Consider the following 55,454-nt stretch of genomic DNA (forward strand, 5'->3'; position numbering starts at 1 on the left):
GCCCGGCGGCACGGGCCGCGGCGCCGGGCGCAAGGCGAACGCGGGCCTGGCGCGCGGGCGGCTGATGGCCGCGGCCCGTGCCGCGCGCCCCGGCCAGGTCACGCCGGCCGCGCACGCCGCTCCGTACGCGGGTGCGGTGGCCTGCCTGGACGCGCTGCTGCGGGAGCTGGACCACGCCCCGGCCCGCTGGGGTACCCCGGTCGTGCACGACTGGGACGTCCAGGGCACCGTCGCCCACCTGGTCGCGGCAGACGAAGTACTGGCCGAGCGGCTGGGCCTGGCGCCGGTGACGGAGGCGGGTACGGGCCTGGGTCCGGCGCCCGGGACGCGGCCGCCTGAGGGGTACCTGCCGGAGAGGTACAGGTCAGAGGGGTACAGGTCAGAGGGGTACGGGCCGGAGGGGTACGGGCCGGAGACCGGCGCGGACCCGGACCCGGACGCGCCGGCCGCGGGACGGCCGGCCGACGCGAGCGCCCCCTGGGAGCTGCGCTGGGCGGCCCGTACGCACGAGGTGGTGACGTACGAACACACCCGGCCGCCCGCCGAGACCCGGGAGGCGTGGCGCACCCAGGCACACGGGCTGCTCGCGCTGCCCGAGGCGGGCGACGAGCAACTGGCCGCCATGGCCACCACGCTGATGGGGCTGCGGCTGCCGGTCGCCGACCACTACGTGATCCGCGCTTTCGAGACCTGGGTGCACACCCGGGACATCGGGCGCGCGCTGGGCCGTACCGTACCGCCGCCGCTGCCGGTGCACCTCCAGCGCTTCCTGGGGCTGGCGGTGCGCATCCTGGACCTGGCGATGGGCCCGGACGCGCAGCCGGTGCTGCTGTCGGTGGAGGGCGAGGCGGGCGGCGACTGGGTGCTCGGCTCGGACGCCGAGCCGATCGCCGCCGAACTGGTCCTGGAAGCCACCGAATTCCTGCTGCTCGTCGGCGGCCGGCAGGATCCGGACGAGATCGCGCGCGGCCAGGCGGGTGACGCGGCCGCCTCGCAGCGGCTGCTGGAGACGGCCACGTCGCTGGCCTGGCTCTGAGCTGAGGGCGCGGGTACGGCCCCGGTCGCCCGACCGGGGCCGTACCCGCGCTCCGACGCCGTGCCGTGGTGCCCCGCCGGCACCGTACGGCGCGGAAGCCACCTCACCGGGGTGAAGTCACCTCACCGGCGTGAAGTCACGTGCGCCGATGTACTCCGGGCGCGGGACCGGCGCCGCGAAGGGCTCCACCGCGGTGTTCTCCACGCTGTTGAACACGATGAAGACGTTGCTGCGCGGGTACGGCGTGATGTTGTCGCCGGAACCGTGCATGCAGTTGCAGTCGAACCAGGTGGCCGAGCCGGGCTTGCCGGTGAACAGCTTGATGCCGTGCGCGTCGGCCAGCTGGGTCAGCGCCTCGTCCGAGGGCGTGCCCGCGTCCTGCATCTGCAGCGACTTCTTGTAGTTGTCCCGCGGCGTCTCGCCGGAGCACCCGAGGAAGTGCCGGTGCGAACCCGGCATGATCATCAGGCCGCCGTTGGTGTCGTGGTTCTCCGTCAGCGCGATCGAGACCGACACGGTCCGCATGTTCGGCAGGCCGTCCTCGGCGTGCCAGGTCTCGAAGTCGGAGTGCCAGTAGAACCCGGAGGCACCGAAGCCCGGCTTGACGTTGATCCTGGACTGGTGGACGTACACGTCCGAGCCCAGGATCTGCCGGGCGCGTCCCACCACGCGCGGGTCGGAGACCAGCTTGGCGAACACCTCGCTGATCTTGTGCACCTCGAAGACGGACCGGATCTCCTGGGACTTCGGCTCGACGATGGAGCGGTCGTCCGCCCGCATCGCCGGGTCGTTGACCAGCCGGTCCAGTTCGGCGCGGTACACCGCGACCTCTTCCGCCGTCAGCAGTTCCCCGATGGCGAAGAAACCGTCGCGTTCGAAGTCGCTCAGCTCGGCCGGCTGGAAGGGTCCCTCCGTGCCGGGCTGCGACCACACCACCGGGTCCTGCCGCGGGGTCATCACCTCGGTGGTCCCCCGGGTCGGGTACAGGTCGGCGGTGCGCTCGGGTGCGGTGGTCATGGTGTTGCCTTCCTCTCCTCTCGTACGTGCTTTCCTTCTCGCGCCTTCCTCAGCTGCCGGACGGGGCAGGGGGGTGCGCCGAGCGCGTCAGCCGTTCTGGGCGGCGGGCTCGGGCTCGGGCTCGGTGAGCAGCGGGTACACGCCGTTCTCGTCGTGGTCCTCGCGGCCCGTCACCGGCGGGTTGAAGACACACACGCAGCGGAAGTCCTCCTTGATGCGCATGGTGTGCTTCTCGTGCCCGTCGAGCAGGTACATGGTGCCCGGGGTGATGGTGTGCTTCTCACCGGTCTCGTCGTTGGTGAGCTCGGCCTCGCCCTCCACGCACAGCACGGCCTCGATGTGGTTGGCGTACCACATCGACGTCTCGGTGCCGGCGTACAGCGTGGTCTCGTGCAGCGAGAAGCCGACGCGCTCCTTGGCGAGCACGATGCGCTTGCTCTCCCACGTGCCCGACTTGGCCTTGACGTGGCGGTCGGTGCCTTCGATGTCCTTGAAGGATCGGACGATCACGGTGTTCTCGTACCTTTCTGTGGTGCGGACAAGGAGTGGTGCGGTTACGGGCGCGCTCAGGCGCAGTCGCGGACCGCGCGGGCGAGGATGCGAAGCCCCTCGTCCAGCTCCTCGGGGGTGGTCGTCAGCGCCGGCAGCAGCTTGACGACCTCACTCTCCGGGCCGGAGGTCTCGATGAGCAGACCCAGCTCGAAGGCGCGCTTGGCGATCTTGTTGGCGAGCGGCTTGTCGGAGCACTCCAGGCCCCAGACCATGCCGCGGCCGCGGTACTCGGCGATGGAGGCGGGGTGGTCCTCGACGATGGCGCGCAGGTGCGACTCGATGATCTCGCCGCGGGCCAGCGTCTGCTTCTCCATCTGGCCGTCGGCCCAGTACGTGTCCAGGGCCGCCGCGGCGGTGACGAAGGCCGGGTTGTTGCCGCGGAAGGTGCCGTTGTGCTCGCCCGGCTCCCAGACGTCCAGCTCCGGCTTGAACAGGGTGAGCGCGAGCGGCAGGCCGTAGCCGCTGATGGACTTCGAGACGGTGACGATGTCCGGCACGATGCCCGCCTCCTCGAAGGAGAAGAACGCGCCGGTGCGGCCGCAGCCCATCTGGATGTCGTCGACGATCAGCAGCATGTCGCGGCGCTTGCACAGCTCGGACAGGGCCCGCAGCCAGTCGGCACTGGCGACGTTGATGCCGCCCTCGCCCTGCACCGTCTCGACGATCACGGCGGCCGGGGTGTTCAGGCCGGAACCGCTGTCCTCCAGCAGCCGCTCGAACCAGAGGAAGTCCGGGTAGGTGCCGTCGAGGTAGTTGTCGAACGGCATGGGGGTGCCGTGCACGAGCGGGATGCCGGCACCGGCCCGCTTGAAGGCGTTGCCGGTCACCGCGAGGGCGCCCAGCGACATGCCGTGGAAGGCGTTGGTGAAGGAGACGATCGACTCGCGCCCCTTGACCTTGCGGGCCAGCTTGAGCGCGGCCTCCACGGAGTTGGCGCCCGTCGGGCCGGGGAACATGACCTTGTAGGGCAGGTCGCGGGGGCGCAGGATGGTGTTCTGGAAGGTCTCCAGGAACGCACGCTTGGCCGTGGTGGACATGTCCAGGCCGTGGGTGACGCCGTCCCGCTCGATGTAGTCGATCAGGGCGCGTTTGAGTACGGGGTTGTTGTGCCCGTAGTTGAGCGACCCGGCGCCGGCGAAGAAGTCGAGGTAGGTGTGGCCGTCCTCGTCGTACATGTGGCTGCCCTGCGCGCGGTCGAAGACCGTGGGCCATCCGCGGCAGTAGCTGCGCACCTCGGACTCCACGGTCTCGAAGACGCTCAGGTCGGGCTGGGTGATGGTCACAGCATGCTCCTGGGAGATGAGTGGCGTGAGCGGGGAGAAGTCTGCGGGGGCTGCGAAAGGGGCGGTCAGGGGCGGTGCCCGGCTGGGGGACCGAGCGGGCCGATGCGGTGGAGCACCTCGGCGTCGTGCCCCTGCTCCGGGAAGTGCCCGGCGTCGAGGAGCACCTCGCGCGTCAGGGGCGCCCCGTGGCGCTCGGCGAACGAGGCGAAGAGACGGTTGGACGCCGCGTTGTCCTCGGTGATCGTGGTCTCGATGCGACACACGCCCTGTTCCTCGGCGACGCGGGTGACCAGGCCGTCCAGAAGGGCGGCGGCCAGTCCGCGGCCGCGGTGCGTCGCGTCGACGGCGACCTGCCAGACGAAGAGCGTGTCCGGGGACTCGGGGCGGAGGTAGCCGGTGATGAAGGCGGCCGGCTCGCCCTCGCCGTCGCGGGCGACGGCGGAGGTGGCGGCGAAGTCGCGACACCACAGCAGGTAGCTGTAGGAGGAGTTCAGGTCCAGGGCCTTGGAGTCGCGGGCGATGCGCCAGATCGCGGCTCCGTCCTCCACGCGCGGTGTGTCGAGCTTGAAACCCTCCGGCATTTCTCTGATATCGCTTCGGGCACCTGCATGGTCTGCTTGTGCGGCGGTCATGCGAATTCAATTTACCCAGGGAAAAAGGAAAATGCATCGCGAGGAGGGGTTACGCGGGGAGGTGCTCCTGTGTTATCGCGCGGGGGCGCACGAGCGCGCGAAACGACTGCACGATGTACGGGTTTGCCCGGAAAATAGGGGGTGAAGCGGACAGGGTGTGGGGTCGGTCACAGCTCCGTAACGTCCTGGTGACCCGACGGAATTACCGGCTCCGGCACTAGCGAAATCTTGGCGTTTGAGCTGCGAAAAAGCGGGCAGAAGAATACGGGAAGCTGCGCGCTGGAGAATTGGAAATTCGCCGGTAAAAGGTGTACCGCAAGAAAAGCCCGGGCGTCCACGGTGTTTCTGTGGAACGGATCGCCGTACGGGGCCGCGGTGCTCCGTGCTCCCGCGGTCCGGACCCCGTGCCGCTCGCCGCGGCGCGCGTCATACAGTGCGGCCATGAGTGAGAGCGTGGTGCTGCACATCAAGGGCAGGGTCCTGACCGGGCCGGACGACGTGCGCGACGAACTCTGGGTCGTCGACGGCCGGGTGACCTACGAACGGCCGACAGGCGCGCGCGAGGTGACGACCGTTCAGGGCTGGGCACTGCCCGGCCTGGTCGACGCCCACTGTCACGTCGGACTGGACGCCCACGGGCCGGTGGACGAGGCGACCAGCGAGAAACAGGCGCTGACCGAGCGGGAGGCGGGCACCCTGCTGCTGAGGGACGCCGGCTCGCCGTCCGACACCCGCTGGATCGACGACCGCGAGGACCTGCCGCGGATCATCAGGGCGGGCCGCCACATCGCCCGTACCCGCCGCTACATCCGCAACTACGCCCACGAGGTCGAGCCCGCGGACCTGGTCGCGTACGTCGCGCGGGAGGCCCGGCGCGGCGACGGCTGGGTCAAGCTGGTCGGCGACTGGATCGACCGCGAGACCGGTGACCTGTCGGCCTGCTGGCCGCGCGGCGCCGTCGAGGCGGCCATCGCCGAGGCGCACCGCCTCGGGGCCCGGGTGACGGCCCACTGCTTCGCCGAGGAGTCCCTCGCCCCGCTGGTCGAGGCGGGCATCGACTGCATCGAACACGCCACCGGCCTCACCGAGGAGACCATCCCGCTGTTCGCCGAGCGCGGCGTCGCGATCGTCCCCACCCTCGTGAACATCGCGACCTTCCCGACCCTGGCAGCCGGGGGTGAGAAGAAGTTCCCCGCCTGGGCGAGCCACATGAGGAGCCTGCACGAGCGCCGCTACGACACCGTACGCGCGGCGTACGATGCCGGGGTGCCCATCTTCGCCGGCACCGACGCGGGCGGCTCGCTCGCGCACGGCCTGATCGCGCAGGAGGTCGCCGAACTGACCAAGGCGGGCATCCCCGCGGTGGACGCGCTCGCGGCGACGACGTGGGGCGCGCGGCGGTGGCTGGGGCGGCCGGGCCTGGAGGAGGGCGCTCCGGCGGACCTCGTCGTCTACGACGGGGATCCGCGCGCGGACGTACGGGTGTTGGCGGCGCCGCGGCGGGTGGTGTTGCGGGGGCGGGTGGTGGGATGACCCGCTTGCGGGTCGGCTTTCCGGTCTGCGGTGGCGCGGGCACGGGCCCTACGGGCTTCGTCCTACGGCCCCGCACCCTCCCGTACGCGTTCGGCTTTCGCGGTATGGGCGGGGGATGCCTGCCCGCACCGGCCGTCCGTCGCCGTACGGCGGGAGGGGGCGGGCCGTAGGGCGGAGACTGGAGGGCCGGTCCCGTGATCGGTGCGGGGCGGCGGCGTCAGCGTCAGCGTTCGCGGCGGGCGCTTCGGGCCATCCAGGCGGCCACCAGCGCGCCCGAGATGTTGTGCCATACGGAGAAGACGGCCGCCGGGAGTGCCGCCGCCGGGCTGAAGTGGGCGGTGGCCAGGGAGGCCGCGAGGCCGGAGTTCTGCATGCCGACCTCGAAGGCCATCGCCCGGCCGGCCGGTTTGCCCAGGCGGGCCAGGCGGCCCGCCCCGTAACCGAGGGCCAGGCCCAGGCCGTTGTGGAGGACGACCGCGAGGACGACCAGCGCCGCCGCGTCCTTGATGCGTGCGGCGCTGCCGGAGACCACGACCAGCACGATGGCCGCGATCGTCACGGCGGACAGCCACGGCAGCGCGCGCAGCGCGCGGTCGACCCAGCGGCCCGCGACGAGCCGGACCAGCAGGCCGCCGAGCACCGGCAGCAGCACCGTCTTGAGGATGTCGGTCACCATCACCCCGGCGTCCACGTCGAGGAACTGTCCGGCGAGGAGCAGGGTCAGCGGTGGGGTGATCAGAGGGGCGAGGACGGTGGAGACGGTGGCGACCGAGACGGACAGGGCGACGTCGCCGCGGGCCAGGTAGGTCACGACGTTGGAGGCGGTGCCGCTGGGTGCGCAGCCGACGAGGATGACGCCGGCCGCGAGCTGCGGGGGCAGGTGGAGGACGGTGGCGATCAGCCAGCCCAGGCCGGGCATGATCACGTAGTGGGCGACCAGGCCCAGGCCCACCGCCCAGGGCCGTTTGGCGACCGCGGCGAAGTCCGGCGGTGTCAGCGTCAGCCCCATGGAGAACATCACCACGCCGAGCAGCCACGGGACGGCGGGCGCCCAGCCGGTGAAGGGGGCGGGCCACAGCAGCCCGACGGCGCCCGCCGCGATCACCAGGAGCGGGAAGACGGTGACGGCCCGCCGCGCCGCCCGGTCGGAGGCGGGCAGGTCACCGGTGGGGGCGGGGTGCTGGCTGAGCTGTTCGGTGGGCACGGCGGCACCTTAGTGCCAGGCTGCGTGTATGAGACAACGGGTTTCGGATGGTGGACAGGCGAGGCCGCGGTTCAGGCGTTCGCGGCTTCCGTCTCCGCCGCCTTGAGCAGGGCCGCCAGCAGTCCGGGGAACCGTGTCTCCAGATCGTCCCGGCGCAGTGAGATGTAGCGCTCCCGGCCGATCCGGCGGGTGTGCGTCCAGCCCGCCTGCCGCAGGACGCGGAAGTGGTACGAGCCGGTGGCCCGGGTCACCGGCAGTTCGATGTCGCCGCAGCCCGCCTCGCCGTCCGCCGCGAGCCGCCGCACGATGTGCTGCCGCAGCGGGTCGCCGAACGCCTGGAGGAGCGGGCCGAGGCGGATGGCGCCGGTGTCCGGCTGGTCGGTGTCGGCCGGGGGAGAGGCCGTGGGGGGCGTGCTGAGGGCGGTCTCCGTGGGAGCCATGTTTAGAGAGCCTTCTAAGTGAGTGATACGGTCCGGATCATCGACGCTTCGATGGTCTTCTAACTGTTGGTCCGAGGCAAGCCGCCGCGCACTTCCTTCACGTCGCGTGCCCTTTCCGCCGCCGTCCGAGACGAGGTTCCGCCATGTCCGCCACCGCACCGAACGCGCCCGAAACCCCGCTGCGCACCCTCTTCTGCATCGGTGTCACCCAGGAGTTCTTCAACGCCGGCGACGAGGAACGGGCCGCCGTGGCCGCCGCCATCCCGCCCGCCTTCGCCCGGCTCGCCGAGCGCTTCGGCGTCCATGTCCTCGGCACCCTCGACGACGACCAGCTCATGGTCGGCGCGTCCGCCGCCTGGCCCTGGACCTCGTACATCCTCGCCGATGTGCCCGACCTGGACACCGTGTCCCGGATCTGCGGCATCGTGCGCGACACCGAGGCGGGCGACGGGGGCGTACGCCTGTGGCGCTATCTGCGGATCGAGGCGCGGGCCGGGCGTCCGCTGTTCTTCGGCACCGAGTGACCGTTCCGTTCCAGCCGTCCGTTCTCAGGAAGGAGCACTCCGTGCTCGACACCGGCCTCGCCGACCGTACCGTACTGATCACCGGCAGCGCCCAGGGTCTCGGCGCCGCCCTCGTCCGCGCCTTCCACGCCGAAGGCGCGTACGTGGCGGCCCTGGACCGCGACGAGGCGGCCAACCGGGCGATGGCCGCGGACCTCGACCCGGGCGGGGAGCGCATCCGTACCGTCCACGCCGATCTGCGCGACCTCGCCGCCGCCGAGGAGGCCTACCGTACGGTCCGCGCCTGGCGTCCCGTGGACGTCCTGGTCAACAACGCGGCCCGGCCGCCGGCCGCCTCCCTGTGGGAGATCACCCCGGAGGAGTGGGACGAGGTCTTCGCGGTCAACCTGCGCGCCGTCTTCTTCCTCACCCGGGCCGTCGCCGCGGACCTGCGCGAACGCGGCTACGGGCGCATGGTGAACATGGCCTCGATCGCCGGGCAGACGCCCCGGCCCACCGGCGCCGCGTACGGGACCTCCAAGGCCGGGCTGATCGCGTTGAGCCGGGTCTTCGCCGCCGAGCTGGCCGGCGACGGCATCACCGTCAACACCGTCGCGCCCGCGATGATCGACACGCCGATGGTCCGCTCCGTGTCGCCCGCGGCGCTGGCCGGGCTGACCGCGCAGGTGCCGCTCGGGCGGATCGCCACTCCGGAGGAGGTGGCCCGCGTCGCCGTCTTCCTGGCGTCGGAGGAAACGTTCGTCACCGGCGCCACGTACGACGTCAACGGTGGCGCGTTGATGCGCTGAGGGAACCGGGGGAGGTCAGCCGGTCAGGGCCTTTTCGAGTGCCTCCGTGAAGCGGTCCGTCGTCGCCCGGTCCCGTACCGCCAGCCGCAGCCACTCCGGGCCCAGCCCCGGAAACGTGTCGCCGCGCCGTACCGCGAAGCCGAGCGTCCGCAGCCGGGTGCGGACGGCCGCCGCGTCCGGCAGCCGGACCAGGACGAACGGGCCCTCGGCCGGTGCCATGGTCCGCACCCGCTGGCCGTCGGGCCCGCGTACCTGTGCCAGCCGGGCCAGCAGGTGGTTCCGGTCCGCCGCGATCCGCCGGGCCGCGTCCGCCGCCTCCGCCAGCGCCGCCGGTTCGCAGCACGCCTCGGCCGCGGCGAGGGCCGGTGCCGAGACGGGCCACAGGGGCTGGGCCCGCTCCAGGTCCGCGATGATCTCCGGGGCGGCCAGGACGTAACCGATCCGCAGGCCCGCCAGGCCCCACGTCTTGGTCAGGCTGCGCAGGACGACGAGTCCGGGTACGTCCGTACGCGACGCCAGCGACGCGTGCTCGCCCGGCACCGCGTCCATGAACGCCTCGTCCACGACCAGGGTGCGGCCGGGCCGCGCCAGCCGGACGATCTCCTCGGCGGGGTGCAGGACGGAGGTGGGGTTGGTCGGGTTGCCGACGACGACGAGGTCGGCCTCGTCGGGGACCGCGTCCGCGGCCAGCCGGAAGCCGTTCCGCTCGGTGAGCAGCAGCCGTTCGACCGGGTGCCCGGCGTCGCGCAGCGCCGACTCCGGCTCGGTGAACTGCGGGTGCACGACGAGCGGCCGCCCGGCCCGTACGGCGCGGGCGATCAGGACGAACGCCTCCGCCGCCCCCGCCGTCAGCAGCACCCGCTCCGGTGGGAGGCCGTGCCGGGCCGCCACCGCCCGGCGCGCCGGAACGCCGTCCGGGTACGCGGCGAGCCCGTCCAGCGAGGCCGCGATGCGTGCCTTGAGCCAGGCCGGCGGCGTATCGGCGCGCACGTTGACCGCGAGATCGGTCAGCCCGGCGTCGGCGCCGCGCACTTCCGCGTCCCCGTGGTGGCGCAGGTCCGGTTCGTACGGGTGCGGGCCGGGTATGCCGCCGGGGGCGGCGGACGGCGGGGTGGTCACGACGTCTCCTTGGTGCAGAGGTGGTGAGGTGTGCGTCCGTGTGCCACGGCGCAGGTGGCCCGGGCCCCGGGCCGCGACGTGCGTTTGCCGACGAGGAGCCGGGCCGTGCCGGAGGCACTCGTGGTGAGGGCATCCATGGTGAGGGCATCCGCGCCGGTCAGCGCCGCGGCCTCCGCGACGCTCGGCGTGCCGGTGGCGGCCAGCGCCGCGGCGGACGGATGCGGTACGGGTACGGCGGCCAGTACCGCGGCCGGGTACGCCAGCAGCGGTACGCCGAGCCGCTCGGCCGCCTCGGTCAGCCCCGGCTCCGCCGCCTTGGTGTCCACGGTCGCGAGCGCGGTGATCGCTCCGGGTGTCGTGCCCGCGGCCGCGAGAGTGTCCCTGACGAGTGCCAGCACCTCGGTGGCCGGGACGCCCCGGCGGGCGCCGACGCCGACGACGATGACCGGTGCCGCGCTCATCGCGTCCGTCCCGCGCCGCGGACAGCTGGGTTCCGTACGTCCGGGATCCGGGCAGCCGGGCCCCGGACGTCCGCGCCCCGGACATGCGGGATGCCCGGCCGGTCAGTAAGCAGGAGTGAGGGGTGCCGGAACCCCGGGGAAGGGGTGAGACCGTGCCGGTGGTCATCGCGCTGGGCGCGTTCCTGATGACCCTGGTCGGCGGCTGGGTCGCCCACCGGGTCACCGACCGCCGCCATCTGGTCCTGGGGCTGGCGGGCGGCCTGATGCTGGGCGTGGTCGGCCTCGACCTGCTGCCCGAGGCGCTGGAGGCGGCGGGCGAGGAGATTCACGGAGTGCCGGCCGCGCTGCTCTGTTTCGTCCTGGGTTTCCTCGCCGCGCACGCGGTGGAACGGCTGCTGGCGGTCCGCAAGGCGGCGCACGGCATGGACCCGGAGGAACGGGTGCCGCAGGTCGGCCTGACGGCCGCGGCGGCCATGGTGGTGCACAGCTTCATGGACGGCTTTGCGATCGGCCTGGCGTACCAGGTGGGGCGGGAGATGGCGGTGGCCGTGGCGATCGCCGTCATCGCCCACGACTTCGCGGACGGCTTCAACACGTACACCATCACCAGCCTGTACGGGAACGCCCGCAACCGGGCGCTGACCATGCTCGGCGCGGACGCGGTGGCCCCGCTGGCCGGTGCCGCCTCGACGCTGCTGTTCACCCTTCCGGAGCAATGGCTCGGGATTTACCTGGGCTTCTTCGGCGGAGTCCTGCTCTATCTGGCGACCTCCGACATCCTCCCGGAGGCGCACCACGACCATCCGGCGCTGTCCACTTTGCTGTGCACGGTGGCGGGCGTGGGATTCATCTGGCTGGTGGTCGGCCTCGCGGGCTGATCCGGTGCGCCGGGAGTGAGCGCCACCGGGAAGGAACGTCACGGCGCGCCGGCTCCCAGGCCGACCGAGACCGGTCCGTTGCGGCCCTCCAGTACGGCCGACAGGCCCGGTTCGTCGCCGGCGTCGACGCTGAGCGTGGCGCCGAGGGCGGCCAGCTCGGCGCGGATCGTCGACGGGTCGGGGTGCGTACCGGAGAGCGAGCGCAGCGGTACGACCGGCAGGCCCTGCGCGGCCGCCGGGTGCGGCGTGTCGCCCCAGTCCAGCAGGAACGGGACCAGGCCACCGCCGGTACGCGGCGGCGTCAGCGTCCAGGAGAGGGTGCCGCCGTCCGGTGTGCGGCGGGACATCACCACCGGCTCGCCCGGGTCGTACCCCAGCGCGCGGGCCTGTGCCACGTGCCGGGCGATCCCCCGCACCCGGACCGCCCAGTGAGCCAGCCGCGGGCCGCGCAGCGCGTCGATGCCGAACCAGCGCGGCGCCTCGGGGGCTGGCTGCGCGGGGTCCGGGCCGATGATCTCCAGGTAGGCGCCGTCGCCCAGGCCCAGCAGGGCATTGCGGGTGCCCCGTCCCGGGTGGCCGCCGCCCGGCACCGGCCGGACACCGGTCAGCGCGGCGACCTCGGCGGCAGTGCCCTCCAGGTCGGGCGTGGCGAGGACCAGATGGTCCAGAACGGCGTCAGCCACAGCGGGCCTCCAGCGGCGGGCGGTCGGCGGCACGGGCGGCCAGGCGGTGGGCCAGCGACGGCTCGGCCGCCCAGTGGACGTGCAGGTACGAGGCGTGCACCCCGTCCTGTACGTGGCCCTCCACCCGGCGCGCGGGATGGGTCATGCCCCAGGCGGGGGACGCGCCCGCGCCCGGTTCCAGCACCGTACGGTGGAACTCGTGGCCCCGCACCCGCGTACCGGCCACGGCCAGGGCGTTGTCGGCCAGCGCCACCGCCTCCCGGTAGCCCAGCGTGAGCCGTTCCGACATCCGCGCGTCGGCGGGCAGCACCCCGCACATCGGCTTGCCGTCGAGGGTTCGGGACAGGTAGAGCAGCCCGGCGCACTCGGCGACGACCGGTGCGCCGGAGGCCGCCAGAGCCACGACGGCCCGGCGCAGCGGCTCATTGGCCGACAGCTCGGCCGCGTACATCTCGGGGAAGCCGCCGCCGATCACCAGGGCCTGCGTCCCGGCGGGCAGCCGCTCGTCGCGCAGCGGGTCGAAGACGGCCACCTCGGCACCGGCGGCCGTCAGCAGTTCGGCGTGCTCGGCGTACGAGAACGTGAACGCGGCGCCGCCCGCGACGGCCACCACGGGCTTGCCGGGGACCGCGGCCGCCCCCTGGGTGCTCTGCGCGACGGCGAGCGCCGGGTCCCAGGCCGTGCCGGGCAGCTCCGGCGCGCTGTGCGCCAGCGCCAGCAGCGCCTTGAGGTCGCAGCCCTCCCGTACCTGGGCGGCCTGCGCCCGTACGGACTCCAGCGCGTCGGCCTGCCGTTCGGCGACCGGGATCAGGCCCAGGTGCCGCGACGGCGTCTGGACCTGCGGCGCCCGGCGCAGCGCGCCCAGCACCGGCACGCCCGCCTCGTCCAGTGCCGCGCGCAGCAGCTCCTCGTGCCGGTCCGAGCCGACCTTGTTCAGGATCACCCCGGCCAGCCGTACCTCCGGGTCCCAGGACGCGAAGCCGTGCACCAGCGCGGCCACCGACCGGGACTGCGCCGAGGCGTCCACGACCAGCACCACCGGTGCCCGCAGCAGCTTGGCGACCTGCGCGGTGGAAGCCAGTTCGCCGAGCCCGGAGGCACCGTCGTAGAGCCCCATCACGCCCTCGACCACCGCCAGGTCGGCGTCGGCCGACCCGTGCAGGAGCAACGGCGCGATCTGGTCGGGGCCGCACAGGTACGCGTCCAGGTTGCGGCCCGGCCGGCCGGTGGCCAGCGCGTGGTAGCCCGGGTCGATGTAGTCCGGGCCCACCTTGTGCGCGGAGACCGTGAGTCCGGCCTCGGTGAAGGCCGCCATCAGGCCGGTGGCGACGGTCGTCTTGCCGCTGCCCGAGGCGGGCGCGGCGATGACGAGCCGGGGGATCGTACTCACGGTCTGACTGCTCCTGGTCCTGGTCCTGCCGCCGGCGTCGCCGAGGTGTCCGGCCGCTCCGTCACCACTCGATGCCCCGCTGGCCCTTCTGGCCCGCGTCCATCGGGTGCTTGACCTTGGTCATCTCGGTCACCAGGTCCGCGACGTCGCACAGCTCCTGCGGCGCGTTGCGGCCGGTGATCACGACGTGCTGGTGGCCCGGCCGGTCGCGCAGGACGGAGACGACCTCGGCGGGGTCCACCCATCCCCAGTGCATCGGGTAGGCGAACTCGTCGAGCACGTACAGCTTGTACGTCTCGGCGGCCAGGTCCCGCTTGACCTGCTCCCAGCCCTCGCGGGCCGCCTCCTCGTTGCTGAACTGGGAGTCGCGCTGGACCCACGACCAGCCCTCGCCCATCTTGTGCCAGGCGACCGTGCCGCCCTCGCCGGTCTCGCCGAGCACCCGCAGCGCCCGCTCCTCGCCCACCTTCCACTTCGCCGACTTCACGAACTGGAACACCCCGACCGGCCAGCCCTGGTTCCACGCCCGCAGCGCCAGCCCGAAGGCGGCGGTGGACTTGCCCTTGCCGGGGCCGGTGTGGACGAGGACCAGCGGGCGGTTGCGGCGCTGGCGGGTGGTGAGTCCGTCGTCCGGGACGACGGACGGCTGTCCCTGAGGCATTAAGCGGCCCTCCGAGTGGTGTGGTGATGGCCCTGTCCGCGGACGTCGCGGACGAGCGCGGAGACGCTGTCCGCGCGCAGTTCGTCGAGGGTGACGGCGGTGCCCTGGAGGTCGCGGGCCAGTTCGCCCGCCAGGCCCAGCCGTACCGGCCCGGCCTCGCAGTCGACGACCACCGAGGCGACGCCCTCGGCGCCGAGCAGCCGTGCGGCGCGCGAGGTGCGCACCAGCGGCTCGGGGCCGCCGGTGGACCGCCCGTCGGTGACGACGACCAGCAGCGGCCGCCGCGAGGCGTCCCGCAGCCGTTCCACCCGCAGCACCTCGTGGGCCTTGAGCAGGCCCGCGGACAGCGGCGTCCGGCCGCCGGTGGGCAGCGACTCCAGCCGGGTCGCGCCCGCCTCCACCGACGAGGTGGGCGGCAGCGCCAGTTCGGCGTCCGCGCCGCGGAAAGTGATCATGCCGATCTTGTCGCGCCGCTGGTAGGCGTCGAGGAGCAGCGAGAGCACCGCGCCCTTGACCGCGCTCATCCGCTTGCGTGCCGCCATCGAGCCGGACGCGTCCACGACGAAGAGGACGAGGTTGCCCTCCCGGCCCTCGCGCACCGCCTCGCGCAGGTCGTCCCGGCGCACCACCAGGCCCGGGCCCCGGCGGCCGCGCGCCACCTGGTGCGGCGCGGCGGCCTGCACGGTCGCGGCCAGGTGCAGCTTGGTCAGGGTGCCCTGCGGGCGCCGCGCGCCGGTGGTCCGGCCGTGCGCCGTACGGGCGCGGGAGCGGCGGCCGTCCGCGCCCTCGCCGAGCCCCGGGACGTCGAGCCGCCGGGTACGGAAGGGCTCGCCCGCGCCGACGGCGGCCGTTTCGCCGCCCTCGCCAGGGGTGTTGTCCCTGTCACCCTCGGACTGTGCCTTCGGGTCGGCCGGAGCCGGGTCGGACTCCGGGCCTTGCGCCTGCTCGGGCAGCTGAGGCTGGTCGTGCGCCTGCGGCTGGTCGTGCGGGGCCTGGGCGTCCTCGCCCTGCGGGCCGTCCGCGCCGCCGTCACCGTCCTGCGGCGGCTGTCCGCCGCCGGGGCCGTCGGGGCCGCCGTCGGGGCCGCCGTCCGGGTCGGGTTCCGGGTCGTCGTCCTCGTCGGCGGCGAACTCCTCCAGCGTCTGGTCGAGCTTGTCCTCGTCCAGGCCGGGGGCGTCGAACGGGTTGCGGCGGCGCCGGTGGGGGAGCGCCAGCAGGGCGGCCTGCCGGACGTCCTCCTCGCGGACCTCCGTACGGCCCGCCCAGGCGGCCAGCGCGCAGGCGGTACGTGCCATCACGATGTCGGCGCGCATGCCGTCCACCTCGAACGCGGCGCACACCGCGGCGATCTGCCGCAGCACCGCGTCCCCGAGGGCCACGTCCGGCAGCAGTGCCCGCGCGGCGGCGATCCGCTCCCGCAGCTCGCCCTCCTCGACCGCCCAGCGCGCCCCGAAACCCTCCGGGTCCGCGTCGTACGCCAGCCGCCGCCGGACGACCTCCACCCGCTGGTCCGGCTCGCGGGACGCGGCGACCTCCACGGTCAGTCCGAAGCGGTCCAGCAACTGCGGCCGCAGCTCGCCCTCTTCGGGATTCATCGTGCCGACGAGCAGGAAGCGCGCGGCGTGCCGTACGGAGACGCCCTCGCGCTCCACGTACGAGGCGCCCATGGCGGCGGCGTCCAGCAGCAGGTCCACGAGGTGGTCGTGGAGGAGGTTGACCTCGTCGACGTACAGGATGCCGCGGTGCGCGTCCGCCAGCAGGCCCGGCTCGAACGCCTTCACGCCCTCCGACAGTGCCCGCTCGATGTCCAGCGCGCCGACGAGACGGTCCTCGGAGGCGCCGACGGGGAGCTCGACCATGCGGGCCGGGCGGTCCTCCGCGCCGGCCGCCTCGTGCGGGCCGTCCGGGCAGGCCGGGTCCGGCGCGGCCGGGTCGCAGGAGAAGCGGCAGCCGGTGACGACGGGGACGTCCGGCATCAGCGCCGTCAGGCCCCGTACGATCGTCGACTTCGCGGTGCCCTTCTCGCCGCGGACGAGCACCCCGCCGATGGCCGGCGAGATGGCGTTGAGCAGCAGGCTCAGCCGCATGTCGGACATGCCGACGACCGCGGTGAACGGGTAAGGGACCGTTGCCATTAAGGAGTACCCCCTTCGAGGGACGTGCGATGTGCGGGTGGGGCAGAGGCCGCGCCGGGTGCGGCCGGGGTGCGGGGTGGCGGTATCGGCGGCGCCCCCGGTGGTACGAACGGCAGTCCCGCCGGTACGCCGTCCTCGATGAGCCGCAGCAGCGCCTCGGTGTCCGCGTGCTCCTCGATGAGGTCGCCGAGCCGGTCGAGCTGCTCCTCGCGCAGCGCGGCGAAGCTGGTGTCCGGCGCCGGGACGAACGCGCGGCCCGCGTCGGCGGCCACCCGGCGCAGGAACGCCCGCCGGAAGCCGTCGCTCTCCAGGGAGCCGTGCCAGTGGGTGCCCCAGACCGCGCCGGACCGGCAGCCCGCCAGGAAGGGCTCACCGCCGTCGATCTCCGCCACGCCATGGTGGATCTCGTACCCCTCGACCGGCTCGCCCAGTGCCTCGCCGGACGGCCGGGCCAGGGTCTTGTCCGCCGCGAACCGGACGCGTACGGGCAGCAGGCCCAGCCCGTCCACCGTCCCGGCCTTCGACTCGACCTCGTCCTCGATCCGCTCGCCCAGCATCTGGAAGCCGCCGCAGATGCCCAGCACCGGACGCCCTTCCGCGGCCCGCCGCCGCACCGCGTCCGCGATGCCGCGCTCGCGCAGCCACTGGAGCGCGCGGACGGTGCCGCGGGTGCCGGGCAGCACGACGAGGTCGGCGTCGGCCAGTTCCTCGGGGCGGTCCACGAACCGCACCACGACGCCCGGTTCGGCGGCGAGCGCGTCCACGTCCGTGAAGTTCGACATCAGCGGCACGGCGGCCACCGCGACCCGCAGCACGTCGGCGCCGTGCGGCGGCGCGACGACGCTCTCGCGGACCGCGCCGCGCAGCGACACCCGGAGGCCGTCCTCCTCGTCGATGCCGAGTCCGTGCGCGAACGGCAGCACCCCGAGGGTGGGCCGCCCGGTCAGCTCCTTCAGCATGTCCAGGCCCGGCTCCAGCAGCGTCACATCGCCCCGGAACTTGTTGACGAGATAGCCCGCGACCAGCGCCTGGTCCTCCCGGGACAGCAGTGCCGTGGTGCCGAAGAACGAGGCGAACACCCCGCCCCGGTCGATGTCGCCGACCACCACGGCAGGGATGCGGGCGGCCCGCGCGATGCCCATGTTCACGATGTCGGTGCGCCGCAGGTTGATCTCGGCCGGGCTGCCCGCGCCCTCGCAGATCACCGCGTCATGCGTACGGCGCAGCTCCTGGAGGCAGTCCGTGACCGTACCGAGCAACTGCTCCTGACGGCCCGCGTGGTAGCCGCGCGCGCTCAGCTCGCCCACCGGCTTGCCCATCAGCACGACCTGGCTGCTGCGGTCACTGCCCGGCTTCAGCAGCACCGGGTTCATCAGCGCGCTCGGCTCGACGCGCGCCGCCGCGGCCTGCATGGCCTGCGCCCGCCCGATCTCCGCGCCCTCGCGCGTCACGAACGAGTTCAGCGACATGTTCTGCGCCTTGAAGGGCGCCACCTTGACGCCCTTGCGGGCCAGCCAGCGGCAGATGCCCGCCGTCACCACACTCTTGCCCGCGTCGGACGTGGTGCCCGCCACCAGCAGCCCGCCGCCCAGCGGCGCCCCACCCGAACCGTTCACCTGGCACTCCTCGCCGTCCGTACTTCGCCGCTCACTTGGCCGCCTTCCCGGCTGTGCGGGATCGCCGTACCGCTCCGGCCGTACGGGATCGCCGTACCGCTCCGGCCGTACGGGATCGCCGTACCGCTCCGGCCGTACGGGGCCGTCGTACCGCCCCTGCCGCCAGCCGGCCCGCGACCGTGGCCGCCAAGGCCAGCGCGCTCACCCGGCGCGACAGCCGTACGGCCCGCTCGATGTCCGGCACCGCGACGGGGCGCCCGGTGCCGCCGTTGAGCACCGGCCGGTGCTCGACCCGGCCGCCGTACGCCAGGGTGCCGCCCAGCCGTACGCCCAGCGCCCCGGCGAACGCCGCCTCCACCGGGCCCGCGTTGGGGCTGGGGTGGGACGGACCGTCCTGCCGCCAGGCGCGCAGCGCGCCCCGCCGGTCCGGCCCGGCCAGCACCGCCAGCGCGGCGGTCAGCCGGGAGCCGGGGTAACCGGCCACGTCGTCGAGGCGGGCCGAAGCCCAGCCGAAACGGCGGTGGCGCGGCGACTTGTGCCCCACCATCGCGTCCAGCGTGTTCACGGCCCGGAAGGCCAGCAGCCCCGGCACGCCGGCGGCCGCGCCCCAGACCAGGGCACCGACCACCGCGTCCGAGGTGTTCTCGGCGACGGACTCGACCACCGCGCGCGCCATCTGCTGCCCGTCCAGGGCCTGCGGGTCGCGCCCGCACAGATGCGGCAGCCGCTCGCGCGCCACGCCCAGGTCCCCCGCCGCGAGCGCGCCGCCGACGGCCCGCGCCTCGCGGCCCAGCGAGGTGCCGCCCAGGACGGCCCAGGTGGCGGCGGCGGTCAGCGCGACGGAGGCGGGGAAGGCGGCGGGGGAGCGGCGTACGGCGCGGTCGAGCAGCGCGGCACCGGCGGCGGTACCGCCCGCGAGCAGCGCGGTGTGCAGGGCGCCGGTCCCGCGGTGGTCGCGCCACAGACGGCGTTCCACGGCGGCCGCGGCCCGCCCGAAAGCGGCCACGGGGTGGCCGCGCCGGGGATCGCCCACGACCAGGTCGCCGAGGAAACCGAGGGCCGCGCCGCACGCGTAGCCGGCGTGTTCGGCACGCATCGGATCAGACCGCCGTCGCGCCTCGGAGGGATGGCGTGGGAGTACGTCCAGCAGATTGCGCACTGCGGCCGGGCATGGCGGTAGGTCCTCACTCAGGGTCCGCGCCCTGGCTCGACGGGTACGGCGACAAGAGTCTCCTGGCTCCCCGGATCGGCGCTTCCCCCGGCCTTCCAGTCCGTACGGGAACCTGCGTCGCGGGACGCGGACCGTGGCCCTTGGTGGAGGGGCGCTCCCCGGTGACAGTGGCGGGACCGCGCCGGATTCTCACCGGACTTCCTCATCTGTCGCCGATTGGCTCCGGCAGTCCACCACGCTCCGCCAAGCCCGTCAACTCACGCTTGACCTGCGGTGCGGGGCGATGGCGGCGCCTGTGTCCCAGAACACAGACGTCCGGTGGCCGTGGCGGGGATGCCGCGGCCACCGGACGCCGGTGGTGTCGTGTCGTGCCGCGGCTCAGGCGGCGACGATCAGGTAGATCCCGTACGCCACGGCCGCGGCGCACAGCGCGAAGCAGGCGTACGCCCCGGCCCGCGCCGCCCCGCCGGAGCCGGCGGGCCCGTCGGCGGTCACCGGTGCGCCCTCCTGCTGCGGCTTGCGGGACGTGCCGACGATGCCGAGGGTGAACAGGCCCACGATCCCGACCGTCACGAACAGCGTGACGCCGAAGACCTGGCCGAGAGCTGCCCAGTCGATGCTCATTGCGTTCTCGTTCCTTCGTGGGAGCCGTGCGGCCGGGTCAGCCGGCGGCCGAGCCGGCCTTGGCGCGGCGCTCGGCGCGCTTCTCGTGCGGGTGGGCGGCCACCGGGGCGGCGATCACCGGGGCGGCACCGACCGGGTCCGTGATCCGGGCCTCGGCCACGGCGGGGGACGGGATGGCGGACGCACCCGCCGCGACCGGGCCCGCGGGCGGCGGCGAGACGGCCTGCAAGGCGGTGGTGACGACACCGGCGGGCTCGGCGGCCGGGCCCTCGTTGACGTTGGTGTGGTCCACCGGCTTGCGCCGGGAGGCCATCCAGATCGCGCCGCAGACGGCGAGCGCCAGCACGGCGACGGTCGCGATGCCCCAGTCGCCCTGGTCCGCCAGGAGCGCGGCGCCCGCGGCGACCGCACCGGCGGCCGGCAGCGTCAGCCCCCAGGCGGCGGCCATCCGGCCCGCCGTGGACCAGTGCACCACGCCGCCCTTGCGGCCCAGGCCGGAGCCCATGACCGAACCGGAGCAAACCTGGGTGGTGGAGAGCGCGAAGCCGAGGTGGGAGGAGGCCAGGATGGTGGCCGCGGCGCCGGTCTGGGCCGCGAAGCCCTGCGGCGGCTGGATGTCGGTGATGCCCTTGCCCATCGTGCGGATGATCCGCCAGCCGCCCAGGTACGTGCCGAGCGCGATGGCCAGGCCGGCCGAGGTGATGACCCACAGCGGCGGGTCGGCGTGCGGGGCGACCACACCGCCGGTGATCAGCGCGAGGGTGATCACACCCATCGTCTTCTGGGCGTCGTTGGTGCCGTGCGCGAGGGAGACCAGGGCGGCCGAGGCGATCTGCCCGGCGCGGTAGCCCTTGGCGGTGTCCTCCTCGGCGCGGTTGCGGGCCAGCCGGTAGGTCAGCCGGGTCGCGGCCGTCGCGGCCAGACCGGCCACGATCGGGGCGGCGACGGCCGGGATGAGGACCTTCATGACCACCGCGCCGCCGTGCACGCCGCTCGGGCCGACGGCCACCAGGGTCGCGCCGATCAGACCGCCGAAGAGGGCGTGCGAGGAGCTGGAGGGGAGCCCTGCCAGCCAGGTGACCAGGTTCCAGACGATGGCGCCGACCAGCCCGGCGAAGATCACTTCTGGTCTGATGCCGGCGGTCTCGTCGATGATCCCGCCGGAGATGGTCTTGGCGACCTCCACCGACAGGAACGCGCCGACCAGGTTGAGGACCGCCGACATCGCCACCGCGATCTTGGGCTTGAGTGCCCCGGTGGAAATGGTGGTGGCCATGGCGTTGGCCGTGTCGTGGAAGCCGTTCGTAAAGTCGAACACCAAGGCCGTGACGATCACGATCCCGATGAGAAGCGTGATGTGTTCCATTCACCCAGGCAATCAGTTCGTTGGGCAGTGACGCTCGGGACCGTACGGACGACGGGTGAACGGAAGGTGAACTGGGGCGGGCGCCACAGTGACGCCCCCGCAGGGGTGGTGCGGAGGCGTCCAGACCGTCTCCCGGGGCCCATGCGTATCAGCACGGAGGCCTCGTGCGGCGCAGGCGTACCGGGGGCGGGTGCGTTGGGGGCGGCGTGTCGGGGTGCCCGGCCGGCGTGTCAGCCCCGTGCGAAGCGCCGTAGCCCGGTGACCGTGCCGTTCCACTTGTTCTGGTCGCCGGGCAGCGCGCCGGCTCCGGCGTGCTGCCAGATGCTCGGGTACGGCCAGCCGGCGGGCAGCTTGCCCGGGGTGCTGTGCCAGTGGGCCAGCCACAGGGGGTGGGTGGCGGCGAACGCCCGGCTGCCGCCGGTGCAGCCGTTCCACCACCGGGCCGTCGTGTAGATCACCGGCCGCCGCCCGGTCTGCCGCAGCACCTCGTTGCTGAAGCCGCGGACCCACCGGACCAGCGCGGTGCCGCTCATCCCGTAGCAGGCGTGCTCCCGGTCGTACGGGTTGTGCTCCAGGTCGAGCGCCGGCGGCAGCGTCCAGCCGTCCGCCTTCCAGCGGCCGCCGTGCCGCAGGAAGTGCCGGGCCTGCGCGCGGCCGGAGGACGCGTTCGGGACGCCGAAGTGGTACGCGCCGTGCAGCAGGCCCGCCTTGCGCGCGCCGCGGTACTGCCGTGGGAAGTGCGGATTGCGGTACCAGGTCGACTCGGTGGCCTTCACGTACACGAAACGGCCGCCCTTCGCCCGTACGGACTTCCAGTCGACGCTCCCCTGGTGCGAGGAGACGTCGTGCCCGGCGGGCTTGCCGGCGGCCTCGGCGGCGGGGGGCGTGGGCAGGGCGGTGGACAGGACGCCGGTGAGCGTGCCGAGCGCCAGGGCCCCGGCGGCCAGCCGGTGCCGTCGGCTGCGCGGGCGGCCGGAGGGGCGGTGGGGCGGGTGCTGCGCAGCGGGCGGCTGCTGCGCGTCGGGCGGGTGGTGGGACGGCTGCTGCGTACCGGACGGGCGATCGCGGTCACGGGCCATGGTTCCCCCCAGGAATTCCCCCGGATGGCTACGTGCATGACAGGTGGCTGCTGCATGACAGACAGCGACGTGCATGACAGACGGCGACGTGCATGACAAAGCTCCGGAAGCGTACCGAGAGATCCACACAAGACGGTCGTCGCCCGGTCAAGTCCGCCCGAGGTACGGCCGGTCCGACATGGCGGATACCGGAGGACCGGGATCCGCCCCACGGCTCCCCACCAGCCCCGTACGGTGTCGACGGCCCCGCGCGCACCACGCCCGCGCGCCCCGCACCGGACCCCGCCCGCACCGCACACCGGAGGCACACGCATGACGGACCCGGAAGCCCTCGACCACGCCTGGGACGAACTGGTCGCCACCGCCCGCCGCACGGTCGCCGACGGCCTGGTCGTCGGCACCTCCGGCAACGTCTCCGTGCGCGTCGGCGACCTCGTGCTGGTCACCCCCAGCGGCGTCCGCTACGACCGGCTCGGGCCGGGCGACCTCACCGCGGTGGACCTCGAAGGCCGTCAGACCCGCGGCACGCTGCGGCCCACCAGCGAACTCCCCATGCATCTGGCCGTCTACCGCGCCACCGACGCCACCGCGGTCGTGCACACCCACGCGGCCCACGCCACCGCCGTCTCCACCCTCGTCACCGAACTCCCGCCGGTGCACTACATGACCGCGGCCCTCGGCGGGCCCGTCCGCGTCGCGCCGTACGCCCTCTACGGCACCGAGGAGTTGGCCGGGAACATGCTCGCCGCCCTGCGCGACCGCACCGGCTGCCTCCTCCAGAACCACGGCACCATCGTCCACGGCGACACCCTTGACGAGGCGTACGACCGCACTGCCCAGCTGGAGTGGATGTGCCGCGTCTGGCTCGCCGCCGGCTCGCTGCCCGGTCGCACACCCACCCTGCTCACACCGGAACAGCTCGACGCGGCCGGCGAGCAGCTGCGCGGCTACGGGCAGGGCCGCTGACGTACGGCGCCGGGCGACGGCGGCCGGGCCTTGCCTGCGGGCACCTGGGCCCCGCCCGACCGCCCGCGGGCCCGCCCGACCGTCCGCGGGCCCGCCCGCCGTCACCCGGGCGCGCCCGCCCACTGGCCGCGGCGGCGACGCCCGCCCACACTGGGGAGGATGCGTCTGGGTACCGCGGCAGCAGCCGCCACCACGGTGATCGGTACCGGCGCGGCCGCAGTGGCGGCCGGCCGGTACGCCAGCGACATGGTCTTCAAACCCGCGCCCGACCGGCCGCTGCCGGGCGATCCCCGGCTCACGGTGCACGCCACCGGCCCCGGGCGGATCACCCTCACCCGCAGCCTCGCCTCGCTGCGCCCCGGCACCTACGGCCTCACCGGCGCGGGCGGCCATGCCATCGTCGGCCCCCTCCTGGACGACGTGCCGCACCCGGCGGACACCGTCGTCCGCCGCCTGGAGCGGGTCACCCACGGCACCCTCCAACCGGGCGCGAGGATGCGCCTGACGCCTCAGGTGCACATCGGCAACCCGCGCGACGCGCTGGGCCTCGACGCCGCCGACGTCGACATCCCCGGAGAACTGGGCGCGCTGCCCGCCTGGTTCGTGCCGGGCGACCGGGAGACCTGGGTGATCACCGTGCACGGCCTGGGCACCACCCGGGAGCACCCCATGGTGGTCATGCCGTTCCTCAGCGACCAGCGGCTGCCCGTCCTGGACCTCGCCTACCGCAACGACGTCGGCGCTCCGCACACCGCCGACGGCATCAGCCACCTCGGCGATTCCGAATGGCGCGACCTGGACGCCGCGATCCGCTACGCCGTCCAGTACGGCGCCGAACGCGTCGTCCTGCACGGCTGGTCCACCGGCGCCTCCATGGCCCTGCACGCCGCCGCCAACTCCGCGGTCCGCGACCGCATCGCCGGCCTCGTCCTGGACTCGCCGGTCCTGGACTGGCAGGCCACCGTCCGCGCCCTGGCCGCCGCCCGCCGCGTCCCCCGCCCGCTGCTCCCGCTGGCCGTACGCGCCGCCGAGGGCAGCACCGGGCTGCACGCCGGACGGCTGGCCGAAGCCTGGACCGCCGACCTGCTCACCGTGCCGACCCTGCTGATCCACGGGCCCGACGACTCCCTGGCCCCCTGGTCGGCCTCCCGCGAACTGGCCTCCCGCCGCCCCGACCTGATCACGCTGCACCCGGTACCGCACGCCCCGCACGCCGCCATGTGGAACGCCGACCCGGCCACGTACGAAGAAACGCTCCGCCGCTTCCTCACACCCCTCATGTGAGCCGGCGGCGCGGCTCCCGGGGGCCGTGTCGTGCCCGTGCGGCGTCGTGCCCGTGCGGCCTTCGGGCGGTCGCTTCCGTGTGCCCTCGTGGGCGACTGCCGCCGTTCGGCCTTCGGGACGGTCGCTCCTGTCCGGCCTCCGGGGCGATTGATCCTGCGTGGCCTCCGGTGGGGTCGGGCTGTGTGGCCTTCGGGGCAATCGGTTCTGCGTGGCCTCTGGTGGGGCCTGTGCGGCCTTCGGGGCGGTGCCGGTTGTCCCTGTGCGGCCTCGGCCTTCGGGACGACCGTTCCTGCGCGGCTTGCGGCTTGCGGCCTGCGGCTTGCGGCCTGCCTCCTGCGGCCTGCGCCTGGTCGTTCGCGTGTGGTCGTTCGCGTGCGCCCGCTGGGGCGGACGTTCTGGCGTGCTCTCTGGGCGGATCGTTTTCGCGCGCTCTCTGGGCGGACCGTTTCCGAGCGGCGGGGTGGGCCGCTTCCGCGCGTACTCCGGCCGGCCCGTCTCCGCGTCTCGTCCGGGACCGCCTTGCCCTCAGCCTGCGGGCCGTTCCGTTTCCGCACGTCCCCTGACTGATCCATTCCCGCAGGCCTCTGGCGTGGCCTTCCCCGCAGCCCTCCAGGCCGTTCCCTTTCCGCGTGCCTCGGGGCCTCGGGGCGGCCTCCCCGTAGCCCTCCGGGCGTTCCGCTTCCGGGCGTCCTCCGGCTGGACCGTCCCTGCGTGCCTCGGGACGGTCTTTCCCGCAGCCCTCGGTGCCGTTCCGTTTCCGCCTCCTCCGGCCGTTCCGAGCCCGCGCGCCCTCGGGCCCTCGGGCCTTCACGTGTTCACACGCCTTCCTCAGCGCGGCCCGTTCCTGTGGCATCGCCGCCCGTGCCATCGCGCCCCCGCCCCCGACGGCGACTTGCCCGTGTCGTGATGGCCTGTCGGCACGGTCCGCGGCACCCGGGCGGCCCGTGGTGACCCGGCCCTACGGACGGTGGCCACCCCGCGCGCGCCCCGGGGCCGCCCCTTCGTACGGCCTGCGGCCACTCCCCGTACAGGCCCTGGTGGCCCACTCGTACGGTCCGTGCCGGCCGCCCCGTGCGCCCCTCGTGCGTCGGGCCGCCGGAACGTACCGACCGTTCCGATTGGGCTTTCGGGCCGTCAGCGGGAAGACTGCACCTGTGACGTCCCGTACTCCGCGCGACTCCCGGCTCCGACTCGTCCCCCGTCAACCGATTGCCGCCGCCCGCCGAGCGGTGAGCACCCGGGCCGCCCGGCCGGCGCCCCGGCCGCCCCAGGGCACACCGCCGCCCGCGGAACTGGCCCGGCAGGCCCGTGCCGGTCTGGCCGGTGCCGTACGTCTCGCCCGCTGGGCCGACGGCGAGCACGGCGCGGGCGCCGGGCTGCGGGCCGGCACGGACGGTGCCCTCCCGGCGGACGTCGCCGAACAGGCGGCGGACGACCTGCGGCTGACCCCGGACCAGGTCCGTACGGACTGGGACCTGGCCCGGCTGGCCGGACTCGTCGAACTGCACGGCGGCGTGGCCCGCCCGGGCTGGCGGCTGCGTGCCTGGGAGCGCGACGACACCGCCGCGCTGCGCGGCTGGGTCGCGCTCTTCGACGCCTGGTCGCTGGCGCGCCCCGCGCCCCCCGGCGCCGGGCCGACCGCCGTCGCCGAGGTCGTCGAGGCCGTGCCGCAGTTGCTGTCCCTGCTGCACCTGTCGGCCGGCCCGGTGCGGCTCCCGGTCCTGCTGGACATGCTGGAACAGCGCGTCGCCGAACTCCGTACCGAACGCTGCGAGGTGCCGTACGGCCCGGACCGCGCCCCGGACGCGGGACCGGCCCCGGGCACCGCCGCGGGTACGGACCCGGGGGCGGACCCGGACCCGGGGGTGACCCCGGACCCGGGGGTGACCCCGGACCCGGGCACAGGCCAGGGCACGGCCCCGGGCACAGCCTCGGGAGCGGCGCGCGGCGGAGCGGCGGGTGACACCGCGGGGGTGTCACTCGCGGAGCTCCTGGACTGGTCGCTGGAAGGCCTCGCCGCCGTCGGGGCACTCGTCGTGCGCGACGGCGCCAAGACCGGTGTGCCCGCCGAACGCGAAGCCCTGCTCACCCCCCTCGGCAACTGGTCGGTCTGGGTCAAGCTGGAGCAGATCTGCGTCGCCGCCCAGAGCCCGGCGGGCAACATCGAGCAGTCCGCCGAGGCGATGCTGCGCGGCTGCGCCCGGCTGACCCCGGGCCCGGCGCGCGCCGAATACCGCGCCTGGCTCGCCGCCCGGTCGGCGGGCAGCGCCGTCGAGGAACTCCTCGACGTCGCCCGCGGCGAGGACGCGCTGCTGCGCGGCCTCGCCTTCGAGGCCCTGCGCGCCGTCGGCGCGCCCGCCGAACCGGCCGTACGCGCCGCCGCCGACGAGGCCGCGCTGCGCCCGTACGCCCTGCTCTGGCTGGTCGAGCACGAGGGCGGTGACCCGGAGACCGCGCCGGACGTGCTCACCCGCGAAGAGTCCACCTGGCTGTGGGTGGACACCGCCGCGGCCGTCGCCGACCACGGCGAGAGCCAGCTGCTGATCCGGCACCTCGACTCGGCCGTCCAGGGCTCGGTCCCGCGCCTGCTGGAGGAGGTACGGGCCGTCGGCCACCCGCGCACCGTGCAGGTACTGGTCGCCCTGGCCGCCGCCCACCCGGACCCGGCCCTCGCCAAGGCCGTCCGCCGCGCCGCCTTCCAGGTGCACACCGGCGGCGCGTGACGTCTCCCGGGGGCGGGCGCCCGCCCCCGGAACGGCACCCGACGGCTCCGCCCCTTTCGCCGACGCGCGATCCCAGGCGAGCGCGCGCCAGCACCCCTTCAGTGCCCTATCAGCTCCTCCTCAACGCTCCCTCAGCACCTCCCCAGCACCTCCCTCAGCGCCTCCCCGGTGTCCCGAATCCTCAGCCGCCCTTCAGGCCTTCGGCACCGCCGGTGCGTACGTGCCGAACGTCCAGAGATTGCCCTCCAGGTCGCGGGCCGTGTAGTCCCGGGAGCCGTAGTCCTGGTCCGTGAGCGGCAGCGCTATCTCCACCCCGGCCTGCTCGGCCCGGCGGTGATGCGCGTCCGGGTCCGCGACGGTCACGTACACACCGACCGGGCCGCCGTCGCCCAGTGCCTCCTGGTACGCCCCGCCGACGCTCTTCGAGCCCAGCATCACCACACCGTTGCCGAAGGACAGCTCGGCGTGCAGCACGGTGCCGTCCTCGCTCTCGTACAGCGCGCTCCGCGTGAAGCCGAAGGCTTCCGTGAGCTGCTTGACCGCCGCCTTCGCGTCGCGGTACTGCAACGTCGGGCAGAACGTGGGAGAGCCCGCAGTCCCTGCCGCGCCTGCCGCCACGTCGGTCATGACGATCACCTTTCCCATCCTGCGATCAGGTCGTTCCGAGCCCCGCCATGAGACCCACATCACAGTCTGGCACCAGGGTCTGACAACGCCCCCCGAACAGCCTCTGACCAGCGCCGCACCGCACCACGCTGCTCCGAGAAGCACCGAACCGCACCGAAGCGCACCGAACCGCTCACCCGCCCGCCCGCCGCTCCGGCGGACTCAGCGGAACGTGTCGCAGCGCCCGGCGTCCCCCGTGCGGAGCCCGGCCGAGAACCACCGCTGCCGCTGCGCAGCCGACCCGTGCGTCCAGCTCTCCGGGGTGACCCGGCCCTGGAACCGCTCCTGGATCCGGTCGTCGCCGACCGCGGCCGCCGCGTCGAGCCCGTCCCGTACGTCCGCCTCGGTGAGATCGGTGATCAGCGGCCGCCCGGTGGTCTCCTCGGGCGTGCCGGTGGCGTGCCGGGCCCACACGCCCGCGTAGCAGTCGGCCTGGAGCTCCACCTTGACGGCGTCGCTGTCCGCGCCGGGCCGCCCGCCCTGGGACCGGCGCAGCGTGCCCGCCAAGTTCTGCACGTGGTGCCCGTACTCGTGCGCCACCACGTACGCCTGCGCGAACGGCCCGCCCTCGGCGCCGAACTTCGTCCGCAGCTCGCGGAAGAAGTCCAGGTCCAGGTAGACCTTGCGGTCCCCGGGACAGTAGAACGGCCCGACGGCCGAGGTCGCGGCCCCGCACGCGGTGTCCGTCCGGCCGGTGAAGAACACTGTCGGCGCCCGTCCGTACGAGGCGCCCCGCCGCCGGAACTCCCGCTGCCAGAAGGACTGGGCGCTGTTGACGACCGCCACGATCCGGCAGTCCTCCCTGCTGTTGGCGTCCTGCCCGGTCCGGCATTGCTCCTGCACCCGTTCCGACGAGGAAGCGGTGGCTTGCGGGGGATGGTCCGACTCCGTCAGTCCCAGTTCGTCGGGGCCGATGCCGAAGAACAGGCCGGCGACGAGCGCGATCAGCCCCGCCAGTCCGCCCCCGACCGTGGCCCGCCCGCCGGGCAGCCGGCTGCCGCGCCGGTCCTGGACCTGCGAGGTGTCCAGTCCGGCGTCGTCGTCGAACCGCATGGCCGCACCGCCCTCCGCCATGCCCTCCCGGCGGCGCACACCGCCTCGCCCCATCCAGCCGCGCCCACCGCCGGGCCGCGACCCCGGGCGTCCGAACGGACGAGGGGGAGGGGGACGGCAGTCAGGCGGGGCCGGGGGGAGGTGCGCCCCGAGGGCCGGCTCACAGCGGGCCCGTACGGCCGGACCACGACCGCACCGCAACCGGATCACCACCCCACCCCGACCGCCCCACCCCGACCGCCTCCCGGCCTCCCGGCCTCCCGGCCTCCCGGCCTCCCGGCCTCCCGGCCTCACGGCCTCACCCCGACCGCCCCACGGCCCTACCACGACCGGATCCCGGCCCTCCGGCAGCCCGGGAAAACTGCTTGCACGTCACCGCTAGACTGGTCCGTATGGCAATTCTCCTCGTGCATTAGACGGCGCCGGCACGCCGCCCACCGCCGCCCGTCCGCACAGACTTGTGCCGTGTACGGGGCGCGCCGCGCGGCTGTGATCACCCCCGTCCTTTCCGCTGTCCTCATCTGCCCTGGAGTCTTCCCTTGATCACCGCCTCCGGCCTGGAGCTGCGCGCCGGCGCCCGCGTCCTCATCGAGTCCGCCTCCTTCCGTATCGCCAAGGGCGACCGGATCGGCCTGGTCGGCCGCAACGGAGCGGGCAAGACGACCCTCACCAAGGTCCTGGCGGGCGAGGGCATCCCCGCCGCCGGCACGGTCACCCGCTCCGGCGACGTCGGCTACCTGCCGCAGGACCCGCGCACCGGCGACCTCGACGTCCTCGCCCGCGACCGCATCCTGTCCGCCCGCGGTCTGGACGAGGTCCTGCGCAAGATGCGCGAGAACGAGGACCGGATGTCCAACGGCAAGGGCGCCACCCGCGAAAAGGCGATGAAGAAGTACGAGCGCCTGGAGACGGAGTTCCTGACCAAGGGCGGCTACGCGGCCGAGGCGGAGGCCGCGACCATCGCCGCCAGCCTGGGTCTGCCGGACCGCATCCTCGGCCAGCCCCTGCACACCCTCTCCGGCGGCCAGCGGCGCCGCGTCGAGCTGGCCCGGATCCTCTTCTCGGACTCCGACACGCTGCTCCTGGACGAGCCGACCAACCACCTCGACGCCGACTCGATCGTCTGGCTGCGCGACTACCTGAAGAACTACCGCGGCGGCTTCATCGTGATCTCCCACGACGTCGACCTGGTCGAGACCGTGGTGAACAAGGTGTTCTACCTGGACGCCAACCGCTCCGAGATCGACATCTACAACATGGGCTGGAAGCTCTACCAGCAGCAGCGCGAGGCCGACGAGAAGCGCCGCAAGCGCGAGCGCGCCAACGCCGAGAAGAAGGCCGCGCAGCTGCACTCGCAGGCCGACAAGATGCGCGCCAAGGCCACCAAGACCGTCGCCGCGCAGAACATGGCCAAGCGCGCCGACAAGCTGCTCGCCGGGCTGGACGCCAAGCGCGCCTCCGACAAGGTCGCCAAGCTGCGCTTCCCGGACCCCGCGCCCTGCGGCAAGACCCCGCTGACCGCCGAGGGCCTGTCGAAGTCGTACGGCTCGCTGGAGATCTTCACCGACGTCGACCTGGCCATCGACAAGGGCTCACGGGTCGTCATCCTCGGCCTGAACGGCGCGGGCAAGACGACGCTGCTGCGGCTGCTGGCGGGGGTGGAGAAGCCGGACACCGGCGAGGTGCGCCCCGGGCACGGCCTGAAGCTGGGCTACTACGCCCAGGAGCACGAGACGCTGGACCCGGACCGCACGGTCCTGGAGAACATGCGCTCGGCCGCGCCGGACATGGACCTGGTCGAGATCCGCAAGACGCTCGGCTCCTTCCTGTTCTCCGGCGACGACGTCGACAAGCCGGCGGGTGTGCTCTCCGGCGGCGAGAAGACCCGGCTGGCGCTGGCCACCCTGGTCGTCTCCTCCGCCAACGTGCTGCTGCTGGACGAGCCGACCAACAACCTCGACCCGGCCAGCCGCGAGGAGATCCTCGGCGCGCTGCACACCTTCACCGGCGCCGTGGTGCTGGTCTCCCACGACGAGGGCGCGGTGGACGCCCTCCAGCCGGAGCGCATCATCCTGCTGCCCGACGGTGTCGAGGACCTGTGGGGCCAGGACTACGCGGACCTCGTCGCGCTGGCCTGAGGGCCGCCCGAGGGCCGGGAGGGATCAAGGGCGTATGGATCATTCGGCCGACGGGTGATCCATCATCTGAGTGAGAGCGGCTCGTACATCGGCGAGCCTCCCTGTGACGGCCGGGCCCCAGGGGCCCGGCCGTCATCATTTCGTACCAGCCCCCTCTGACCTGCTCATTCGCGGCGAAACCCGTGGTCGGAGCGGTGAAATTCCTAACGGAACCCCTAATTCCAAGAGTCAATACGGCGCCCGCGACGCCAAACGATGTCCCACGGACCTTGCTGAATGGGTGGCCAGGAACGCGGGAAGGGGTGATCATGAGAGTCCAGAGCGCACTTCCCACGAGGAGGCACGGGTGGCCGAGACTCTGAAGAAGGGCAGCCGGGTTACCGGCGCCGCGCGCGAGAAGCTCGCGGCAGACCTGAAGAAGAAGTACGACTCCGGAGCGAGCATCCGGGCGCTGGCCGAAGAGACCGGCCGCTCCTACGGGTTCGTGCACCGGATGCTCAGCGAATCCGGTGTGACCCTGCGTGGTCGTGGCGGAGCCACCAGGGGCAAGAAGGCCGCCTCGGCCTGACCGAGGCGTTCCGCTCCGGGAGCTACGGTGCCACCCGGTCGGTCGAGCAGGCGACCGGGTGGTTACTGTTCAGTCACTTAAGCACGCACACGTGCGGTCGGCTGACTGACTCGGAGGCGCTCCATGACCCTGCTCGACAAGGACGGTGTGCGGCTCACCGTGGACGACGTGATCGCCACGGTGACCCTCGCCGGACCGGCCAAACGCAACGCGCAGTCGCCCGCCATGTGGCGGGCGCTGGCCGAGGCCGGATCACTGGTGCCGGGAGACGTCCGGATCGTGGTGCTGCGCGGCGAGGGCAAGTCCTTCTCCGCCGGCCTGGACCGGCAGGCGTTCACGCCCGAAGGCTTCGACGGCGAGCCGTCGTTCCTCGACATGGCACGCGGCCCGGACAGTGAATTGGACGCCATCATCGCCGAGTACCAGGAAGCGTTCACCTGGTGGCGGCGGAACGACGTGGTGTCCATCGCCGCTGTCCAGGGCCACGCGATCGGCGCCGGCTTCCAGCTCGCACTCGCCTGCGACCTGCGGGTGTGCGCCGACGACGCGCAGTTCGCCATGCGGGAGACCAGCCTCGGACTGGTGCCGGACCTGACCGGCACCCACCCCCTGGTCGCCCTGGTCGGCTACGCCCGCGCGCTGGAGATCTGCGCCACCGGCCGCTTCGTCCACGCCGACGAGGCCGAACGCATCGGCCTGGCCAACCTCGTGGTGCCCGCCGCCGACCTGGACGGTGCCGTCGCCGACCTGGCGGGAGCCCTCGTCGCCGCGCCGCGGGACGCCGTCATCGAGACCAAGGCCCTGCTCATGGGCGCCGCCTCCCGTACGTACGAGGAGCAGCGCGCCGCCGAACGCGCCGCGCAGGCACGACGGCTGCGCGACCTGGCGGGCCTGGGCGAGTAGCCGCGCGCCGCGCGGCTCAGGAGGCGTCGGGCGGTTCGAGGGCGGCGACGAGCACCGCGACGGTGGAGCGCTCACCGTCCGCCGGCTGCCCGGCGTCCGCCGCTGTCCCGACCGCGTCGCGTACGTCCCGCGCCACGTCCAGCGTCCGCCGGTCCGGCGCGACGGCCAGTTGGACGAGTACGTGCCCGTCCTCCACGCGGACCGGCCGGGACAGCGCACCCAGGGCCGGTACGAGACGAACGACTCCCGGGACCCGCAGCGCGGCCGTCTCCAGAGAGCCGGCGTCGGCCGTGGCCCCGCTCCCGCCCGGCGCGCCACCGGGAGGAGCGTCGTCGTCCCGGCCTCCGCCCGCTGCCTCTTCCCCCTCGTCGAGCAGGTCCGTGACCCGCACATCGACGACGGACACCTCCAGGCCCAGCCGCTCCGCCGCACACGCCAGCAGCGCTTCCCGCAGCAGGCCCGCGGAAGCCGGAACCGGGCGCCCGGCCGTGGCGGCGACTTCCGTCTCGATCAGCAGCGGTCCCGGCGGCAGCGCGCTCGGCGGTGACGGGACCGCCGCTTCCGGCGCGGCGTCCGCGTCCGCCACGGACAGCCGGAGCGTACCGATCCGCAGCCCCGGCAGCGCGTCGCCCGCCTCCCGCAGCACCCCGGCGGCCGCCCGCTCGGCGATCCACGCCCCGTCCGACGGGCCGCCCAGCGGCAGCAGCCGGCCGAGTCCGAGCTGCCGTCGTACCGCCGTCACCAACTGGTCACCGGCCACCGGCCGTCACCTCTTTCCCGAACAGTCCTTCCACCTTGCCGCACACCCGGCCGGGCGGCAGGGTCGCATACCCGAATGGCGGCAACCCGACCACTCCGCTGCCGCATCCCCGCAGCGGGCCCGGGGAAGCCGCCTTACTGTGGAAAACGGAGCGGCTGGCAGCTCCGACCCCTCGGAAAGGGACGATCGGCGATGACCGAGAGCGCACAAGGTAACCGGCCCGAGCCGCGGACCGGAGACTCGCAGGGCAAGACGCTGGGGACCAAGCGGGGCGGCGGCGACCCCGCGACCCGTGGGCGTACCACCATCGCCGACGGTGTCGTGGAGAAGATCGCCGGCATGGCGGCCCGCGACGTCATGGGCGTGCACGCGATGGGCAGCGGCTTCGCCCGCACGCTCGGCGCGGTGCGCGACCGGGTGCCCGGCGGCAGCAAGTCGGTGACCCGCGGCGTCAAGGCCGAGGTCGGCGAGGTGCAGACCGCGCTGGACCTGGAGATCGTCGTCGAGTACGGCGTCTCCATCGCGGACCTCGCCCGGGCCGTACGGGAGAACGTCATCTCCGCCGTGGAGCGGATGACGGGCCTGGAGGTCGTCGAGGTCAACATCGCGGTGAGCGACGTGAAACTGCCCGACGACGAGGAGGACGAGGACGACGAGGAGCCGCGCCTCCAGTAGGCGGGCCGGTCCTCCAGACGACAGGCGCCGGGGCTCCGCTCCGCAGGACCCGGCCGGGGTGGTAGCGAAGGGAAGCGCGTAGATGAGCATGGCCGTGGTCGGTCTGTTGGCCGGAATGGCGCTGGGCTTCGCCGGATACTTCGGCGGTTTCGGGGCCTTTGTGCTGGTGGCGGCGCTGGGCGCCATCGGATTCATCGTCGGGAAGTTCGTGGACGGCGACTTGGAGGCCGGGGAGTTCTTCCGGACCCGTACGGGCGACCGCGACGACCGGCGGAGGTGACGCCCGGTGGCGACCGTGTCCCCCGCGGCCGCGGCACCCGGCGCCGCCCAGCCGGCCGTACCGGCCGGTGAACGGGGCGCCACGAGGATCGCGGACCGGGTCGTGGCCAAGATCGCCGCGCAGGCCGCCCGCGAGGCCCTGCGCGACGCGTCCACGGAACCCGCCGATGCCCACGCGTCGGTGACGGTGCGCCGGCGCGACGGACGGCGGGACTTCGGCGAGGCCCGGGTACGGGTCGCCGTCGAACTGGGCTACCCCTCCGACATCGGCGCCCAGTGCGGCGCCGTACGACGGCAGGTCACCCAGCGGGTCCGCGAACTGGCCGGCATGTCGGTGCCCGAGGTGTCCGTCCAGGTCGAGCGGCTGCACGCGCCCCAGATGGAGCGGTCCGGCCGGGGGAGGGTGCGATGAACGACGACGATCCCGATCTGCGGCACACCCAGCGGCTGCCCACCCTCGACAAGTCGGCGGGCGCCACGGCGGTCCCGCCCGGCGAGGGCGGCCCCGGCACTCCTTCCGGTCAGGGCGGCTCCGGTCCTTCGGACGGCCCGGACAACCCGGACCCCCGGGGCGATTCCGGCCCTCCGGGCGGCGGCCCCGGGCAGACCGGCCCGGCGGACACCGGGCAGTCCCCCCGCGAGGAGACGGACGGCGGCGGCCGGGCCCGGCGCTTCTGGGCGGCCCGGCGCGTACCGTCCACACTGGTCGCGCTCGTCGTGCTCGGCGCCGCCGGACTGCTGCTGTACGACGTGGCCGCCGTACGCGCCGACCGCCCCGCGATGGCCTGGCGCAAACGCCTCGCCACCGAGCTGGCGTCCCGCCACCTGGACGACGTCTGGGTCCTCGCGGGCGCCGCGGTGGCCGTGGCCCTCGGCATCTGGCTGCTGGTGCTGGCGCTGACCCCCGGCCTGCGCGGCGTGCTGCCGATGCGGCGCACGACACCGGACGTACGCGGCGGCCTGGACCGCGCCGCGGCCGCCCTGGTGCTGCGCGACCGGGCCATGGAGGTGCCGGGCGTGCAGTCCGTACGGGTCGCCGTCGGCCGCCGCCGGGCCAAGGCACGCGCGGTCTCGCACTTCCGCGAACTGGACGAGGTACGGAGCGACCTGAACACGGCGCTCGGCGACGGGCTGCGGCAGCTGGGCCTCGCCCGGCGTCCGGCGCTGTCCGTACGGGTGCGCCGGTCGGCGAAGAGGTGAGCACGACGATGCGCAAGGTCCTGCGAACGGTCAACCGGGTACTGCTGGCCCTGACGGGCCTGGTCCTGATCGTTGTCGGCGCCACGGTGCTGCTCGGCGGCTTCGACCTGCCGGGCAAGTGGGGCTTCGACCTGCCGACCGGCGGACGCTGGTCCCGGCCCGACGACGTGCTGCTGCGCGACGCGGACCGCACCCGCTGGACGGACAGCGGCTGGTGGTGGCCGGTGGTCATCGCGGTCCTGGCCGTCCTCGTCCTGCTGGCGCTGTGGTGGCTGCTGTGCCAGTTCCGGCGGCACCGGCTGCGCGAGATCCTCGTGGACAGCGGCGACGGCGAGGGCGCCCAGCTGCGCGGCCGCGCGCTGGAGAACGTCCTGACGGCCGAGTCCGAGTCGCTGGACGGGGTCGACCGGGCCCGCGTCCACCTCACCGGCCGCCGCACCGAACCCCGCGTACGAGCCGGCCTGGCACTCGCCCCGCACGCGAACCCCTGCGCCGTGATCGCCCGCCTCTCCTCGGAGTCCATCACCCACGCCCGCACCTCGGCCGGCCTGGAACGGCTGCCTGCCGAGGTACGGCTGCGGGCGGTCAAGCACCGGGCGGAGCGGGTGACTTAGCGGGGCACATCGCGAGGCGTGCGCCTTTCGGTGCGGTTCGCCGCTTCGCGCACGGTCCCCAGCCAAGGCTCAGACGGTGAGGTGCTGCTCGGTGCCGGAGCCGTTGGCCGTCGTCTCGGGGGCGATGCCGTGCTGCTCTTCTTCGGGGCGGCCCTTCTCGGGCAGCAGGAAGGTGATCGCGAAGAAGGCCACCAGCAGGCACGCCTGGACGAGCAGCGCGCGGTGGAAGCCGCCGGTGAAGTCACCGGCCTCGGCCCGGGCGAAGAACACCGAGCCGAAGACCGCGACGCCGAGGGAGCCGCCGACTGCCTGGACCGCCGACAGGACACCGGAGGCGGAACCGATCTCGTCGTCGTCGACCGCGGCCAGGATGAAGCTGAACAGGGCAGCGATCACCATGCCGGCGCCGACGCCCGCCACCGCCACGCCGGGAACGATGTCCCAGATCGAGAACGAGGCGGCGTCGAGGCCGTCGAGCTCGCACCACAGCACGGCCGCGCCGGCCAGTTGGACGAGCGGTCCGATCTGGAGCACCTTGCGGCCGATCTTGTCGGCGAGGAACGCGCCGCTGACGGCGCCGCCGATCGCGGTCCCCACGGCGAGGGGCAGATTGCCCAGCCCCGCGTCACCGGCAGTGAAGTGCCGGCCGATCTGCAGGAACAGGGTCAGCACGAGCTGGGTGCCGATGAGCCCGCCGAAGAACAGGGCGATACCGCCGAGCCCGACGGTGAAGGCCGGCTTGCGCAGCAGGGCCGGGGTCACCAGCGGCTCGCGGCCCGCGGCGGCCGTGCGGCGCTGCCGGAGGGCGAAGAGGGCGAAACCGAGCACCGAGGCGGCCATGGACAGCCACGTCCACAGCGGCCAGCCGTTCTCCTGCCCCTGGTTGAGCGGCAGCACCAGCAGGGCGCAGGACGCCACGACCAGGGCGGCGCCGGTCATGTCGACCCGTACGGTACGGTCGCCCGCCTTCTTGGGCACGAACGTCGCGGCGACGATCAGTGCCGCGATGCCGATGGGCAGGTTGATCAAAAACACCGACCGCCAGCCGAGGCCGAAGAAGTCGCCCTCGATGAGGAAGCCGCCCAGGACCGGGCCGATGATGCCGCCCAGGCCGAGCACGGGTCCGAAGATCGCGAAGGCCTTGGTGAGTTCGGGGCCGGAGAAGTTCTCCCGCAGCAGGCCCAGACCCTGGGGCAGCAGCATCGCTCCGGCGATGCCCTGCAGCAGCCGGAAAGCGATCAGCGACTCGATGTTCGGCGCCGTCGCGCACAGCAGCGAGCTCACGGTGAAGGCCGCCAGCCCGATCAGGAACATCCGGCGTCGCCCGTAGCGGTCGCCGAGCCGGCCGCCGAGCACGAGCCCGGCGCCCAGGGTGAGGGCGTAGCCGCCGATCACCCACTGCAGTCCGACGGAACCGGCGCCGAGGGACGTCTCCAGGTCCGGTCCGGCGACGTTGACGATCGAGGCGTCCAGGAGATCCATGATCTCCGCGACGATCATCACCGCCAGGATCAGCCACCGCCACCGGTAGGGCTCGGCCGTCTCGACAGGGGCGGGGGACGGGTCGTGCACGCCAGGTACCTCCATGGTGAAGTAATTCCATCATGAAGGTAAAGTGGTGGCGGTAGGTTGTCAAAGCGGGACGACCGTGCGGACCGCGGGACAGGAGAGAAGGCCGGAAGCATGGAGGAAGCAGTGCGCGACGGTGTCGCGGAGCAGCGTGAGCGGCTGATGGAGTCGCTGAGGATCCACGGCGGCCACTACGCCGAACTCAGCCGGCGCTTCGCCGCCTGGCTGGGCCTGCACTCCACGGACGCGACCGCCGTCTTGGAGATCGCCGCCGCCGAGGAGCGCGGCACGCCCCTGTCACCGGCGCGGCTGAGCGAGCGGATCTCCCTGTCCACGGGCGCCACCACCGCGCTGCTGAACCGTCTCGAAGCGGCGGGGCACATCACGCGGGCCCGCGAGCACTCCGACCGGCGCATCGTCACACTGCGCGGCGGCGGGCACATCCAGGAGCGGGCGGACGAGTTCTTCGGCCCGCTCGCCCACCGCCTCGACGCCGCGATGTCGCACTATCCGCCCCAGTTCCTGGCACAGGTCGAAGCGTTCATGGCTGACCTGAACACCGCCATGGACAACCACCTCACGGAACGGGACGCGGTGACACCGCGCTCCCTCCGCAGCCCTGATCCGGATGGGCGGACTCCCTGACAGGGCGCACATGCCCCACGCCTCCGACTTCCGGACCGGGACATGTTGCGTTGGAGTGCGCTCCAACTCCTAGGTTCGGCAGCATGCGATACAGCAAACTCGGAACAACCGGGCTGGAAGTCTCCGCCATCGCCCTCGGCTGCATGAGCTTCGGTGAGCCGGACCGGGGCGGCGAACCCTGGTCGCTGGGTGCGGACGCCAGCCGGGAGATCATCAAGCAGGCCCTGGAGGGCGGCGTCAACTTCCTCGACACGGCCAACGGGTACAGCGCCGGAAGCAGCGAGGAGATCATCGGCCAGGCGGTCAGGGACTTCACCCGGCGCGAGGAGGTCGTTCTCTCCACCAAGGTCTGGATGCGGATGCGCCCCGGCCCGAACGGTGCCGGGCTGTCCCGCAAGGCGATCTTCGCCGAGCTCGACGCCTCCCTGAAGCGGCTGGGGACCGACTACATCGACCTGTACCAGATCCACCGCTGGGACTACGACACCCCGATCGAGGAAACCCTCGAAGCGCTGCACGACGTGGTCAAGTCCGGGAAGGTCCGCTACATCGGAGCCTCTTCCATGTACGCCTGGCAGTTCGCCAAGGCCCTGTACCTGGCCGACCTGAACGGCTGGACCCGGTTCGTGTCCATGCAGGACCACTACAACCTCATCCACCGAGAAGCGGAGCGGGAGATGCTCCCGCTCTGCGCCGACCAGGGCATCGGCGTGATCCCGTGGAGCCCGCTGGCGCGGGGCAGGCTGACGCGGGCCCGGGACACCGCCACGGCGCGTGCCGGGACCGACGAGGGCGGCAAGATCCTCTACCGCGACGAGGACCAGGCAGTGGCCGAGCGCGTCCACGAGATCGCGGGCGAGCGCGGTCTGTCCCCGGCCCAGGTCGCCCTGGCCTGGGTCATGCGCCACCCGGTGGTGACCTCGCCCGTCGTCGGGGTCACCAAGCCGGCCCAGCTGGCCGACGCGGTCGCCGCGGTGGACGTCGAACTCGACGAGGACGAGGCCGCCTACCTGGAGGAGCCCTACCAGCCGCACGAGGCCGCCTACCTGGAGGAGTCCTTCTACAAGCCGCAGCCTGTGGCGGGCTCCCGGTAGTCCGGGCGGGCCTTCGACGAGTCCTCGGCCTCGCCCTTCCCGGCCCTGAGCAGCGGACGTCCACGATGAGAACGGTGCTCAGTCCGAGCCCCGCCCTCAGAACCCCCGCCGCTTCCCCCCGTCCACCGGCACCATCACCCCGGTGACGTACGACGCCGCGGGCGACAGCAGGAACGCGGCCGTCCGGCCGAATTCCTCCGGTTCGCCGTAGCGGCGCAGGGGGATGGAGGCGCTGTTGCGGGCGCGGGACTCCTCCGGGTCTGCGGACAGCGCGTCCAGCTGGGTCATCCGGTCCGTGGCGATACGGCCCGGCAGGACGCCGAAGACGCGGATGCCGCGCGGGCCCAGTTCGTCGGCGAGGGCCTTGGCGTAGCCCGCGAGGCCGGGGCGCAGGCCGTTGGAGACGGCCAGGCCGTCGATGGGCTCGTGGACCGAGCCGGACAGGACGAAGCCGATCGCGCCGCCGTCGCCGAGTGCGGCGGACGCCGTGCGGGCGAGCCGTACCGCGCCGAGGAAGACCGACTCGAACGCCGCCTGCCACTGGTCGTCGGTGGTGCCGGTGGGCGTGCCCGGGGGCGGGCCGCCGACGCTGACGAGGATGCCGTCGAGGCGGCCGAAGCGCTCGCGGGCGGTGTCGACCAGGCGCGCGGCGGCGTCCGGGTCGGCGTTGTCGGCGGCGACACCGTGCGCGCGGTCGCCGAGCGAGGCCGCGGCGGCCTGGGCGCTGTCCGCGCTGCGGCCGCTGAGGACGACGTTCGCGCCGTCGGCGACCAGTTCCCGCGCGGTGGCGAAGCCGAGGCCGCGGGTGGCGCCGGTGACGATGTAGGTCCGGTCGGTGAGTCCTAGATCCATGGGGGTCAGTCTGCCCCGTCGCACCCGAACATGGTGAAGGCGGTGCTGATGAGGCCGATGTGGCTGAACGCCTGGGGGAAGTTGCCCAGCTGGCGCCCGGCGACCGGGTCGTACTCCTCGGCCAGCAGTCCCAGGTCGTTGGGCAGCCGCAGCAGCCGGTCGAACAGCTCCCGGGCCTCCTTCCGCCGTCCGGTCAGGTGCAGGGCCTCGGCCAGCCAGAACGAGCAGACCAGGAAGGTGCCCTCGTCGCCCGGGAGTCCGTCCACGGTGGTGGCGTCGGTGCTGTAGCGCCGTATCAGGCCGCCGTGCGCCAGCTCCGCGCGGACCGCGTCGACCGTGCCGACGACCCGCGGGTCGTCGGCGGGCAGGAAGCCGAGGCGCGGGATCAGCAGCGTCGCGGCGTCCAGCAGATCTGAGCCGTAGGACTGGGTGAAGGTGTTGCGCTCGGCGTCGTACCCCTTCTCGCACACCTCGCGGTGCACCTCGTCGCGCATCGCGCGCCAGCGGGCGACGTCCCCCTCCAGCTCCGGGTCGGACTCGACGGCCTTGATGGCGCGGTCGGCGGCGACCCACGCCATGATCTTGGAGTGCACGAAGTGCCGGCGGGGCCCGCGGACCTCCCACAGCCCCTCGTCCGGCTCGTGCCAGTGGGACTCCAGGAAGTCCAGCAGCGAGCGCTGGATGTTCCAGGCGTGCGGCTTGGACGGCAGTCCGGCGACGCGCGCGATGTGGAAGGAGTCCAGCACGCCGCCGTACACGTCGAGCTGCCGCTGTTCGACGGCGGCGTTGCCGATGCGTACGGGGGTGGAGCCGGCGTAGCCGCCGAGCCAGGGCAGCTCGGCCTCCGGGAGCCGCCGCTCGCCGCCCAGGCCGTACATGATCTGGAGGTCGGCCGGGTTGCCGGCCACCGCGCGCAGCAGCCAGTCCCGCCAGGCCGACGCCTCGTCGGTGTATCCGGCGGTGACCAGCGAGTTGAGGGTCAAGGTGGCGTCGCGCAGCCAGCAGAAGCGGTAGTCCCAGTTGCGTACGCCGCCCAGTTCCTCGGGCAGCGAGGTGGTGGGGGCCGCGACGATGCCGCCGGTGGGCGCGAAAGTCAGGGCCTTGAGCGTGATCAGGGAGCGCAGCACCTCGGCCCGGTACGGACCGTCATAACGGCAGTGCGCCGCCCACGCCCGCCAGTCCTCCAGGGTGTGCTCCAGCGCCTCGTACGGGTCGATCTCGGCGGGGCGCGGCTCGTGCGAGGGGTGCCAGGTGAGGACGAACGCCACCCGCTCGCCGGCCGCGACGCCGAAGTCCGAGCGGGTGCTGAGCCCCTGCCCGTACGTCTTGACCTCCGGCTCGGTACGCAGCCACGCGGAGTCCGGCCCGGCCACCGCCACCCGGCACCGGCCGACGTGCCGCACCCAGGGCACGACCAGCCCGTAGTCGAAGCGCAGCCGCAGCACCCCCTGCATGGGGACGTCACCCTCCAGGCCCTCCACGATGCGTACGAGGTCGGGCGCGCGGTCGCGCTGCGGCATGAAGTCGGTGACCTTCACCGAGCCGGTGGGGGTGTGCCAGACGGTGTCCAGGACGAGGGAGTCGCCGCGGTAGGAGCGTTCGGGCCGGGCGTCGGGGTCGGCGGGGGCGAGCAGCCAGTGCCCGTTCTCCTGGTCGCCGAGGAGCGCCGCGAAGCAGGCGGCGGAGTCGAAGCGCGGCAGGCACAGCCAGTCGACGGAGCCGTTCCGGCCGACCAGGGCGGCGGTCTGCAGGTCGCCGATGAGCGCGTGGTCCTCGATGGGTGCGTGCACGCGGCGTCCCTTCCGTCGGCGACCGGCGGCTACTCCGTGCTGGCGACTGTACGGCTCAAGGGCTCGGCAGGGGCGGATTCGGCGGTGCCGTCGCCCTCCGCGGCGGCGAGCCGGTCCTTGCGCTCCCGGCGGACCAGGACGAACCAGCCGACGGGCACGGCCGCGGCGAACAGCCACCACTGCACCGCGTAGGCCATGTGCGGGCCGATGCTGTCGTGGTCCGGCTCGGGCACCAGCTCGGGCGTGCCGCCGGGCGGCTCCGGCGCGGTCTGCTCGATGTAGCCGCCGAGGACCGGCCGGTGCAGGGCCTCGGCCTGCCGCTCGCTGTTGATGAGCATGACCTGGCGGTCGGGCAGGCCGCGCTTGTCCTTGATGCCGCTGCCTTCGGTGGTCTCGTCCGCCATCATCCGGCCCGTGACGGTGACCCTGCCCTTGGGCGCGGCGGGCACGTCGGGGAAGCGGGTGAGGTCGTTGCCCGCGGCGATCCAGCCGCGGTTGACCAGGACGGTGGCGCCCTTGCGCGGACCCTGGTCCAGGACGAGCGGCGTCAGCACGTAGTAGCCGATGGTCTTCTCGTCGGCGGCGGTGCGCTGGCGGACCACGACCTCGTGCCGGGTGTCGTACGTGCCGGAGGCGGTGACCCGGCGCCACATGTCGTCGCGGGGCAGCGTCCGGCCGGGGGCGGTCAGGTCGGTGACCGGCACCGGGGCGGCGTGCAGGTTGTCCGCGATGAGCTGGTTCTGCGCGACCCGGTGCTCATGGCGGTGGTACTGCCAGAACCCCAGCTTGATCATGACGGGGATCAGGACGAGGCCCACGAGGGTGAGGATCACCCACTGCCGGGACAACAGGAAGCGGTACACCCCACGAGGGTACGACCGGGGCATCCGGCACCCCGCCGCCGGGGTCCGCCTCAGACCCGGTCGACGATGCCCGCCTGCCCCTCGGCGCGGGCGCAGTGGGCGCCGCAGAACCAGCGCCCGGCGGCCTCCACGCCCTGGCCGATGATCTGGCACCGGCAGTGCTCGCAGATCGGCGCCATGCGGTGGATGGCGCAGGAGAAGCAGTCGAAGACGTGCACCGCGCCCTGTGCGTGCACCTCGAACGTCATGCCGTACTCGTTTCCGCAGACCTCACAACGTGCCATGCGCCACAGCGTGCGGGTGCGGCGGGTGGCGGGGCGAGCCTGCGGCAGGCGTGTTGTGGGGCTTCACCCGGACGCAGGCGCCGGGGCCACGTCCTGGAGGAGCTGCATGAAGGCCGCCTCGTCGATCACCGGCGTGCCGAAGGAGGCGGCCTTGGCGGTCTTGGAAGTGCGGGCTTCCGGGTCGTTGGTGACCAGCAGGCTGGTCAGCCGCGAAACACTGGTGGCCACGTGCAGTCCGGCCTCGATCGCGCGGTCCTCCAGCAGTTCGCGGTCGACGGAGGTGTCGCCGGAGAACGCCACCCGCATCCCCTGCACCAGCCGGGCACCCGGCTCGTACCGCCCCGGGTTCGGGTACGGGCAGGCGGGCCGCTTGCGCGACGGGCGCCAGCTGGTGGGCCGGTAGGCGGCCGCGGCCGGCCGCTGCCGGGGCGCCGCCGGGCCGTCCGCCCACTCGGTGAGCGGCTGGCAGGCCAGCAGCGGCAGGCGCAGGTTGGCCTGGGCGGCCAGCCGCAGACTGGGCCGGAACGCCTCCGCCAGCACCCGGGCGTCGTCGAGCGCGTGGTGGGCGTGCTGCTGGGTGACGCCGTAGTGCGCGGCGAGGGACTCCAGCTTGTGGTTGGGCAGCGGCAGCCGCAGCTCCTTGGAGAGCGCGATGGTGCACAGCCGCTGCCGTACGGGCGCCTCGGTCTCGGCACGGGCGTACTCGCGGGCGATCATCGACCAGTCGAACATCGCGTTGTGGGCGACCAGGACGCGCCCCTCCAGCCGCTTCGACAGCTCGGGGACGATCTCCGGGAAGAGCGGCGCGGCGGAGAGCATGTCGCTCGTCAGACCGTGGATCCACACCGGGCCCGGGTCCCGCTCCGGGTTCACCAGGGTGTACCAGTGGTCCTCGACCTCGCCGTGGATGTCGAGGCGGTACACGGCGGCGGAGACTATCCGGTCGTCGCGGGCCAGGCCGGTGGTCTCCACGTCGACGACCGCGTACCCCTTCGGATACGCGGCCGGCCAGGAGGCGGCCGCCTCCGGAGGGGACGGCTGCTGCCCGATCGCCGGGGTGATCGGGCGGGCTGCTGCCATACGGTCTTCGAGCATGGTCACTGAGGATACGGGCCCCCACTGACAGCGCCACCGCCCTCCCCGTACCGTCCGGCGCTCCGGCGCCGCCCGTGACGGTGCGGGCAGGCGCGGACGTGCGCGAACGCCGCGCGCGCGGCCACCGGTTGGGCCCCGATCGGGGGACGCGGCGACACGGTGGCGGGTGGTCCTCCGTGCGGTGCTGCCGGCTGCTCCCCTTCTGTGGCGCTACGTCGCACCCCTCCTGTGGCGTTACGTCGTAAAGGTCCGGTTCGGGGTGGTAGAGGGGTACGGGCCTGACCATTCCCCCTCCCTGACACTCCTTCTTACATACTTCTCGGTAACAACCCCTAGCGGGGGCCCCGTCGGCGCCTTTATGGTGCCGACATGCCGCACCTGCCCGATGTCGTGCTGTGGTCCGTGCCCGCTTTCGTCGTCCTCACCGTGGTGGAGATGGTGAGCTACCGCCTCCATCCCGACGAGGACGCCGCCGGGTACGAGGCCAAGGACGCGGCGACCAGCGTCGGCATGGGGCTGGGCAGCCTGGTCTTCGACGCGCTGTGGAAGATCCCGATCGTCGCCGTCTACTCGGCCGTCTACACACTGACGCCGCTGCGTGTGCCCGTCCTGTGGTGGACGCTGCCGCTGATGCTGCTCGCCCAGGACTTCTTCTACTACTGGTCGCACCGCGGGCACCACGTCATCCGCGTCCTGTGGGCGTGCCACGTCGTGCACCACTCCAGCGAGAAGTTCAACTTCACCACCGCCCTGCGCCAGCCCTGGACGACCTGGACGGTCTGGCCGTTCTACCTGCCGATGATCGCGCTCGGCGTGCACCCGGCCGCGGTCGCGTTCTGCTCGGGCGCCAACCTCGTCTACCAGTTCTGGGTGCACACCGAGCGCGTCGGCAAGCTGCCCCGGCCTTTCGAGTACGTCCTGAACACGCCCTCGCACCACCGGGTGCACCACGCTTCGCAGGGCGGCTACCTGGACCGCAACTTCGGCGGCATCCTCATCATCTGGGACCGGATGTTCGGCTCGTTCGTCCCGGAGACGGAACGCCCCGTGTACGGCCTCACCAAGAACATCCACACCTTCAACCCGCTGCGCGTCGCCACTCACGAGTACGCGGCCATCGCGCGCGACGTCCGGGCGGCGGGCAGCTGGAGCGAACGGGCAGGACGGGTGTTCCGGGGGCCGGGGTGGCAGCCGGCGGGGTTCGTGGACAACAAGGCACCAGAGAGGAGCGGGGCGCCCGGGAAGGGCGGGGCGCCCGAGGGCTCCAAACCCGTCGCATCCGCCAAACCCGCCAAATCCGCCAACTCCACCGGCGCCACGAAGGAGCCCGTCGCGTGACGACCGCCGCGCGCACCGCGCGGGTCCTGCTCGGCGCCTTCGCCGTGCTGACCGCCGTCCACCTCGGCGCGCTGCTCGCCGGGACCACCACCGTCGTCCATCTGACCAAACCGGCCCTGATGCCGGTCCTGGCCGGGTACGTGCTGGCCGCCGGAGCGCCCCGGCTGCTCGCCGTCGCGCTGCTCTTCGGCTGCGGCGGCGACATCCTCCTCCAGACCGGCGACGACGCGCTGTTCCTCGTCGGCATGGGCTCCTTCGCCGCCGGACACGTCTGCTACCTGGTCCTCCTCGCCCGGCGCGGCGCCTTCCCGGGCGGGCTCCGGCTCTCCGGACCGCTCGCCGCCTGCTACACCGCCCTCTGGCTGGGCTTCGTCGCCCTGCTGTGGCCGGACCTGGCGGCGGACCTGCGGCTGCCGGTCGCCGCGTACAGCCTGCTGCTCACCGCGACGGCGTTCAGCGCCCTGCGGCTCGGGCCGCGGGCCGCGCTCGGCGGGCTGCTCTTCCTGCTCTCCGACGCGCTGCTCGCCACCGGTCTGGCCCATTGGCAGCAACCGCCCGCCGCCCAGTTCTGGGTGATGCTGACCTACGCGGCGGCTCAGTACGCGCTGGCCGACGGCGTACGGCGGACGTACACGGCAGGGGAGCGGGCCGGGGACGCGGAGGCCGCACGGGCGTACGGTGAGGTACGCAGTACCCCTGCCTGAGCCGGTCCGGCCGTCGTAGGCCACCGGCCTGACCTGCGACGACGGCTGCGGACTTGAGTCTCCCGCCGGGGGAGCCCCGACAGTGGACGGCATGAACGAGGACGACGGCGGCCTGCTGACGATCGGCGCGCTGGCCCGGCTCACCGGAGTCACGGTGAAGACGGTCCGGCGCTGGTCCGACGAGGGCCTGCTGCCGCCCGCCGCCCGTACCCCCGCGGGCTACCGGCTGTACGGCCCCGACGCGCCCGCCCGCCTGGAGACCGTGCGCACCCTGCGCGAACTCGGCATCGGCACCGCGGAGATCCGCGCCGTCCTGCACAGCCGGCGCACCGTCGCCGACACCGCCCGGCACTGGGCGGACGCGCTGGACGCGCAGATCCGCATGCTGCGGCTGCGGCGCGCCGTACTGCTGGCGGTGGCCGCGCGGGGGACCGCTGCCGAGGAGCTGCCGGACGTGCACCGACTGGCCCGCCTGACCGCCGCCGAACGGCGCCGTATCATCGAGGAGTTCGTCACGGACGCCCTCGACGGTGTGGACGCCCCCGCCTACCGCGCCGGCCTGCTGGCCGCCGCCCCCGACCTGCCCGAGGACCCGGCGCCCGAACAGCTCGGCGCCTGGATCGACCTGGCCGGACACGTCCAGCGTCCCGAGGTGCGGGCCGCGCTGCGGCGGCTGGCCGAGTACAGCGGCCGCACCAGCCCCGCCGTACCGTCCGCGACGGCCGTCGCGGACGCGGCGCGCGTCGCCCGCCTGATGCGCGAGCGCGGCGAGGCGGCCCTCGCCGCCGGTCTCGCCGCCGACTCACCGGCGGCGGAGCCCGTCGTGGCCGAGCTGGTCGCCGCCTGGCTGCCGACCCAGGCCGGCAGCGCCGGCACGGCAGGCCCGCCCGAGCGGGACGACGCCCGCGCGCGCCGCGCACTGCTGGAGCAACTGGAAGCCGCCGCCGAGCCGCACATCGAGCGGTACTGGCAGCTGATGTGCACCGCCACCGGCCGCCCACAGCCACCGCGTTGGGGCCCGGCGGGCGCCTGGACGGCCGCCGCGCTGCGTGCCCATCCCGAGCCCGGTCCCGGCCTTGTCCTGCCGCCCGCACCGGACGCGCAGCGCGCGCTGTACGTGTACGAGCGGGTGGCCGAACACGTCACCGCGCTGGTCGACGCCGTACCGAGGGAAGCGCTGGAGCGGCCCACACCGTGCGACGGATGGACCGTACGGCAGCTCATCGACCACATGACGTGGGAAAACCTCATGATCACCGCGATTGCCCGGGACGCGCCGCGCACCGACCAGGACGCCGACCACGCCGCGGCCTTCCGGGAATCGGTGGCCGGGCTGCGCGCCGCCTTCACCGGCAGCGGGATGCCGGAGCGTACGTACGGCCCCTACGAGGCGCCCGGCGCGCTCTTCGCGCAGCAGGCAGCGGTCGAACTCCTCGCGCACGGCTGGGACCTGGCCCGCGCGCTCGGCGCGCCGACCGGCCTGGCGCCGGAGGTCGCCGACGAGGTGCTGGCGGCGGCCCGCGGCATCTACGGGGCGGCGCCGCGTACGGAGGGCGGATCGTTCGCCCCGGAGCGGCCCGCGCCCGGTGGAGCGGGCGGAGCGGACCGGCTGGCCGCCTACCTGGGCAGGTGAAGGGGAAACAGGGGTGGGGCCGGGCGGAGTGCCGCCCGGCCCCGTGCCTCGGGACCGTTCACCGGTCCGTCGGCCGCGTCAGTCCTGGACCGCGTCCAGCGCGTCCACGATGCCGTAGCCGTAGTGGCCGTTGACGTGCTGCGTACCGGTGCACGTCTTGTCGGCGGTCGGGCAGCCCGGGTTGTCAGCCTGCATCTTCAGGAGCCACTGGATCTCCTGCGGGCTGGACTTGGGGTGAGTGCTCTTCAGCAGCGCCACGACGCCGGCCACGTGCGGGCTGGCCATCGAGGTGCCCTGGAGGTAGCCGTAGTCACCGCCGGGCATGGTCGACAGGATGCCGCCGTGCTTGGCGGGCAGCTCCGGAACCTGGCGGGAGTCGCCGCCCGGCGCCGCCACGTCGATCACGCCGTTGCCGTAGTTCGAGAAGTACGACTTCAGGCCCTTCACGCCCGTCGAGGCCACCGAGATGGTGCCCGGCAGCTGGCTCGGGACGTCCCAGCACTTCTTCGGGTCGATCGTCCGCGAGGCCGGCGTGGAGTCGTTCGGGCTGGAGGTGTCGGTCAGCTTCGCCGCCGCCAGGTCCAGGTTGGAGTTGCCCGCCGCGGCGACGTTCACCACGCCCTTGTTCTCGGCGTACTTGGCGGCCCGGCCGACGGCGTCCACGATGGCGCCCTGGTCCAGGTCGTCCTTGCAGTTGAACATCCACGGGTCGACGTAGTAGCTGTTGTTCGTCACCTTGGCGCCGTGGTCGGCCGCGAAGACGAAGGCGCACACCACGCTCTCGGCGTAGAACAGGCTCGTCTGCGGCTCGCTGACCTTGATGGCGGAGAGCTTCACGCCCGGCGCCACACCGGCCACGCCCACGCCGTTACGGGCGGCGGCGATGGTGCCCGCGACGTGTGTGCCGTGGTAGTCCTCGGCCGGGTCGTACGGACGCCAGGCGCCGGGGGAGGTGTCCGCCACGCCGCCCACGCAGTTCGCGGACTGCTTGGGGGCGAAGTTGGCCTTCAGGTCCGGGTGGGTGTCGTCCACACCGGTGTCGATGACCGCGACGGTGACCTTCTTGCTGCCCTCGTCGATCTTCGCGGCCTTGTCGGCCTTGATCGCGGGGATGTCCCACTGGAGCGGCTCCAGCGGCTCCTTGTCGTCGCCCGCGGCGTTGGCCACGCGGGCCGCCTTGGCCGCCTTGTCGGCGGTCAGGCGCTCGACCTTCTGGGGCTTGCCGACGTCCGTGGTGGCGGACGCCTTCAGCGGGGACGTACGGGTGGCGCCGGCGGACTGTACGCCCGGCGCCTTGCGTATGGTGGCCGCGAAGAGCGGGTTCGCCGAGTGGACGACGATCACGCCTATCTTCTCGTGGGCGACGACCACCTTGCCGCCGGCCGCCTTGATCGCCTTCGTGACCTTGCCGACCGAGGCGTGGCCCGGCGTGGCGTTCACGACGTACGAGAGCTGCGGTCCGGCAGCGGTGGCGGCGGCCGGGGCCGCGTCCTGGGACGCGGCGGTGGCCGCGGCCGGCAGGAAGCCGAGGGATGCCGTCAGAGCCAGACCGAGCGGCACGGCAAGCGCCCGCACCCGTCTGGATCGGGGATGCGCCATGGGTACTCCACATCATCCGTAAGACCGCCCGAACGCCGATTGCGTACGGGCAGGTGCATACCGCCGTCCGGGGGAATGGCCCCTGCGTGCGGCAAGTCCCCGTGAAGTTATCCGTGTCGACCACGGAACATCAATGGATCAGGGAGAAAACCTGTCACAAGCCGCGGATTGATGTCCCGTCAGACCCTGGTGTCACGGACGGGTCACGTGGCCCCGGGAAGCGCGCCGCAGCGCCGCCAGGCTCAGCGGCGGCAGCACCGGCCGGCGGCCGTACCGGCGGCCCGGTGCCGTCCGTACGGGCCGCCGCGGGACCGCGGCGGCGGCGACGGGAGCGGGCAGCCGCACGGTTCCGTACGGGCGGCGGCCCGGCCCCGGGGGCTCGGTGTGCGGTGTGGACATCACACTCCGCCCGACGAACGGGCCCGGCCGCGGTGGCGGCCGGCACCCGTGCTTCCTGCGGAATTCAACCAACCAACCACTGTCACTTCGGATGCCGCCCCTCTACGATGCGTGATCCGGATCACTTACGCACCCTTTATCGCCGGGCTCCGCCGTCCGCCCTACGCCACCAGGAGATTCCGTGAGCACCGCACCACCGCCCACCGGCCCGGGGCCGCACCGGCCGCCGGACTTCGCCGAGGTCCAGGCGAGCCAGGAGTTCGGCGAACTGCGTCGTTCGTACCGTTCGTTCGCCTTTCCGCTCACCGTCGCCTTCATCCTCTGGTACCTGCTGTACGTGCTGCTCTCCAGCTACGCGGGCGGCTTCATGGGCACCAAGGTCTTCGGCAACGTCAACGTCGCCTTCGTGCTCGGCATCGCGCAGTTCGTGACCACCTTCCTCATCGCCTGGTGGTACGCCCGGCACGCCGCCGCGAAGCTGGACCCCAAGGCCGAGGCGATCAAGTCCCGTGTGGAGGGTGACGCATGAGCGCGGCCGAGCTGATCGTCATCGGTACGGGACGGATCACCACCGGTACGGGACGGCTCGCCGACGGCGCCGCCCAGCTCGCCGCGGGCGGCGCGGGCGAGCACCGGACGCTGATCATCACGCTGTTCGCGGTCTTCGTCGCCGCGACGCTGGGCATCACCGTCTGGGCCGGGCGGCAGACCAAGGGCGCCGAGGACTTCTACGCGGGCGGCCGCCAGTTCAGCGGCTTCCAGAACGGCCTGGCGATCTCCGGCGACTACATGTCCGCCGCGTCCTTCCTCGGCATCGCCGGGGCCATCGCCCTCTTCGGTTACGACGGATTCCTGTACTCCATCGGCTTCCTCGTCGCCTGGCTGGTGGCGCTGCTGCTGGTGGCCGAACCGCTGCGCAACTCCGGCCGGTTCACCATGGGCGACGTGCTCGCGTACCGGATGCGCCAGCGCCCGGTGCGGACCGCCGCCGGCGTCTCCACCATCGTCGTCTCGATCTTCTACCTGCTCGCCCAGATGGCGGGCGCGGGCGCCCTGGTGACGCTGCTGCTCGGCATCACCAGCGAGGCCGGCAAGATCCTGGTCGTCGTCCTGGTCGGCATCGTGATGATCCTCTACGTGTCCATCGGCGGCATGAAGGGGACCACCTGGGTCCAGATGGTCAAGGCCGTCCTGCTGATCGCGGGCACCCTGCTCATCACGTTCCTGGTGATGCTCAAGTTCAACTTCAACATCTCCACGCTGCTGGGCAAGGCCGCCGAGGAGAGCGGCAAGGGCGCCGCCTTCCTGGAGCCCGGCCTGAAGTACGGCGTGACCGCCACCTCGAAGATCGACTTCATCTCGCTGGGCATCGCGCTGGTCCTGGGCACGGCCGGCCTGCCGCACATCCTCATCCGCTTCTACACCGTGCCCACCGCCAAGGCCGCCCGGAAGTCCGTGAACTGGGCGATCGGCATCATCGGCGTCTTCTACCTGATGACCATCGCGCTGGGCTTCGGCGCCGCCGCCCTGATCAAGCCCGAGACGATCATGGCGTCCAACAAGGCGGGCAACACGGCCGCCCCGCTGCTCGCCCAGGAGATCGGCGGCGGCGCCGACTCCACCGGGGGCGCGATCCTGCTCGCGGTGATCTCCGCGGTGGCCTTCGCGACCATCCTCGCCGTCGTCGCCGGACTCACCCTGGCCTCGTCCTCGTCCTTCGCGCACGACCTCTACGTCAACGTCATCCGCAAGGGACAGGCCACCGAGAAGGAGGAGGTGCGGGCGGCCCGCTGGGCGACCGTCGGCATCGGTGCCGTCGCCATCGTCCTCGGCGTCTTCGCCCGCGGCCTGAACGTCGCCGGCCTGGTGGCCCTCGCCTTCGCCGTCGCGGCCTCCGCCAACCTGCCGACGATCCTCTACAGCCTGTTCTGGAAACGGTTCACCACCCAGGGCGCGCTGTGGTCCATCTACGGCGGCCTGGCCTCCTCCGTGCTGCTGGTGCTCTTCTCGCCGGTCGTCTCCGGCAAGCCGACCTCGATGTTCCCCGGCGCGGACTTCCACTTCTTCCCCCTGGAGAACCCGGGCCTGATCTCCATCCCGCTGGGCTTCCTGCTGGGCTGGCTGGGCTCGCTGCTGTCCAAGGAGGAGCCGGACGTGAAGAAGTACGCCGAACTGGAGGTCCGCTCCCTGACCGGCACCGGGGCGCACTGACCGCGGCGCTCCGTACGTCCGTACCGACGGCGGGCGGGGCGACGTCGTAGATCCCTACGACGTCGCCCCGCCCGCCTCGTGACATCTCACCCGTGCTCGCTGTCAGACCCATCGCGTAGGCTCGAAAGCGAACTGATCGGACTCGGGCTGGGGGCTTCAGTGCTCATCGACACATTCGGGCGCGTGGCCACCGACCTGCGCGTCTCGCTGACCGACCGGTGCAATCTGCGCTGCACGTACTGCATGCCGGAAGAGGGCCTGCAGTGGCTCGCCAAGCCCGACCTGCTCACCGACGACGAGATCGTCCGCCTGATCCGCATCGCCGTCACCGACCTGGGCGTCGAAGAGGTCCGCTTCACCGGCGGCGAGCCGCTGCTGCGCCCCGGGCTCGTCGGCATCGTGGAGCGCGTCGCCGCCCTGGAGAACCGCCCCCGGATGTCGCTGACCACCAACGGCATCGGCCTGGAGCGCACGGCCACCGCCCTGCGCGCCGCCGGACTGGACCGCGTCAACGTCTCCCTCGACACGCTGCGCCCGGACGTCTTCCGCGCCCTGACCCGCCGCAAGCGCCACGAGGACGTGCTGCGCGGCCTGGAGGCGGCCCGCGCCGCCGGCCTCACCCCGGTCAAGGTCAACAGCGTCCTGATGCCGGGCTTCAACGACGACGAGGCGCCCGACCTGCTGGCCTGGGCGATCGCCCACGACTACGAACTGCGCTTCATCGAGCAGATGCCGCTCGACGCCCAGCACGGCTGGAAGCGCGAGGGCATGATCACCGCCGGTGACATCCTCGCCTCGCTGCGCACCCGCTTCACCCTGACCCCCGAGGGCCAGGAGGAGCGCGGTTCGGCGCCCGCCGAGCGCTGGACCGTGGACGGCGGCCCGCACCGCGTCGGCGTCATCGCCTCCGTCACCCGCCCGTTCTGCCGCGCCTGCGACCGTACGCGGCTGACCGCCGACGGCCAGGTCCGTACGTGCCTGTTCGCCACCGAGGAGACGGACCTGCGCTCGGCCCTGCGCTCCGACGCCCCGGACGCGGAGATCGCGCGCATATGGAAGCAGGCGATGTGGGGCAAGAAGGCCGGGTCGGGTCTGGACGACCCGTCGTTCCTCCAGCCCGCGCGCCCGATGTCGGCGATCGGAGGCTGACCGCGGCCGCACCGCGGCCGCTCCCCTCGGCGCGGCCGGGGCACCGGCCGCCAGAGGCCGGACCAATGACGGCGGCCGGCCGCAGGCCAGGGGGCAGACAGCGGGTTCCTCGGCCGTCAGCCGGACTCCTCAGCCGTCGGCCGGGCGCCCGGCGGCGCCCTTCTCCCATTCCTCCAGCGTCACGACGTCCTTCAGGAAACCGCGCAGACCGAGGAAGTTGGACAGATGCTCGCGGTGCTCCTCGCAGGCGAGCCAGGTCTTGCGGCGCTCCGGCGTGTGCAGCTTCGGGTTGTTCCAGGCCAGCACCCACACCGCGTCGGCGCGGCAGCCCTTGGCCGAGCAGACCGGGGTGTCCGCCGCGGCTTGCGGCGCTCCGCCGGCCGTACCGGGGAGACCGGGAAAGCCCGGCAGACCCGGGAAGTGCGGTGGTGCGGCATCGCCGGAGGAGCCGGAATTCGGGGCGTCAGGGGAGTTCACGGCCTCAACCCTACGTCGCCATACGTCGCCCTACGTCGCCGCCGGAGCGGACATGGCGACGCCGGGCAGCCACGGGGGGAGCCGCCCGGCGTCGGTCCGTCGCTCCGACGGGGGATGCGGAGCGCGTACGCAGTATGTCACGCGGGAGTGGGCTCGGTGCACCGGAACCGCATGATTGATCTGAGCTTTTCTTGAGCTTTGCGGATCACGCCCGGCTCAACTCGGCTCCCGCCGCGGCCCGTCCGCTTCCGGCCCGGCCGCTTCCGGGACCGGTTCCGCCGGACCGGCGGTGCCCCCGGGGCCCAGCATCGGCCGGGTGGGAGCCGGTATGAAGGTGGACGGCAGTGAACGTACGTTCTCCCGCCCCGCGTTGGCGATGACGACCGCGACGTACGGCAGCAGGATGCCCAGCGCCAGTGTGGCGATGGCCACGTGACGCTCGATGTTCCAGAGCACGGCGGTGAGTACGACGGCCACCGTCCGCAGCGACATCGAGATCACATAGCGCCGCTGCCGGCCGCGCACATCCTCGGTCAGCCCCTGCCGTGCTCCCGTGATCCGGAAGGACTGGGCGCCGGTCTGCTTCCGCATCACGTTCCACCACCTGCTTGTCGTGCCGGATTCTCCCCGGTTCCGCACCGCTCCCACGTTACGCCGCGTCTGCGCCGCCTTCGAGACCGGGGCGCGATACGCCGGGGCCGGGTCCGCCCCGCCGAGCCGCGTACGGTCCGCTCCGGCGTGCGGCGTAGCCGGTCCGGGGCGAAACTGGCTGGGCACGCTCACGTGCGCGCGCCGCATTAGGAGGCGACATGACCTGGTTGTGGGCAATCATCGTCGGCCTGGTCCTGGGCCTGATCGCCAAGGCGATCCTCCCGGGCAAGCAGCAGATCCCGCTGTGGCTGACCGTGGTCTTCGGCATGCTCGGCAGCGTCCTGGGCAACTGGCTGGCCACCGGCATCGGGGTGAACGACACCAAGGGCGTCGACTGGACGCGGCACCTGCTGCAACTGGTCGGAGCGGTGGTGATCGTCGCCATCGGCGACCGGCTCTGGACGGCCATCCGCGGCCACGGGAGAGAAACGACCTGACCGGCCCCGAACGCGGAACGGCCGGTGCGCACCGCGTGCGCACCGGCCGTCGCCGTACCCGGGGGCGGAACGTTCGTCCGCGCGCCCCGGCCCGTACGACTACCGTCCTTCGAGCTGTGCCAGCTTGCGGCCGGCCTTCAGGTAGGCCGCGCCGGAGAGACCGCCGAGCCGCTCGGCCAGGACCTCGCCCAGCGGCCGGATCACCTCGGCCTCGGCGAGCGTCACCGTCTGCTGGCCCTCCGGGGCCTCCACGACCAGGCGCAGCGCGTTCTGCTTGGCCAGCCGGCGGGCCGCCGAGGCGCTCGGCGCGAACTCCAGGACCTTGGTCAGGACCGCGGCCACCGTCTCCGCGCCGTGCTCGGCGACGTCCACCGCCGGCAGGGCGCCGACGTCGGCGAAGGACTTCTTGGAGAACTGCGCCACGAACCCGGCGCGCGCGGCCATCGCCGCCTCCAGGCCGTACAGCGCCGCCACGACCTCGCCCGCCAGAACCTTCTTCAGGTCCATCGGGTGCAGCGTCTTGTCCGCCACCCGGCCCAGCGCGACGGCGATCTCCCCGTCCGTCCACTCCGTCCACGCCTTCAGGTACGGCTCCATCAGCCGGTCCGGCACCGACATGATCTTGCCGAAGACGTCGTCGGCG

56 protein-coding genes and 1 riboswitch (1 of these 57 running past the window's edge) are annotated in these 55,454 nt (G+C 73.3%); of the genes, 25 read left to right on the forward strand and 31 right to left on the reverse strand.

The features are described from left to right. Positions 1–1,036, forward strand: a 1,036-nt coding sequence (locus JXZ78_RS31650; RefSeq protein WP_443735645.1) for a maleylpyruvate isomerase mycothiol-dependent enzyme family protein, incomplete at its 5' end; no start/stop codon positions are given. Between the two features lie 117 nt (positions 1,037–1,153). Here the strand turns inward: JXZ78_RS31650 and thpD are convergent. From thpD to ectA, 4 genes are all read right to left on the reverse strand, one after another. Beyond that, complete coding sequence (gene thpD, locus JXZ78_RS31655) at positions 1,154–2,053, reverse strand: ectoine hydroxylase (RefSeq protein WP_030021320.1); 900 nt, start codon at positions 2,051–2,053, stop codon at positions 1,154–1,156. A gap of 87 nt (positions 2,054–2,140) precedes the next feature. Further along, positions 2,141–2,563: an ectoine synthase gene (locus tag JXZ78_RS31660; RefSeq protein ID WP_030021321.1), complete on the reverse strand. Its 423-nt coding sequence runs from the start codon at positions 2,561–2,563 to the stop codon at positions 2,141–2,143. A gap of 56 nt (positions 2,564–2,619) precedes the next feature. Beyond that, the gene (gene ectB, locus JXZ78_RS31665) at positions 2,620–3,888 is read right to left on the reverse strand and encodes a diaminobutyrate--2-oxoglutarate transaminase (RefSeq protein WP_030021322.1); all 1,269 of its coding nucleotides are present in this window, start codon (positions 3,886–3,888) and stop codon (positions 2,620–2,622) included. Between the two features lie 65 nt (positions 3,889–3,953). Next, the gene (gene ectA, locus JXZ78_RS31670) at positions 3,954–4,469 is read right to left on the reverse strand and encodes a diaminobutyrate acetyltransferase (protein WP_030021323.1); all 516 of its coding nucleotides are present in this window, start codon (positions 4,467–4,469) and stop codon (positions 3,954–3,956) included. 492 nt (positions 4,470–4,961) lie between these two features. Between ectA and JXZ78_RS31675 the strand changes: the two genes are divergently transcribed. Then, the gene (locus JXZ78_RS31675; protein WP_030021324.1) at positions 4,962–6,053 is read left to right on the forward strand and encodes an amidohydrolase family protein; all 1,092 of its coding nucleotides are present in this window, start codon (positions 4,962–4,964) and stop codon (positions 6,051–6,053) included. 223 nt (positions 6,054–6,276) lie between these two features. Here JXZ78_RS31675 and JXZ78_RS31680 read toward each other — a convergent pair whose 3' ends face one another. Together JXZ78_RS31680 and JXZ78_RS31685 are read right to left on the reverse strand one after the other, a co-directional pair. Continuing rightward, positions 6,277–7,257, reverse strand: a complete 981-nt coding sequence (locus JXZ78_RS31680) for a bile acid:sodium symporter family protein (protein ID WP_030021325.1) — start codon at positions 7,255–7,257, stop codon at positions 6,277–6,279. A gap of 71 nt (positions 7,258–7,328) precedes the next feature. Further along, a complete protein-coding gene (locus JXZ78_RS31685; RefSeq protein WP_033038323.1) occupies positions 7,329–7,697 on the reverse strand; it encodes an ArsR/SmtB family transcription factor in 369 nt (122 codons plus the stop codon). A gap of 143 nt (positions 7,698–7,840) precedes the next feature. On the opposite strand from JXZ78_RS31685, the gene JXZ78_RS31690 reads away from it, so the two are divergent. Next, positions 7,841–8,221 (forward strand): hypothetical protein, encoded by a 381-nt coding sequence (locus JXZ78_RS31690; RefSeq protein ID WP_030021327.1) that lies wholly within the window; start codon positions 7,841–7,843, stop codon positions 8,219–8,221. 41 nt (positions 8,222–8,262) lie between these two features. Continuing rightward, on the forward strand, positions 8,263–9,009 hold the full coding sequence (locus JXZ78_RS31695; protein ID WP_030021328.1) for an SDR family NAD(P)-dependent oxidoreductase: 747 nt from the start codon (positions 8,263–8,265) through the stop codon (positions 9,007–9,009). Between the two features lie 15 nt (positions 9,010–9,024). Here JXZ78_RS31695 and cobC read toward each other — a convergent pair whose 3' ends face one another. Both cobC and JXZ78_RS31705 read right to left on the reverse strand, forming a co-directional pair. Then, on the reverse strand, positions 9,025–10,128 hold the full coding sequence (cobC, locus tag JXZ78_RS31700; protein ID WP_050502638.1) for an Rv2231c family histidinol phosphate aminotransferase CobC: 1,104 nt from the start codon (positions 10,126–10,128) through the stop codon (positions 9,025–9,027). Further along, positions 10,125–10,589, reverse strand: coding sequence for a cobalamin biosynthesis protein (locus tag JXZ78_RS31705; RefSeq protein WP_030021330.1), 465 nt, complete (start codon positions 10,587–10,589; stop codon positions 10,125–10,127). The genes cobC and JXZ78_RS31705 overlap by 4 nt, the downstream gene beginning before the upstream one ends. Before the next feature lie 152 nt (positions 10,590–10,741). On the opposite strand from JXZ78_RS31705, the gene JXZ78_RS31710 reads away from it, so the two are divergent. Then, positions 10,742–11,467 carry a ZIP family metal transporter gene (locus tag JXZ78_RS31710; protein ID WP_030021331.1) on the forward strand — a complete coding sequence of 242 codons (726 nt, stop codon included), beginning with the start codon at positions 10,742–10,744 and terminating at the stop codon, positions 11,465–11,467. A 38-nt stretch (positions 11,468–11,505) separates the two neighbouring features. On the opposite strand, the gene JXZ78_RS31715 is transcribed toward JXZ78_RS31710, so the two are convergent. The 9 genes from JXZ78_RS31715 to JXZ78_RS31755 all read right to left on the reverse strand — a co-directional run bounded on the left by JXZ78_RS31715 (position 11,506) and on the right by JXZ78_RS31755 (position 22,192). Continuing rightward, the gene (locus tag JXZ78_RS31715; RefSeq protein WP_030021332.1) at positions 11,506–12,150 is read right to left on the reverse strand and encodes a VOC family protein; all 645 of its coding nucleotides are present in this window, start codon (positions 12,148–12,150) and stop codon (positions 11,506–11,508) included. Further along, complete coding sequence (locus JXZ78_RS31720; protein WP_238783502.1) at positions 12,143–13,540, reverse strand: cobyrinic acid a,c-diamide synthase CobB; 1,398 nt, start codon at positions 13,538–13,540, stop codon at positions 12,143–12,145. The genes JXZ78_RS31715 and JXZ78_RS31720 overlap by 8 nt, the downstream gene beginning before the upstream one ends. Positions 13,541–13,601: 61 nt before the next feature. After that, complete coding sequence (cobO, locus tag JXZ78_RS31725; RefSeq protein WP_030021334.1) at positions 13,602–14,201, reverse strand: cob(I)yrinic acid a,c-diamide adenosyltransferase; 600 nt, start codon at positions 14,199–14,201, stop codon at positions 13,602–13,604. Then, complete coding sequence (locus JXZ78_RS31730; RefSeq protein ID WP_030021335.1) at positions 14,201–16,336, reverse strand: putative cobaltochelatase; 2,136 nt, start codon at positions 16,334–16,336, stop codon at positions 14,201–14,203. The genes cobO and JXZ78_RS31730 overlap by 1 nt, the downstream gene beginning before the upstream one ends. Continuing rightward, complete coding sequence (locus JXZ78_RS31735) at positions 16,336–17,928, reverse strand: cobyric acid synthase (RefSeq protein WP_238783509.1); 1,593 nt, start codon at positions 17,926–17,928, stop codon at positions 16,336–16,338. The genes JXZ78_RS31730 and JXZ78_RS31735 overlap by 1 nt, the downstream gene beginning before the upstream one ends. A 55-nt stretch (positions 17,929–17,983) precedes the next feature. Continuing rightward, complete coding sequence (locus JXZ78_RS31740; RefSeq protein ID WP_238783503.1) at positions 17,984–19,048, reverse strand: cobalamin biosynthesis protein; 1,065 nt, start codon at positions 19,046–19,048, stop codon at positions 17,984–17,986. A gap of 131 nt (positions 19,049–19,179) precedes the next feature. Beyond that, positions 19,180–19,326, reverse strand: a riboswitch (cobalamin riboswitch). A gap of 175 nt (positions 19,327–19,501) precedes the next feature. Next, entirely contained in the window at positions 19,502–19,747 is a 246-nt protein-coding gene (locus JXZ78_RS31745; RefSeq protein ID WP_030021338.1) for a hypothetical protein, read from the reverse strand. Between the two features lie 37 nt (positions 19,748–19,784). After that, a complete protein-coding gene (locus JXZ78_RS31750; protein WP_167745439.1) occupies positions 19,785–21,113 on the reverse strand; it encodes an inorganic phosphate transporter in 1,329 nt (442 codons plus the stop codon). 230 nt (positions 21,114–21,343) lie between these two features. Next, a complete protein-coding gene (locus tag JXZ78_RS31755) occupies positions 21,344–22,192 on the reverse strand; it encodes a lysozyme (RefSeq protein WP_078624383.1) in 849 nt (282 codons plus the stop codon). A 312-nt stretch (positions 22,193–22,504) separates the two neighbouring features. Between JXZ78_RS31755 and JXZ78_RS31760 the strand changes: the two genes are divergently transcribed. The 3 genes from JXZ78_RS31760 to JXZ78_RS31770 all read left to right on the forward strand — a co-directional run bounded on the left by JXZ78_RS31760 (position 22,505) and on the right by JXZ78_RS31770 (position 27,165). After that, positions 22,505–23,158 carry a class II aldolase/adducin family protein gene (locus JXZ78_RS31760; protein WP_030021341.1) on the forward strand — a complete coding sequence of 218 codons (654 nt, stop codon included), beginning with the start codon at positions 22,505–22,507 and terminating at the stop codon, positions 23,156–23,158. A gap of 159 nt (positions 23,159–23,317) precedes the next feature. Beyond that, a complete protein-coding gene (locus JXZ78_RS31765) occupies positions 23,318–24,442 on the forward strand; it encodes an alpha/beta hydrolase (RefSeq protein WP_030021342.1) in 1,125 nt (374 codons plus the stop codon). A 1,154-nt stretch (positions 24,443–25,596) separates the two neighbouring features. Next, entirely contained in the window at positions 25,597–27,165 is a 1,569-nt protein-coding gene (locus JXZ78_RS31770) for a hypothetical protein (RefSeq protein WP_238783504.1), read from the forward strand. A gap of 192 nt (positions 27,166–27,357) precedes the next feature. Here the strand turns inward: JXZ78_RS31770 and JXZ78_RS31775 are convergent, their stop codons facing one another. Then, a complete protein-coding gene (locus JXZ78_RS31775) occupies positions 27,358–27,792 on the reverse strand; it encodes a VOC family protein (protein WP_030021344.1) in 435 nt (144 codons plus the stop codon). Positions 27,793–27,993: 201 nt separating this feature from the next. Next, the gene (gene ypfJ, locus JXZ78_RS31780; RefSeq protein ID WP_030021345.1) at positions 27,994–28,884 is read right to left on the reverse strand and encodes a KPN_02809 family neutral zinc metallopeptidase; all 891 of its coding nucleotides are present in this window, start codon (positions 28,882–28,884) and stop codon (positions 27,994–27,996) included. A 539-nt stretch (positions 28,885–29,423) separates the two neighbouring features. Here ypfJ and JXZ78_RS31785 point away from each other — a divergent pair. The 3 genes from JXZ78_RS31785 to JXZ78_RS31795 all read left to right on the forward strand — a co-directional run bounded on the left by JXZ78_RS31785 (position 29,424) and on the right by JXZ78_RS31795 (position 32,493). Beyond that, positions 29,424–31,022 (forward strand): ABC-F family ATP-binding cassette domain-containing protein, encoded by a 1,599-nt coding sequence (locus JXZ78_RS31785; protein WP_030021346.1) that lies wholly within the window; start codon positions 29,424–29,426, stop codon positions 31,020–31,022. 346 nt (positions 31,023–31,368) lie between these two features. Beyond that, entirely contained in the window at positions 31,369–31,590 is a 222-nt protein-coding gene (locus JXZ78_RS31790; RefSeq protein ID WP_030021347.1) for a helix-turn-helix domain-containing protein, read from the forward strand. A gap of 123 nt (positions 31,591–31,713) precedes the next feature. Beyond that, complete coding sequence (locus JXZ78_RS31795; protein ID WP_030021348.1) at positions 31,714–32,493, forward strand: enoyl-CoA hydratase/isomerase family protein; 780 nt, start codon at positions 31,714–31,716, stop codon at positions 32,491–32,493. A 16-nt stretch (positions 32,494–32,509) separates the two neighbouring features. Here the strand turns inward: JXZ78_RS31795 and JXZ78_RS31800 are convergent, their stop codons facing one another. After that, positions 32,510–33,253 (reverse strand): hypothetical protein, encoded by a 744-nt coding sequence (locus JXZ78_RS31800; RefSeq protein WP_030021349.1) that lies wholly within the window; start codon positions 33,251–33,253, stop codon positions 32,510–32,512. 192 nt (positions 33,254–33,445) lie between these two features. Here JXZ78_RS31800 and JXZ78_RS31805 point away from each other — a divergent pair, with 192 nt between their 5' ends. The 5 genes from JXZ78_RS31805 to amaP all read left to right on the forward strand — a co-directional run bounded on the left by JXZ78_RS31805 (position 33,446) and on the right by amaP (position 36,021). Further along, positions 33,446–33,928 carry an Asp23/Gls24 family envelope stress response protein gene (locus JXZ78_RS31805; protein ID WP_030021350.1) on the forward strand — a complete coding sequence of 161 codons (483 nt, stop codon included), beginning with the start codon at positions 33,446–33,448 and terminating at the stop codon, positions 33,926–33,928. An 82-nt stretch (positions 33,929–34,010) separates the two neighbouring features. Further along, positions 34,011–34,208 (forward strand): hypothetical protein, encoded by a 198-nt coding sequence (locus JXZ78_RS31810; RefSeq protein WP_030021351.1) that lies wholly within the window; start codon positions 34,011–34,013, stop codon positions 34,206–34,208. Between the two features lie 6 nt (positions 34,209–34,214). Further along, positions 34,215–34,619, forward strand: coding sequence for an Asp23/Gls24 family envelope stress response protein (locus tag JXZ78_RS31815; RefSeq protein WP_030021352.1), 405 nt, complete (start codon positions 34,215–34,217; stop codon positions 34,617–34,619). Beyond that, the gene (locus tag JXZ78_RS31820) at positions 34,616–35,407 is read left to right on the forward strand and encodes a DUF6286 domain-containing protein (RefSeq protein ID WP_030021353.1); all 792 of its coding nucleotides are present in this window, start codon (positions 34,616–34,618) and stop codon (positions 35,405–35,407) included. The genes JXZ78_RS31815 and JXZ78_RS31820 overlap by 4 nt, the downstream gene beginning before the upstream one ends. 8 nt (positions 35,408–35,415) lie before the next feature. Further along, complete coding sequence (amaP, locus tag JXZ78_RS31825) at positions 35,416–36,021, forward strand: alkaline shock response membrane anchor protein AmaP (RefSeq protein WP_030021354.1); 606 nt, start codon at positions 35,416–35,418, stop codon at positions 36,019–36,021. A gap of 69 nt (positions 36,022–36,090) precedes the next feature. Here the strand turns inward: amaP and JXZ78_RS31830 are convergent, their stop codons facing one another. Then, complete coding sequence (locus tag JXZ78_RS31830; RefSeq protein ID WP_208870170.1) at positions 36,091–37,608, reverse strand: MFS transporter; 1,518 nt, start codon at positions 37,606–37,608, stop codon at positions 36,091–36,093. 96 nt (positions 37,609–37,704) lie between these two features. Here JXZ78_RS31830 and JXZ78_RS31835 point away from each other — a divergent pair, with 96 nt between their 5' ends. Together JXZ78_RS31835 and JXZ78_RS31840 are read left to right on the forward strand one after the other, a co-directional pair. Beyond that, entirely contained in the window at positions 37,705–38,235 is a 531-nt protein-coding gene (locus JXZ78_RS31835) for a MarR family winged helix-turn-helix transcriptional regulator (protein WP_030021356.1), read from the forward strand. 83 nt (positions 38,236–38,318) lie between these two features. After that, a complete protein-coding gene (locus JXZ78_RS31840) occupies positions 38,319–39,329 on the forward strand; it encodes an aldo/keto reductase (RefSeq protein ID WP_030021357.1) in 1,011 nt (336 codons plus the stop codon). Positions 39,330–39,425: 96 nt separating this feature from the next. Here JXZ78_RS31840 and JXZ78_RS31845 read toward each other — a convergent pair whose 3' ends face one another. The 5 genes from JXZ78_RS31845 to JXZ78_RS31865 form a co-directional block, all read right to left on the reverse strand. Continuing rightward, positions 39,426–40,181 carry an SDR family oxidoreductase gene (locus tag JXZ78_RS31845; RefSeq protein ID WP_030021358.1) on the reverse strand — a complete coding sequence of 252 codons (756 nt, stop codon included), beginning with the start codon at positions 40,179–40,181 and terminating at the stop codon, positions 39,426–39,428. 5 nt (positions 40,182–40,186) lie between these two features. After that, complete coding sequence (locus tag JXZ78_RS31850) at positions 40,187–41,971, reverse strand: glycoside hydrolase family 15 protein (RefSeq protein ID WP_030021359.1); 1,785 nt, start codon at positions 41,969–41,971, stop codon at positions 40,187–40,189. Between the two features lie 29 nt (positions 41,972–42,000). Beyond that, on the reverse strand, positions 42,001–42,834 hold the full coding sequence (locus tag JXZ78_RS31855; protein ID WP_033038326.1) for an SURF1 family cytochrome oxidase biogenesis protein: 834 nt from the start codon (positions 42,832–42,834) through the stop codon (positions 42,001–42,003). Positions 42,835–42,884: 50 nt separating this feature from the next. Further along, positions 42,885–43,118: a metallothionein gene (locus tag JXZ78_RS31860; protein ID WP_063726112.1), complete on the reverse strand. Its 234-nt coding sequence runs from the start codon at positions 43,116–43,118 to the stop codon at positions 42,885–42,887. 63 nt (positions 43,119–43,181) lie between these two features. After that, complete coding sequence (locus JXZ78_RS31865; protein ID WP_030021362.1) at positions 43,182–44,213, reverse strand: DEDDh family exonuclease; 1,032 nt, start codon at positions 44,211–44,213, stop codon at positions 43,182–43,184. A 369-nt stretch (positions 44,214–44,582) separates the two neighbouring features. Between JXZ78_RS31865 and JXZ78_RS31870 the strand changes: the two genes are divergently transcribed. From JXZ78_RS31870 to JXZ78_RS31880, 3 genes are all read left to right on the forward strand, one after another. Continuing rightward, the gene (locus JXZ78_RS31870) at positions 44,583–45,551 is read left to right on the forward strand and encodes a sterol desaturase family protein (protein ID WP_050502640.1); all 969 of its coding nucleotides are present in this window, start codon (positions 44,583–44,585) and stop codon (positions 45,549–45,551) included. Continuing rightward, positions 45,548–46,255 carry a lysoplasmalogenase gene (locus JXZ78_RS31875; RefSeq protein ID WP_033038328.1) on the forward strand — a complete coding sequence of 236 codons (708 nt, stop codon included), beginning with the start codon at positions 45,548–45,550 and terminating at the stop codon, positions 46,253–46,255. The genes JXZ78_RS31870 and JXZ78_RS31875 overlap by 4 nt, the downstream gene beginning before the upstream one ends. A gap of 91 nt (positions 46,256–46,346) precedes the next feature. After that, on the forward strand, positions 46,347–47,888 hold the full coding sequence (locus tag JXZ78_RS31880) for a TIGR03086 family metal-binding protein (protein ID WP_238783505.1): 1,542 nt from the start codon (positions 46,347–46,349) through the stop codon (positions 47,886–47,888). A 78-nt stretch (positions 47,889–47,966) separates the two neighbouring features. Here the strand turns inward: JXZ78_RS31880 and JXZ78_RS31885 are convergent, their stop codons facing one another. Both JXZ78_RS31885 and JXZ78_RS31890 read right to left on the reverse strand, forming a co-directional pair. Beyond that, positions 47,967–49,487 carry a S8 family peptidase gene (locus JXZ78_RS31885; protein ID WP_030021366.1) on the reverse strand — a complete coding sequence of 507 codons (1,521 nt, stop codon included), beginning with the start codon at positions 49,485–49,487 and terminating at the stop codon, positions 47,967–47,969. Positions 49,488–49,679: 192 nt separating this feature from the next. Continuing rightward, a complete protein-coding gene (locus tag JXZ78_RS31890; protein WP_030021367.1) occupies positions 49,680–49,886 on the reverse strand; it encodes a hypothetical protein in 207 nt (68 codons plus the stop codon). A gap of 181 nt (positions 49,887–50,067) precedes the next feature. Here JXZ78_RS31890 and JXZ78_RS31895 point away from each other — a divergent pair, with 181 nt between their 5' ends. The 3 genes from JXZ78_RS31895 to moaA all read left to right on the forward strand — a co-directional run bounded on the left by JXZ78_RS31895 (position 50,068) and on the right by moaA (position 53,246). Then, the gene (locus JXZ78_RS31895) at positions 50,068–50,415 is read left to right on the forward strand and encodes a DUF485 domain-containing protein (RefSeq protein ID WP_030021368.1); all 348 of its coding nucleotides are present in this window, start codon (positions 50,068–50,070) and stop codon (positions 50,413–50,415) included. Continuing rightward, complete coding sequence (locus JXZ78_RS31900; protein ID WP_050502641.1) at positions 50,412–52,097, forward strand: monocarboxylic acid transporter; 1,686 nt, start codon at positions 50,412–50,414, stop codon at positions 52,095–52,097. Before JXZ78_RS31895 ends, JXZ78_RS31900 begins: the two co-directional genes overlap by 4 nt. Positions 52,098–52,256: 159 nt before the next feature. Next, positions 52,257–53,246, forward strand: a complete 990-nt coding sequence (moaA, locus tag JXZ78_RS31905) for a GTP 3',8-cyclase MoaA (RefSeq protein ID WP_030021370.1) — start codon at positions 52,257–52,259, stop codon at positions 53,244–53,246. A gap of 129 nt (positions 53,247–53,375) precedes the next feature. Here moaA and JXZ78_RS31910 read toward each other — a convergent pair whose 3' ends face one another. Together JXZ78_RS31910 and JXZ78_RS31915 are read right to left on the reverse strand one after the other, a co-directional pair. Continuing rightward, entirely contained in the window at positions 53,376–53,657 is a 282-nt protein-coding gene (locus JXZ78_RS31910) for a hypothetical protein (RefSeq protein ID WP_050502647.1), read from the reverse strand. Between the two features lie 282 nt (positions 53,658–53,939). Beyond that, a complete protein-coding gene (locus JXZ78_RS31915; protein WP_030021372.1) occupies positions 53,940–54,314 on the reverse strand; it encodes a DUF3099 domain-containing protein in 375 nt (124 codons plus the stop codon). A gap of 218 nt (positions 54,315–54,532) precedes the next feature. Here JXZ78_RS31915 and JXZ78_RS31920 point away from each other — a divergent pair, with 218 nt between their 5' ends. Then, positions 54,533–54,811 (forward strand): GlsB/YeaQ/YmgE family stress response membrane protein, encoded by a 279-nt coding sequence (locus tag JXZ78_RS31920; protein WP_030021373.1) that lies wholly within the window; start codon positions 54,533–54,535, stop codon positions 54,809–54,811. A 99-nt stretch (positions 54,812–54,910) separates the two neighbouring features. On the opposite strand, the gene tyrS is transcribed toward JXZ78_RS31920, so the two are convergent. Beyond that, on the reverse strand, positions 54,911–55,454 hold the end of the coding sequence (gene tyrS / locus JXZ78_RS31925; protein ID WP_030021374.1) for a tyrosine--tRNA ligase. The gene runs 860 nt beyond the window's last position; only the last 544 of its 1,404 coding nucleotides appear in the window; the start codon falls outside the window, past its right edge; it ends in the stop codon at positions 54,911–54,913.

Source organism: Streptomyces monomycini, assembly GCF_022271435.1.
Taxonomy (GTDB): domain Bacteria; phylum Actinomycetota; class Actinomycetes; order Streptomycetales; family Streptomycetaceae; genus Streptomyces; species Streptomyces monomycini.

Coding starts and splice junctions, on each gene's coding strand:
- thpD (WP_030021320.1), bottom strand. CDS start 2,053: ATGACCACCGCACCCGAGCGCACCGCCGACCTGTACCCGACCCGGGGG.
- ectA (WP_030021323.1), bottom strand. CDS start 4,469: ATGCCGGAGGGTTTCAAGCTCGACACACCGCGCGTGGAGGACGGAGCC.
- JXZ78_RS31675 (WP_030021324.1), top strand. CDS start 4,962: ATGAGTGAGAGCGTGGTGCTGCACATCAAGGGCAGGGTCCTGACCGGG.
- JXZ78_RS31685 (WP_033038323.1), bottom strand. CDS start 7,697: ATGGCTCCCACGGAGACCGCCCTCAGCACGCCCCCCACGGCCTCTCCC.
- JXZ78_RS31690 (WP_030021327.1), top strand. CDS start 7,841: ATGTCCGCCACCGCACCGAACGCGCCCGAAACCCCGCTGCGCACCCTC.
- JXZ78_RS31705 (WP_030021330.1), bottom strand. CDS start 10,589: ATGAGCGCGGCACCGGTCATCGTCGTCGGCGTCGGCGCCCGCCGGGGC.
- cobO (WP_030021334.1), bottom strand. CDS start 14,201: ATGCCTCAGGGACAGCCGTCCGTCGTCCCGGACGACGGACTCACCACC.
- JXZ78_RS31730 (WP_030021335.1), bottom strand. CDS start 16,336: ATGGCAACGGTCCCTTACCCGTTCACCGCGGTCGTCGGCATGTCCGAC.
- JXZ78_RS31740 (WP_238783503.1), bottom strand. CDS start 19,048: ATGCGTGCCGAACACGCCGGCTACGCGTGCGGCGCGGCCCTCGGTTTC.
- JXZ78_RS31745 (WP_030021338.1), bottom strand. CDS start 19,747: ATGAGCATCGACTGGGCAGCTCTCGGCCAGGTCTTCGGCGTCACGCTG.
- JXZ78_RS31750 (WP_167745439.1), bottom strand. CDS start 21,113: ATGGAACACATCACGCTTCTCATCGGGATCGTGATCGTCACGGCCTTG.
- JXZ78_RS31755 (WP_078624383.1), bottom strand. CDS start 22,192: ATGGCCCGTGACCGCGATCGCCCGTCCGGTACGCAGCAGCCGTCCCAC.
- JXZ78_RS31760 (WP_030021341.1), top strand. CDS start 22,505: ATGACGGACCCGGAAGCCCTCGACCACGCCTGGGACGAACTGGTCGCC.
- JXZ78_RS31765 (WP_030021342.1), top strand. CDS start 23,318: ATGCGTCTGGGTACCGCGGCAGCAGCCGCCACCACGGTGATCGGTACC.
- JXZ78_RS31775 (WP_030021344.1), bottom strand. CDS start 27,792: ATGACCGACGTGGCGGCAGGCGCGGCAGGGACTGCGGGCTCTCCCACG.
- ypfJ (WP_030021345.1), bottom strand. CDS start 28,884: ATGCGGTTCGACGACGACGCCGGACTGGACACCTCGCAGGTCCAGGAC.
- JXZ78_RS31795 (WP_030021348.1), top strand. CDS start 31,714: ATGACCCTGCTCGACAAGGACGGTGTGCGGCTCACCGTGGACGACGTG.
- JXZ78_RS31805 (WP_030021350.1), top strand. CDS start 33,446: ATGACCGAGAGCGCACAAGGTAACCGGCCCGAGCCGCGGACCGGAGAC.
- JXZ78_RS31810 (WP_030021351.1), top strand. CDS start 34,011: ATGAGCATGGCCGTGGTCGGTCTGTTGGCCGGAATGGCGCTGGGCTTC.
- JXZ78_RS31820 (WP_030021353.1), top strand. CDS start 34,616: ATGAACGACGACGATCCCGATCTGCGGCACACCCAGCGGCTGCCCACC.
- amaP (WP_030021354.1), top strand. CDS start 35,416: ATGCGCAAGGTCCTGCGAACGGTCAACCGGGTACTGCTGGCCCTGACG.
- JXZ78_RS31830 (WP_208870170.1), bottom strand. CDS start 37,608: ATGGAGGTACCTGGCGTGCACGACCCGTCCCCCGCCCCTGTCGAGACG.
- JXZ78_RS31835 (WP_030021356.1), top strand. CDS start 37,705: ATGGAGGAAGCAGTGCGCGACGGTGTCGCGGAGCAGCGTGAGCGGCTG.
- JXZ78_RS31840 (WP_030021357.1), top strand. CDS start 38,319: ATGCGATACAGCAAACTCGGAACAACCGGGCTGGAAGTCTCCGCCATC.
- JXZ78_RS31845 (WP_030021358.1), bottom strand. CDS start 40,181: ATGGATCTAGGACTCACCGACCGGACCTACATCGTCACCGGCGCCACC.
- JXZ78_RS31860 (WP_063726112.1), bottom strand. CDS start 43,118: ATGGCACGTTGTGAGGTCTGCGGAAACGAGTACGGCATGACGTTCGAG.
- JXZ78_RS31865 (WP_030021362.1), bottom strand. CDS start 44,213: ATGCTCGAAGACCGTATGGCAGCAGCCCGCCCGATCACCCCGGCGATC.
- JXZ78_RS31870 (WP_050502640.1), top strand. CDS start 44,583: ATGCCGCACCTGCCCGATGTCGTGCTGTGGTCCGTGCCCGCTTTCGTC.
- JXZ78_RS31880 (WP_238783505.1), top strand. CDS start 46,347: ATGAACGAGGACGACGGCGGCCTGCTGACGATCGGCGCGCTGGCCCGG.
- JXZ78_RS31885 (WP_030021366.1), bottom strand. CDS start 49,487: ATGGCGCATCCCCGATCCAGACGGGTGCGGGCGCTTGCCGTGCCGCTC.
- JXZ78_RS31890 (WP_030021367.1), bottom strand. CDS start 49,886: ATGTCCACACCGCACACCGAGCCCCCGGGGCCGGGCCGCCGCCCGTAC.
- JXZ78_RS31900 (WP_050502641.1), top strand. CDS start 50,412: ATGAGCGCGGCCGAGCTGATCGTCATCGGTACGGGACGGATCACCACC.
- JXZ78_RS31915 (WP_030021372.1), bottom strand. CDS start 54,314: ATGCGGAAGCAGACCGGCGCCCAGTCCTTCCGGATCACGGGAGCACGG.
- JXZ78_RS31920 (WP_030021373.1), top strand. CDS start 54,533: ATGACCTGGTTGTGGGCAATCATCGTCGGCCTGGTCCTGGGCCTGATC.